Below are 56360 nucleotides of genomic sequence, written 5' to 3' on the forward strand. Positions count from 1 at the left end.
CGGGCGAGGCGCAGTACCTGCCCGGGCACAGCGCCGGCCGGCTGACGTCGTTCCTCAACGCGACGCAGCTGGTGGGCGACGACGAGCAGTACGCCGCCGCCTTCGCGCTGATCGCCAACGAGCTCGGCATGCCGGCACGCGTCGTGCTGCAGGCCGAGCCCCAGACCGGCGGTGTGGTCCGCGGCAAGGACGTCCACGCCGCGGTGGAGGTGCACGTGCGCACCGGCGGACGCACGGTGTGGGCGACGATCCCGCGCACCAGCTTCATGCCCGACCAGAACAAGAAGCCCAACCAGCAGCCACCGCAGACCGTCCAGGACGCCGAGGCCGCGGTCGTCCCGCCGCCGAACCCGGTGCACCCGCCGAGCACGCTCGACGAACCCGACCGGCCGGACCAGAACACCCAGCGGCTGGGTCGCATCCCCCGGGACGAGGGCGGCGTGCTCTCCGGCTGGTTCGGCGCCGTCGTGCTGTGGGTGGCGCTGCCGATCCTCGTCGTCGCGCTGGTGTGCGGCGTCATCGTCGGCGCGAAATGGCGTCGGCGGACGCTGCGGCGCACGCGCGGCTCGGTGCCCGACCGCTTCGACGCCGGGTGGCGCGAGTTCCTCGACGCGGCCCGCGACTTCGGCGCCGTGGTGCCCGGCGGGCGGACGCGCCACGAGCAGGCGGTGGCGCTCGCCGACCGGCCGGCGGGGGAGCGGGCCGGCCCGCTGGCCGCCGGCGCCGACCACGGCGTGTTCGGGCCGGGCGAGCAGCCGGACGACGCGGTCGCGGCCTACTGGCGCCAGGTCGACGCCGCCCGCGCCGCGATGGCCCACGACGCGGGCCGGCTCGCCCGGACCCGCGCGGCCCTCACGCTGCGGTCGTTCCGCTCGCCGCGCCGGCCGGCGCGGGACACGCCGCCGGCGCGGGCTGCCCGCTCGCGGGTCGCGACCTGATGGAGTTCAGCTACTCCAACGTCAACGAGCGGCCGCGCGGCCCCCTGCTCACCGCCGCCGGGCTCGTCGTGCGCGGCATCCCGCGCGTGCAGGCGCAGGCGCTGCCCTACGCCGAGGCCTGGCGGCGCGACAACCTCGCCGCGCTGGCCGGCACCGGGCCGCTGTGGGTCGCGCTCGGCGACTCGCTGACGCAGGGCATCGGTGCCCCCGCCCACGACCGGGGCTGGGTGGGGCAGCTGCGGGCCCGGCGCCGTCCCGATCATCGGGTGGTGAACCTGGCGGTGAGCGGCGCCCGCACCGCCGACGTCCTGGAGCGGCAACTGCCGGTGCTGGAGTCGCTGCCCCGGCCGGACCTCGTCACGCTCATGATCGGCTCGAACGACCTGATGCGGCCGCGGTACCGCCGTGAGCTCGTCGGCCACGTCGACGCGCTGCTGCACCGGCTGCCGGTGGGCGCGCTCGTGACGACGTTGCCCAACCCGTCGCGGGTGGCGGCCGAGGTCAACCGGGTGATCGCGCGGGTCGCCGCCGAGCGCGGACTCGTCGTCGCCGAGCTGCGCGACCCGCGGACGTCGTCGTGGCGCGGCCGGCTCGCGGCCGACCACTTCCACCCCAACGAGGCCGGGTACGCCGCGCTCGCCGAGGTGATCGGCGACGCCCTGCCCGATTGACGCCGCCGCGCGCGGTCGCGCCGGACTAGGTTGGGCCCGTGACCTCGGACGGACCCGGGCTGCCCGTCGCCCCGATCGACGACCCGGTCGACCGCAAGATCGTCGCCGCGCTGCGGGCGGACGGTCGCGGCACGCTCAAGTCCCTCGCCGACGTCACCGGGCTGTCGGTCTCGGCGGTGCAGGCGCGCGTGCGCCGACTCGAGACGTCCGGCGTCATCCGCGGCTACGCGGCCACCGTCGATCCCGAGGCGCTGGGACTGCCGCTCGCGGCGCTGGTGGCGATCACCCCGCTGGACCCCGCCCAGCCCGACGACGCCCCCGAGCGACTGGCCGGCCTGAGCGAGATCGAGGCCTGTCACTCCGTGGCGGGCGACGACGCGTACGTCCTGTTCGTCCGGGTCGCCTCGCCGACGGCGCTCGAGCAGCTGATCCGCGAGATCCGGCGACGCGCCCACGTGACGACCCGGACGACCGTCGTCCTGCAGACCTTCTTCGAGCGGCCGGCCGCACCCGGCAGTTGACCGGAAAATATACGGCGACCGGGGCTGATCACCGGAACGTTCGGCGCTAGCATGACGCAATGACCACCCTCGTTCCGGTCGACACCAGCGACCTCACCCCGGCCCGAGTCCACGACACGATCGCTGCACACATGCTCGCCGACGGTTTCGAGATGGTGCTCGACCTCGATCGCTCGCAGGGCTCCACGCTCGTCGACGCCCGCGACGGCACCGAGTACCTCGACCTGTTCACGTTCTTCGCGTCGGCCGCGCTCGGCATGAACCATCCCGCGCTGGTGACCGACGAGGCCCGGGCCGAGCTCGCCCAGGTCGCGGTCAACAAGCCCAGCAACTCCGACGTCTACTCGGTGCCGATGGCGCGCTTCGTCGAGACGTTCGCCCGTGTGCTCGGCGACCCGGCGCTGCCCTACCTGTTCTTCGTCGACGGTGGCGCGCTGGCGGTCGAGAACGCGCTCAAGGTGGCCTTCGACTGGAAGTCGCGCTGGAACGAGGCCCACGGCATCGACCCCGCCCTCGGCACGAAGGTGCTGCACCTGGAGAAGGCGTTCCACGGCCGCAGCGGCTACACGATGTCGCTGACCAACACCGACCCCAACAAGGTCGCCCGCTTCCCCAAGTTCGACTGGCCGCGCGTCCCGTCGCCCTCGATCAACGGCAGCAGTGATGTCGAGGCCGCCGAGCGTGCCGCGCTCGACGCCGCCCGCGCCGCGTTCGAGGCGCACCCGCACGACATCGCCTGCTTCATCGCCGAGCCGATCCAGGGCGAGGGCGGCGACAACCACTTCCGGCCCGAGTTCCTGCAGGCCATGCAGGCGCTGTGCCGCGAGTTCGACGCGCTGTTCGTCATGGACGAGGTGCAGACCGGCGTCGGCATGAGCGGTACCGCGTGGGCGTACCAGCAGCTGGGCGTCGAGCCCGACGTCGTCGCGTTCGGCAAGAAGGCGCAGGTCTGCGGGATCATGGCCGGCGGTCGCGTGGACGAGGTGCCCGACAACGTCTTCCACGTCTCGTCGCGTATCAACTCCACCTGGGGCGGCAACCTCACCGACATGGTGCGGGCGCGCCGGATCCTCGAGGTCGTCGAGGCGGACGAGCTGATCGCGCACGCGGCGGCCGTGGGCGAGCACCTGCTCGCCGAGCTGACGGCGCTGGCGGCGAGGCACGAGGTCGTCAGTGACGTCCGGGGACGTGGCCTGATGTGCGCGATCACGCTGCCGACGGCCGAGCTGCGCGACGCCGTGGTCGCCAGGCTGCGCGAGGACGAGCACGTGCTGGTGCTCGGCTGCGGCGTCTCGGCCCTGCGCGTACGCCCCGCCCTCACCGTCACCGCGGAGCAGGTCGACCGCGGCCTCGCCGCCCTCGACCGGGTACTCACCGCCCTCACCGCCTGATCCCCCGCTGACCCCTGCCGCTGATCACGAGGGCGTCGTGGTCGCCAGGGCGGCCACTACGCCCTCTTGATCAGCGGGGGAGTTCGGCGCAGAGTCGGGTCATGAGCACCAGGCAGCGCGACGTCATCATCTCCGCGACGGACGTGCTGCGGCACGAGCCGATCGGCAAGCGCATCCGCGCCGAGGTCGACGCGATCACCGTGGTCGACACGACCGAAGCCGTCCTGGTCTGGGAGCCACGCCGGCTGCTGTGCGAGTACGCGGTACCCGAGTCCGCGCTCGACGCGACGCTGCGTCCGCACGACACCGCGGCCGACCCGGCGCCCCCGGCCGAAGGGTTGGTGTTCCCCGGCGTCCCGTTCGTCGCGCACACCGCCGACGGCGAGGCGCTGGACGTCCAGGTGGGCGACCGCCTGCTCGCGGGGGCGGCGTTCCGCCCGGCGGACCCCGACCTCGCCGGGCTGGTGGTGCTCGACTTCGACGCCTTCGACAGCTGGCGGCACGAGGACGAGCTCAACATCGGACATCCGCGCGACCCCTACCACCGGCTCGACACGTTCGCCGGCTCGCGCCGCGTGCGCGTGGAGTACGACGGCACGGTCATCGCGGACTCGACGCGACCCACGGTGCTGTTCGAGGCCATGCTGCCGCCGCGCTACTACCTCCCGCGCGAGGACGTCCGCGTCGAGCTGACCCCGACCGACACCAGCACCGTCTGCACGTACAAGGGCCGCGCGTCGTACTGGAGCGCGCGCGTCGGCACCACCGACCTCACCGACGTCGCCTGGGGGTATCTCGAGCCGCTGGCCGACTCCCGGGAGATCGCCGGCATGGTCTGCTTCGACGACAGCCAGGTGCAGGTGCACGCCGAGTCGTCCTGACGTTTTCTGCCCCCGGCGCCGGGGTACCGCGTCGACATGGCTTCGGGACTTCTCGCCGGCGCGCTCGCGGGCGCGGCCGGCACGACGGCGTTGGACGGCGCGACCTACCTGGACATGGCCGTCCGCGGTCGCCCGACCAGTTCCACGCCGCAGGAGTCGGTCGAACGGATGTCGCAGCGACTCGGCGTGGACGTCCCCGGCCGGGGCGACGCGCGGGACAACCGGGTCGAGGGACTCGCGCCGCTGTTCGGCTCGCTCGTCGGCACGTCGGTCGGCGCGCTCGCCGCAGCGGTGGACCGCGCGTTCCAGCGCCGGGGCCGCGAGGTGCCGACCGTGATCGCCGCGCCCCTGATCGGCCTGGCCGCGATGGTCGCGAGCGACCTGCCGCTGCAGCGGCTGGGGATCACCGACCCTCGCACCTGGTCGGCGAGCGACTGGGCCAGCGACGTCCTGCCGCACCTCGCCTACGGCGTCGTCACGCACGCCGCCATCAAGGCGGCCCGGCCGTGAGCGTCGCCCGATCGGTTCTCGCCGGCGCGGCCACCGGCGGCCGGACCTTCACCGGGCTCGCCGCGCTCGCGGTCACCACGCCCCGCGGGGCGCGGGAGCAGCCCGACGCCACGCTCGCCGAACCCGCGGTCCGGGCGGCGGTGTCGCTCGCGGCGCTCGGCGAGCTGGCCGCCGACAAGCTGCCCCAGGCCCCGAGTCGTCTCAGCCCCGCCGGCCTGCCCGGCCGGGTGCTCGCGGCCGGCGCGTGCGGCGCGATCGTCGCGCGTCGCGCCGGGGCGGCCGGTCCGCAGCCGGCCGAGGCAGCCCAGGGGCGCGAGGGTGGTGGGGCCGCGCTCGCGCCGGGACGCCCCGGCGTCCCGGCCGCGCAGGTGGCCGTGTGCGCGGGGGCCGCCGCCGCCGCGTCGATCGGTGCGGCGTGGCTCGGCGTCCGCTGGCGCGGCTGGGCGGCCGCTCGCCTGAACGCCTCCCTGGCCGCGTTGCTCGAGGACGCGGTCGTCGTCGGCCTCGCCGCCGCGACGGTCAGTCGCGCTCGGCCAGCCGCCCGAGGGTGAGCAGCTGGCGCCGGGCCATCACCAGGTCGCCGACCGACAGCAGCGGGGCCGCCCAGCGGGCGCGCGCCGTCACGAGCTTCATGAGCAGCCGGGTCCCGTCGTCCTCGGCCACGAGCAGGTACGACACGACCGTCCCCATGATGCGGCCGGTATAGTGGACACCGGGCTCGACCGACAGCACGCATCCCACGGGCCTGCCCCCGACCGCGGTGAAGTTCTCGCCCGGCCGCGGCTCGGGCAGCCCCCGCAGCTCTCGCGGCGAGCGCCGGGCGGCGTTGTCGATCCAGTCGTAGGAGTACGGGGCGAGTCGGATCTGCGCCACCCACGGCCACAGTTCGGCGGGGGCGGCGGCGACCGTCACGCCGCGCCACGCCTGCAGCACCGGGGTCGCGACGAGGTCGTCGCACGGGAAGTGACGCGCCACCTCGTCGTCGCGCACACCCCAGCGGTCGCCGATCACCGCGTCAGTGTCGCGCGGGCCGCCGCCGGCTGCGCGGCTGCGGTGCCGGGTGGGTCCCGTAGATCGCCGGCAGCCAGATCGCCAGCAGCACGTCGACGACGGCGTCCTCGGTCACCGCGGGCTGCTCGCCGGTGAACGTCGCGGCGAGCGTGCGCTCGTTCATCAGATTCAGCGCGACGGCGAGCTCGCGGGCGGGCTGACCCGCTCGCGCCGCGCCGCGAACCCGCTCGGCCTCGATCAGGTCGGCGGTCTGCGCGATCCACCGCTCCATCGCCTCGGCCCACAGCGCGCGGACCTCGGCGCTCGACGGGTGCGCCCGCACCGCGGCCGCGGCGACGACGCGGTGCGCGGAGAAGACATCGACGACGTTCTGGATGACCGCGCGCCACGAGCCGACCGGGTCGCCGGCGAAGTCGAGGACGAGAGGGGTGTGCACCGCCTGCTCGATGACGCGGTCGAGCAGCGCGAGCACGACCGCGTCCTTGGAGGCGAAGTAGAAGTAGAACGTGGGGCGCGACAGCCCGGCCCCGCGGGCGAGGTCGTCGACCGAGAAGCCCTCGAGGCCGTGCTCGGCGAGCAGGCGTTCGGCCGTGGCCAGGATCGCGCGCTCCCGCTCCTCGCCCGAGATGCGCGGGGTACGCCGGCTGCGCGGGGTCCGCGGCGCGCGGGGCTGGGGCGCGGCGGTCTCGGGCACGGCGCCGAACCTACCCGCGGCGGGCCTCTTCACCACGATGTCGGGAATCTCGACACACTGACTCGACTCGGCGTTGAACGACTCGACACGGTGTTGATAACCTCGGCAGCCGTCCCCGAGCGAGGAGCGAAGCGTGAACGACCAGCACGTCGACGTCCTGATCGTCGGCGCCGGCCTGTCGGGCATCGGCGCGGCCTGTCACGTCCGGCGCGACTGCCCGGGCAAGACGGTGGCGATCCTCGAGGCCCGCGACGCCATCGGCGGCACCTGGGACCTCTTCCGCTACCCCGGCATCCGGTCGGACTCCGACATGTTCACCCTGGGCTACTCGTTCAAGCCCTGGACGAGCGGGAAGTCGATCGCCGACGGCCCGGCCATCCTCGACTACGTGCGCGAGACGGCACGCGAGTACGGCGTCGACCGCGTGATCCGATTCGGCCATCGCGTGGTGCGGGCCGAGTGGTCCTCGGCCACCGCGCGCTGGACCGTCACCTCGACCGTCGGCGACTCCGGCGAGACGACGACCCTCACCGCGTCCTTCCTGTCGGTGTGCTCCGGCTACTACCGCTACGACGAGGGTTTCACGCCGGAGTTCCCCGGCCGGGACGACTTCGCGGGGCAGCTCGTCCACCCGCAGCACTGGCCCGAGGACCTCGACCACGCCGGCAAGCGCGTCGTCGTCATCGGCAGCGGCGCCACCGCCGTCACGTTGCTCCCGGCGATGGTGCGCGACGACGCGACCGCGGCCGAGCACGTCACCATGCTGCAGCGATCGCCCACCTACATCTCCGCCGTCCCGTCGCGGGACAAGCTGGCCGACCGGCTGCGCAACCGGCTGCCGCAGCAGCTCGCGTACGGCATCGTGCGCTGGAAGAACATGCTCACCGGCGTCGGCATCTACCAGCTGAGCAAGCGCCGGCCGGAGTTCGTGAAGGGCTTCCTCAAGAAGAAGGCGGCCGAGAAGCTGCCCACCGACTTCGACGTCGAGACGCACCTCTCGCCCTCGTACGACCCGTGGGACCAGCGGCTCTGTGCGACGCCCGGCGGCGAGCTGTGGCGCGCGATCCGCGCCGGCAAGGCCGACATCGTCACCGACGCCATCGACCGGTTCACCGCCACCGGCATCCTGCTGCGGTCGGGACGCGAGCTGCCGGCCGACATCATCGTCACCGCGACCGGGTTGAACCTGTTGGTCATCGGCGGCATGGAGCTCGTCGTCGACGGTGAGCAGATCGACGTCAGCGACACCGTCGCCTACAAGGGCATGATGCTCTCGGGCGTGCCGAACTTCGCGCTGACCGTGGGGTACACGAACGCCTCGTGGACCCTCAAGGCCGATCTAGTGGCGCGCTACGTGTGCCGGCTGCTCAAGCACATGGACAAGCGCGGCTACGACACCGTCACCCCGCAGCGGCCGGCGACGTTCGGCGACGCCGACCTCGCGCCGCTCATCGACCTGCAGGCCGGGTACGTGCTCCGCAGTGCGGGCCAGCTGCCCAAGCAGGGCCCGGCGGCGCCGTGGCGGCTGCACCAGAACTACCTGCGCGACGTGGGCCTCATGCGGCACGGCTCGCTCACCGACGACGTCACCTTCGGCCGGGCCGCCACCCCGGTCGCCGCCCCGGTCGCCACGGGCTGACCCAGGAAGGACAACCGATGACCACCATGCGTGCGCAGCGGCTCGACACCGCCACCCGCGAGGTCAGCGTCCGAGACGTCCCGATCCCGGACCCGGGGCCGGGCGAGGTGCTGATCAAGGTCGCGTACTGCGGCATCTGCCACTCCGACCTCAGCCTCATCGACGGCACCTTCGGGTCGCGGCTGCCCGAGGTGACGCAGGGACACGAGGCGTCCGGTGTCGTGGCGGCGCTGGGCGAGGGCGTCACCGACTGGCAGGTCGGCGACCGGGTCATCCCCGCGGCCGGCCGGCCCGACTTCACCTGCGTCGAGTGCAAGCGGGCCAACTTCAGCGGCTGCCTGAACCTGAAGCTGATGGCCTTCGACTACGACGGCGGCTGGGCCGAGTACACGACGGCGCTGGCGCTGTCGCTCACCCGGGTGCCCGACACCGTGTCGATGCGGCAGGCGGCACTCCTCGCCGACGCCGTCGCCACGCCCTACGGCGCGGTCGTCAACACCGCGCAGCTGCGCGTCGGCGAGTCCGTCGGCGTGTGGGGACTCGGTGGCGTGGGCACGCACATCGTCCAGATCGCGCGGCTGGTCGGCGCCGCACCCATCATCGCCCTCGACCTCGTCCCCGAGGTCCGGGAACGGGCGCTCGAACTGGGTGCCGACCTCGCCGTCGACCCCACCGCACCCGACGCCGCCGACCGCATCCGCGAGGCGACCGGCGGTCGCGGTCTCGACACCGCGTTCGACGCGGTCGGCGTCCCCGCGACGTTCGAGCAGGCACGCTGGTCGGTGCGCGTGGGCGGCCGCCTCGTCGTGGTGGGGATGAGCAACCAGAGCATCGAGCTCGGCGACACGATGACCCTCGGTCTCGCCCGAGTCGCGATCCTCGGTCATCTCGGTTACAAGAACGAGGACATCGCGACGTTGGCCGACCTCGTCGCGCGCGGCCGTCTCGACCTCTCGCGCTCGGTCAGCGACGTCGTCGCGCTGGACGACGTGGCCGACGGCATCCGCCGTCTCGAGCAGCACGAGGGGAACCCGATCCGCATCCTCGTCCGCCCCGGCGACGACGTCGACTGACGCGCCCGGGGCGGGTCAGCTCCCGGCGGGCGTCGGATCGGCGCCGGCGACGCCGCGGGGCCCCGCGTCGGCCGGCTCCAGCAGCGCCAGCATGTCGTCGAGCCCGAAGAACCGCGCGACGTCCAGTGCCGAACGCGGGCCGGTGCGCGGATCGGCGCCGGCGGCGAGCAGCGCCGACACGCCCGCCCCGGAGCGGCGGAAGGTCGCGGCGGCGAGCGCCGTCTGCCCGCGGTCGTTGACCCGCTCGGGATCCGCCCCGGCGGCGAGGAGCGCCTGCACGGTGGCGGGGTGATCGTGGTACGCCGCCAGCACCAACAACGTGTCGCCGGACTCGTTGGTCAGGTTGGCCGGCACCCCGGCGTCGATCGCGGCGCGCAGCTCGGCCGTCCGACCCTCGCGGGCGAGGTCGAACATGCCGGCCAGGAAGGCAAGCTCGTCGTCGGTCAATTCGGTCATCGTCGTCCTCCTCTCCGAGTGGGATTACCCGGATGCCGGTGCTGCATGCGTCGCGCGTCCGGCGGAAGTTCGGCCGACCGCTGGGCGTTGGAGCGGACGTGACGAACGCCGGCGCACCCGACGACGCGGTCGAACCGTCCGGCGCCCCGCCGCGCCGGTGGGTGCCGCGGCACGTGCTCGTCACCCGGTCGGCGGCCCTGCTGCCCCACGGAGCACAGATGCTCGCGCGGTGCGAGGCGGCCGGCGTGCGGGACGTCGCCGTGCTCGCCGGTGACCGGCTGCCGAGCCTGCGCGGTTCCGAGCGCGAGGTGTACGCCCGCGCGAAGCAGACCCTGGCGGTCGTCGTCGCGCCGCCGAGCGCGCTGCGTCCGCAACCGATCCCCCCGAGTGCCGACTGGCGGCTCGACCTCGCCAAGGGGTGCCCGGCGCACTGTCAGTACTGCTATCTCGCCGGGTCGCTGTCGGGGCCGCCGATCACCCGCGCCTACGCGAACCTCGACGACGTCCTCGCGCCGATACCGGGCCACGCCGGGCGGGGCAGCGTCACGACCGGGGACGCGCGTCGCGGCCGCGAGGGCACCACGTTCGAGCTGTCCTGTTACACCGACCCGCTCGGGCTGGAGGCCGTCACCGGCTCGCTGTCGACGGCCGTCGCCCGCGTCGGCCGTGGCGAGTTCGGCGACGGTGTCGGGCTGAGGTTCACGACCAAGTTCGATGACGTCGCGCCGCTCGTCGGGTTGCCGCACGGCGGGCGCACCCGCGTGCGGATGTCGGTCAACTCGGCCGCCGTCGCGCAGCGCTTCGAGGGCGGTACGGCGACTGTCGCCGCGCGGCTCGCGGCGTTGCGCGCGCTCGCGGCGGACGGTTACCCCGTGGGCCTGACGGTCGCCCCGGTGATGCCGCTGCCCGGCTGGCGCGAGGAGTACGCGGCGCTGCTGCGCGACGCCGCCGCGGCGCTGGCCGGCATCCCCGCGCCGGACCTGACGGTCGAGCTGATCACCCACCGGTTCACCGACGCCAGCCGTGCGGTGCTGCTGGGCTGGTACCCGCGCACCCGACTCGACCTCGACGAGTCCGCCCGCACCGTCAAGCGGACCAAGTTCGGCGGCGCGAAGTACGTCTACCCCGCACCGCTGATGCGCGAGCTGCGGGGCTGGTTCGAGCGGGAGCTCGCGGCCACCCTGCCCGGGGCACGACTGCTCTACTGGACGTGACGGCCGGGTCCGCCGCTCAGCCCTCGACGACGCGCCCGGGCAGCAGGGTGGTCAGCGCCTCCTGCAGTTGGTCGGGGCTGTTGGCGCGGTAGAGGTCCACGACCGTCGACGTGCCGTCGGTGAAGGTCATCGCGAGTCGTCGCGCGATCGTGGTGCGGCTGACGACGATCGACGCGACGGCCTCGAGCGGAGTCTCGCCGCGCAGCGACTTCGGCGTCGAGTTCCAGTACCCGACCCCGAAGTAGACGAGGCGACGATTGGTCGCGCCGACCCAGAACACCCGATCCTGCGGAACGACACCGGCCCACCCGCCGGCCCCGGGACCTTCTCCCATCTCGACACCGGTCGCGCTGCTCGCCATCGCCTTCATCGGTGCGTTCTTGCCCGCCGCCTTGCACCCGCCGAGCAGTTCCTCGCCCGGTGCGAGCAGCGGCGTCATCGGCTTCGTCAGCGTGGTCTTCCCGTCGGCCATGGCGACGATCCTGGCGGCAACGCGCGGCGTGGTCCAGACGGGTGTCGCCGCGGTCGCGCATCTGGGACGGTGGTCACCGTGTCCATCTCCCTGCGACCGGTCGACGCGGCGTGTTTCGACGACGTCCAGCTCGTGTTCGGCACGAGGGGGCAGGCAGCTCGTTGCCAGTGCCAGGGCTACCGACTGGGCTGGTACGACCAGCACTCCGACGACGTCGCGGGTCGGCGCGAGCTGCTGCGCGACCAGGTGATCGAGGGGCACGGGCTGCTGGCCTACCTCGACGACGAGCCGGTCGGTTGGTGCTCGCTCGCCCCACGCCGGGACTACCCCTACCTGCGGCAGACCACGTGGAAGGGACGCAGCGAGGACAAGGACGACCCGGACGTCTGGGCGGTCACGTGCTTCGTCACCAGAGCGGGGTGCCGCAAGCAGGGCGTGGCCCGTGCGCTCGCGGTCGGCACGGTCGACGTCGCGCGCGACGGCGGCGCCCGCACGGTCGAGGCGTACCCGATGAAGCCGGCGCCGGGCAAGGACGTCCCGTGGGGGGAGATGCACGTCGGCTCGCTGGGCATGTTCCTCGCTGCGGGCTACCGGGTCGTGCACACGCCGTCGTTGCGCCGCGCGGTCGTCCGCTACGACCTCTGAGCGGCGGATCGCCTCGGTCAGCCGCCGAAGCAGTCGTCGCCGGAGCGCGGCTGATCGACGTGCGTCGTGCGCGCGGCCACCTGCGCGGTCAGGCACTCGTCGCCGTAGCGGATCCACACGTAGTGGGGGAGCTGCCGCCCGACGGTGACCGTGTAGTCGGACCCGAGGGCCGCGACGAGCGCGGCGCGCACCGCCGCGGCCCGCGCACGGTCGCCGTGCAGGCCGGCGAGCGTGCGGACCGTGACCACCCGGGTCCGGGCGGTGACGCCGGCGGGCATCGCCGGGTGTTCGACGTCGAGCGGACGGGTCGTCGGGCACGTCGTCTCGTGCGCCTTGCCCCAGTCCGACGCGCGGGGGTAGGCAAAGGAGTAGCGGTAGCACCGGGTGGCGGTGCTGCCGCGGACGTCGACCGCGTGCCGGTTCACGACGATGCGCAGGACGACGCTGCCACCCCACGTCGAGCCGCGCACCGCCATGGCGTCGATCGTGGTGTCGGCGGCCGTGCCGGTGACGCTCGCGGCCGCGACCCGGGCCGGGATCGGCCCCCGCACCCGAGTCATCACGACGCCGGCGGTGTCGGCGTGCTGCTGCACCGCGTCCGCCGCGGGCGAGGAGCAGGCCGCGAGCACCGCGACGCCGATGGACGACAGTGCGACGACGGCGTCGAACCGCACGCGGATGACGGCCACGGCCAAACCCTAGGCACCGGGGGTGTCGTGTCGGCCGTCCGTGACCCGATCGGTATTCGCGCGGTACGTCCGGGCGACGTGTCAGTTGCCCACCCGTCGGGCCAACCGGTCGAGCCCGTCGCGGACGAGCCGGGCGTATCCGTCGTCGCCGAGCGACGCGGTGGCGGCGAGCCCGAGGCGGGCGTGCTCGGCGGCCCGCGCGCGGTTGCCGAGCCGGCGGTGGCACTCGCCGACGTTGAGGTGCAGGGACGGGTACAGCGCGGCGGCCGAGGCCGCCATCCCGCTCGCCGTCACGCGCTCGTCGGTGACCTCGCCGGCCGCGGCCAGCGCGCGTTCGTCCCAGCGCAACTCCTGCGCGACGTCGTCCTGCACGTCGGCCAGCGCGTGCGCGACGGCGCAGCGGTGCAACGGATCGCCGGTGTCGGCCCCGATGTCGGCCCACAGCTCGTCGAGCAGCTCGCGCGCCCGCGCCGGGTCGGCGACGACCGCGGCCCCGACCCGGGCGAGTACCGGGTCGGGGCCGTCGGGCGGTGTCATGTGCGCGACCGTATGCGCTACGGCCGACATCGGGTCAGACGAGCGACCCCAGCTCCGCGGCGTGCTCGAGTTCGGTCTCGCCGCTCGCGTCCGCGGTCGGCGAGCGATGGGCGGTGACGAGCACCAGCGCCAGCACGGTGGCCAGGACGAGCGCGCCCAGCCCCCACGTGAACGCGACCGTGTAGCCGTGGACGAGGCCGGCGGGGGCGGCCTTCGCGCCGTGGTCGGCGATGTAGTGCGTGGTGGCGGTCGCGGCGATGGTGTTGAGCAACGCGGTGCCCAGCGAGCCGCCGACCTGCTGCGTCGTGTTGACCAGCGCGCTGGCCACGCCCGCGTCCCGGTGGTCGACGCCGATGAGCGCGGTGCTCGACAGCGCCACGAAGGCGAAGCCCATGCCGAGGCTCATGACGATCTCCGCCGGCAGCACGTGGGAGGCGAAGCCCGAGTCGACCTTCAGCTGGGTGAAGAGCACCATGCCGATCGCTGCGGCGGCGGTGCCGCCGGCCATGAGCGGACGCGGGCCGATGCGGGGGAGCAGATTGCTCGCGAGCCCGGCCGCCACGACGATGCCCGCGCTGAAGGGCAGGAACGCGAGTCCGGACTTGAGCGCGCTGTACTGCAGCGTCCCCTGCATGTAGTAGACGAGGAACAGGAACATGCCGAAGAGCGACAGGCCGATCAGCAGCGAGACGAGGAACGCTCCGGCGCGGTTGCGTTCGGTGAAGACGCGGGGCGGCAACAGCGGCTCGGCGGTGCGGCTCTCGATCACGACGAACGCGAGCAGCAGCACCACGGCCGCGGCGAGCAGCACGATCGTGCTGGTGGCCGACCAGCCGCTCTCGTTGGCCTTGGTGAACCCGTAGACGAGGGCGAGCAGGCCGAGCGTGCTCGTCACGACGCCGGGAATGTCGTAGCGCGGCTTGCCCTCGGCGCGGCTCTCGTGGACGACGAGGAAGCCGGCGATGGCGGTCGCGATGGCGATCGGGGTGTTGACCAGCAGCGTCCAACGCCAGGACGCGTACTCGGTGAGCACGCCACCGAGGATCAGGCCGAGGGCGGCGCCGCCGCCGGAGATGCCGCCATAGACGCCGAAGGCCTTGGCGCGTTCGCGTGGCTCGGTGAAGGTGACGGTGATCAGCGACAGGGCCGCCGGTGCCATCAGTGCGGCGAACGTCCCCTGCAGTGCGCGGGCGGCGAACAGCTCGCCCTGGTTCTGGGCGATGCCGCCGATCGCCGAGGCGATGCCGAAGCCGACGAGGCCGATGACGAAGGCGCGCTTGCGGCCGATGAAGTCGGCGATGCGGCCGCCGATGAGCAGCAGGCCACCGAACGCGAGCGCGTAGGCGGTGACGACCCACTGCCGGTTGGCGTCGGAGATGTGGAGGGCGTGCTGCGCCGACGGCAGCGCGATGTTCACGATGCTGGCGTCCAGCACGACGATCAGTTGGGCGACGGCGATGACGGTCAGCGCCAGCCAGCGGCGCGGGTCCTTCGCGACGTACGGGTCGCGGGCTACGGAACTCATGATGTCTGGTCTTCTTCCGACGATCGGGACGGCCCGCAGACGTGGGGCCGGAGGAGACGCTACGAAGTCCGATCGTCCGAGTCAAGACGATCCGATTGCAAGTGGTCCGACTTTGACCTATCTAGGTTCGGGTCGTATCATGCGCGATATGGGCACCCGTTCCGCTGCTGCGTCGGCCGACGCGCTGCCCATGTTCTGCAGCGGGGGCCGTCCGGCGGACCTGATGATGCTGTTGCATGCCGCCGCCGACCGGATGACCGTCGACCTCGACCGTGCCGCCGTGGCGATGGGGCTCAGCGACGTGCGCGACTGGTTCATCCTCGCCGTGCTCTCCGACGACGCCGACCGCACGCAGCTCGAGCTGAGCCGGATGGTCTGCATCGACAAGACGACGCTGATTGCCGTCCTCGACCGCCTCGAACGCCTCGAGCTGATCGTGCGCACGGTGAGCCCGACCGACCGCCGCGTGCGCATCCCGCGCATCACCCCGGCCGGGCGCAAGGCGTACGCGAAGTTCGCCGTCGCGCGCGATCGTGCCGAGTCCGACGCTCTCGACGGCATCGAGCCCGAGCAGCGGGCCCTGCTGCTCGAGCTGCTGGGCCGCATCGCCGACCGGCAGACCGCCGCGCAACCGGTGACCTGAGCCCGCCGGTACGGCAGGATCGGGCCATGTCGTCGTCACGGTGGTCGATCCGCTCGCAGGACTCGTTCCTCTGCATCGGCTCGAAGGGCTCGGTGCTCTCGATCGGGTCCGTCGGCTCCTTCGCGTCGATCGGCTCCGTGGGCTCGGCGTTCTCGGCCTTCTCGGTCGGCTCGTTCGCGAGCGTGCTGTCGGTGCTCGCCGACCGTTCCGACCGCGCGCTGATGTCCTCGCGGTCGCGACGGGGCGTGCTGACCGCGCGCTGACGCGACATCGACGTGGGGCGTCCTTCCCCGACGTCGCGTTGATCAAGAGCGGCTTGTGGTCGCTATAGCGACCACAAGCCGCTCTCGATCATGTGTCACTCGCTCGATGCGCAACGTGATCGCGTCAGGCTGCGTCGCTCTGACAGAGTCACGGGGTGCCCGTCGCCCGCGTCTCCCCGGACGTCCAGATCGCCTACGACACGGTGGGGAGCCCGGACGACCCGGCGGTCCTGCTGGTCATGGGGTTCGGCACGCAGTTGATCGCCTGGCACGACGAGCTGTGCCGGTTGCTCGTTGAGCGCGGCCGCTACGACGGATGGCTCCCTACACCGCACCCGCCCCGGTGCGCATGATCAAGAGGGGGTTGTGGCCGCCCCGGCGACCGCTACCCGCTCTTGGTCACGGGTCGGTCGGCGGCCGTACCTGCTAGCGTCCGCGTCCACCACACGTCACGATCAGTCGGGAGGTCCGCGTGTCGGACACGACGTGTCACATGTCGATCTCGCTGGACGGTTTCGTGGCCGGGCCGGAGCAGAGCCGCGACAACCCGCTGGGCAAGCGGGGGCAGGAGTTGCACGGCTGGCACATCGGCGACCCCCGGGCGACCGAGGCCGACCAGGTCGCGGCCGGCTGGCTCATGCGGCCGCGGGGCGCGTACGTCATGGGGCGCAACATGTTCGGCCCGGTCCGGGGCGAGTGGGACGAGGACTGGACCGGCTGGTGGGGCGACGAGCCGCCGTACCACGTGCCGGTGTTCGTGCTGACCCACCACGGGCACGACCCGATCGAGCTCGCCGGCGGGACGACGTTCCACTTCGTCACCACCGGGTTCGACGCCGCCTACGCCGCCGCGGTCGAGGCCGCCGGTGACGGCGGCGTGGACATCGCGGGTGGGGCGTCGACCGTCCGGCAGGCGTTGCGGGCCGGGGTGGTCGACGAGCTCACCCTCGACATCGCGCCCGTGCTGCTCGGGTCGGGGGAGCGCATCTTCGACGGCGGCGAGTCCTTCGACTTCGAGCCGGTGGAGGTGCTGCACTCGCCGCTCACCACCCACGTCCGCTACCGCCGTACCGGCTGAGCCCGCCACGACGGCGCGGACGCGTCAGCGGGCGAGCAGCGTGCGGGCGGCGGTCTCGATCTCGGGCTCGCCGAGCAGGACGAGGTTGGCGGCGTCGCCGAGCGGGATGTAACTGTCGCGGCTCGCGACGCGGGCGATCGGGCCGCGGTGACCGGCGTCGACGAGTCCGGCGACGACGCCTTCGCCGACGCCGCCGGACGCCCGGGTCTCGTCGACGACGAGGACGCGTCTGGTGCTCTCGGCGGCGCGCACGACCTCGGCCATGGGAAGCGGAGCGAGCCAGCGCAGGTCGAGCACGCGGACGCCGTGACCTTCGCGCGCGAGCCGCGCGGCCACGCGCAGGCTCATTCGGACGCCGTTGCCGAAGGTCACGATCGTGAGGTCGTGCCCGTCGCCGTGCAGGCGCGGCGTCCCGATCGGCGCGACGTCGGTCGGGGAGTAGCGAGCGAGCCAGCCGCGGTCGCCGGGCTCGTGCAGGTCCTTCTCGTGGTACAGCGCGATCGGCTCGAGGAACACGCTGACGCGACCGTTCTCGGCCGCGGCCGCCAGGCAGGCGCGCAGCATCGGACCGGCGTCGTCCGGCCGGGACGGGACGGCGACCGTGAGGCCGGGGACGTCGCGCAGTACGCCGACGGCGTTGTCGTTGTGGAAGTGCCCGCCGAAGCCCTTCTGGTACGCGAGGCCGGCGACGCGCACGACCATCGGGTTCGTGTACGCGCCGCCGGAGAAGAAGCGCAGTGACCCGGCCTCGCCACGCAGCTGGTCCTCGGCGTTGTGCAGGTAGGCGAGGTACTGGATCTCGGGGACGGGCAGCATCCCGCTCAGCCCCAGCCCGAGCGCGAAGCCGAGGATCGACTGCTCGTCCAGCAGGGTGTCGAAGACGCGGGGACTGCCGAACTTTTGCGCAAGTCCGCGCGTAAGCCCGTACACACCGCCCTTGCGGCCGACGTCCTCACCGAACACGAGCACGTCCTTGCGTGCAGCCATGGCGTCGGTCAGCGCCGCGTTGATGTTCTGCGCCAGTGTCATCGGGCCGGCGTCCTCGGGCAGCCGGCCGCCGAACGTCGCGACCCGCGTCTCGTGGGACGCCGGGGGGATCGTCGTGCGGGTCGCCGCCGGGGCCAGCGGTGCCATGGCGGCCGCGGCCGAGTCGAGGGTGGGGGTGTCGGCCAGCTCCTCGGCGATGGCCTCGATGCGCTTCGCGATCCCGGCGTAACGCTCGCCGAGGCCGACGACGTCCAATCGGCGGCCGAACGCGACGAGCGGGTCGCGCTCGCGCTCGGCGTCGATGGCGGAGCCCACGCGGTAGGCGGTCTCGACGTCGGTGCCGGCGTGGGCGAGGTAGCGCACGGTGCGCAGGTGCAGCAGCGCGGGGCGGCGGGTGCGCCGCACGGTCTCGGCCGCCTCGCGCGCCGCGTCGAGCGCGCCGTCGGGGTCGTCGCCGTCCGCCCGCACGTAACGGATGCCCGGACGCTGCGCCGCCTGCTCGACCCAGCCACGCGGCGTCGGCACCGAGATGCCGATGCCGTTGTCCTCGCAGACGAACAGCAGCGGCAGCGGCAGCCCCTGCGTGACGCAGTAACCGGCCGCGTTGAGGGCACCGGCCGCCGTCGAGTGGTTCAGGCTGGCGTCGCCGAACGAGCAGAGGACGACGGCGTCGAGGGGCCAGCGGTTCTCGACGCCGATCCGCTTCGCGCGCGCGAGCGACAGCGCGACCCCGAGCGCGCGGGGGAGGTGCGAGGCGATGGTGGACGTCTGCGGGATCACCGCCAGCGACTCGTCACCCCACACCTTGTGCCGGCCGCCGGAGGCGGGGTCGGCCGTGCTCGCCAGCATGCTGAGCAGGACGGCCCGGACGGCGTCGTCCAACGTCCGGCCGGCCTGCAGCGCGCGGGCGAGGAAGAAGCCGCCCGAGCGGTAGTGCAGCAGGGCGGGGTCGGTGGGCCGCAGCGCCGCGGCGACGTACGCGTTGGACTCGTGACCCGCCGACCCGATCGTGTAGAACCCGCGGCCGGTCTCGCGCATGCGCCGCGCGTGGATGTCGAGCAGCCGGCTCGCCGCCATCGCGTCGAAGAGGTCGAGCGTGCCGCGGTCGACCGACGACGTGTCGGCCCCCGACCCGATCGCGTCGAGCTGCGCGTGGACGCGGCGGTCGAGCTCGTCGTGCGGGGTGGAGCCGGTCGTCGTCACCCCGCCGATCATGCCCGCCGAGTCCGCCCGCGGCGAGGAGGCGGTCGGATCGGGTGGCGAGATACATAAGCGAGTTATATAATCGCTTTATGAGCTTGCGACTGACGGACGTCCGCGCGCTCGCGGCGGGCATCGAGCGCCTCACGATCTGGCTCCGACGGCAGACGCCGACCGAGGTCAGCTCGACCACGCTCACCGCCCTGGACCGGCTCCGTCGGGAGGGGCCGCTGCGCGTGTCGGAACTCGCCGCTCGTGAGGCCATGACCCAGCCGGGGGTGACGATCCTGGTCAACCGGCTGTCCGACGCCGGGCACGCCGAGCGACTGCCCGACCCCACCGACCGGCGCGCCACCCTCGTCCGGATCACCGCCGCCGGCGAGGACGTCCTGACGCGGCGCGAAGCCGCCCGCGCCGAGGTGCTGCGCGCCCGGCTCGCCGAGCTCAGCGACACCGACCGGACCCTGCTCACCGCCGCCCTGCCCGCCATCGAGCGGCTGGTGGCCACCGGCAACGAGGAATCGAGGAAGACCGACTGATGAGTGCCCACGCACACCACGACAGCGCTGCGACCGGCAGCCCGTTCCGCCAGCCCAAGGCGGTCTGGGCGGTGGCGTTCGCCTGCGTCATCTCCTTCATGGGCATCGGGCTGGTCGACCCGATCCTGCCGTCGCTGCGCGAGCAGCTCGGCGCCACGACCGACCAGATCTCGCTGCTCTTCACGAGCTACCTCGTCGTCACCGCGGTGGCGATGCTGGTGACCGGGTGGGTGTCGAGCCGGCTCGGCGCCAAGCGCACGCTCATCGCGGGTCTCGTCCTGATCGTCATCTTCGCCGCCGCGGCCGGGGCATCCGGCTCGATCGACGGCATCGTCGGCTTCCGGGCCGGCTGGGGTCTCGGCAACGCGCTGTTCATCGCCACCTCGCTGGCCGTCATCGTCGGCTCGGCGTCGGGCGGGTTCGCCGGCGCGATCATCCTCTACGAGACCGCCCTCGGCATCGGCATCGCGCTCGGCCCGCTGGTCGGCGGCGAGCTCGGCTCGATCAGCTGGCGCGGCCCGTTCTTCGGCGTCTCCGTCCTCATGGCGATCGCGCTCGTCGCGACCGTGTTCCTGCTGCCGACCCAGCCGACACCTGCGCGCCGCGAGCGGATCACCGAGCCGATCCGCGCGCTGCGGCACCGCAGCCTCGCGACCACCAGCGTCGTCGGCCTGCTCTACAACTGGGGCTTCTTCACCCTGCTCGGCTACTCGCCGTTCCTGATGGGTGACCTCTCGCCGCAGCAGCTGGGCCTCGTCTTCTGCGGGTGGGGCATCCTCGTCGCCGCGTTCGCGGTGTGGGGCGCGCCGTGGCTCAAGGCGCGCTTCGGCACGGCCCGCACGCTCTACGGCAACTTCGTGCTCATGGCCGCGGACCTCGCCGTCATCGGCATCTGGTCGGACCGGCCGACGGTCATCATCGTGGCCGTCATCGTCGCCGGCATCTTCATCGGCGTGAACAACACGCTCGTCACCACCGCGGTCATGAGCATCGCGCCGGTCGAGCGGCCCGTCGCCTCGGCGACCTACGGTTTCGTCCGCTTCATCGGCGGCGGTCTCGCGCCGTTCTTCGCCGCCAAGCTCGTCACCGCGTTCAACACGCACGTGCCGTTCCTGTTGGGTGCCGGCACCGTCCTGCTCGCCGCGATCGTCCTCGCCACCGTGCACCGCGCGCTCGCCGCGGCCGACCGGGGCGAGACGCCGCAGCCCGAGCTCGACGACCTCGACACCGCCGAGCGCGTCGAGGCCGACCGCGTCGGCGCCGGGATCGGCAACACCGACTGAGCCGGACGGGCCCTCGACGGGTGGATCTTCAGGCGACGCGAGCGTTCGAGGTCGTGGTGCCTGAAGATCGCGGGGCGGCGATCAGGCGTCGCGGTAGACGCGCCAGGCCCAGACGATGAGCGGGGCCTGCAGCGGCAGCCGCAGCAGCGTGCCGGTGCGGTAGGCGGGGGAGTCGCTGCGCCGGGCGTCCAGGGCCATCTTGACGTTGCCGGGCAGGACGCCGACGAAGAGCGCCGCCGCGGCGAGCGCTCCCCAGCGTCGGGTGGCCGGCACGAGGACGGCGGCGCCGACGCTCAACTCGAGCGCGCCCGAGCCGATCGTCCAGGTGCGGGCTGTTCCGGGCAGGGCGTCGGGGATCATCGCGTCGAAGATGCCCGGCACGGCGAAATGGGTGGCACCGGCACCGGCGAGCAGGCCGGCCAACGCGGTCGCGCGGGTGCGGGTGACGTCCACGTCGCCAGCTTCTCACGATCCGGACGAACCCGCCGGGGCAGGACGGCCCGCGTTGCTACGCTCGCAAGGATGACGCAGGGGAGGTGACGGCCGTGGCGCGAACGCGCCGGTCCCAGGCTGCCCACCACGACCTCTTCCCGGGTTTCGCCGATGTCACCGAGGTCGGCGCGGGGGCGATCGCCACCGTGTACTCGGCCCGCGAGACCGCCACCGATCGCCAGGTCGCGCTCAAGCTGCTCGCCGTGCGCGACGCCTCCCCGCAGACGCTCGAGACGTTCGAGCGCGAGGCCGCGGTGCTGGGCGCGCTGAGCGCGCACCCGAACATCGTCACCCTGCTCCGGACGATGCGGACGCCCGACAACCGTCCGGTGCTCGTGCTCGAGCTCTGCGACGGCTCCGTCGGCGACCGCCACCGGCCGGGCTACGGCCTGCCGGTGCGCGACGTCGTCGCGCTGGGCGGCAAGATCGCCGGCGCGCTCGAGACCGCTCACCGCGCCGGCGTCCTGCACCGCGACGTCAAGCCGCAGAACATCCTCGTCACCCGCTTCGGCGAGCCCGCACTCGCGGACTTCGGCGTGGCGCGGTTGCAGTCGTCCACCCAGCTGACGAACGGCCTGTTCGACTTCACGACGCTGCACGTCGCGCCGGAACTGCTCGAAGGCGGCCCGGCCGGCCCTGCCACCGACGTCTACGAGCTGGCCTCGACGATGTACCAGCTCGTCGCCGGCTGGTCGGCGTTCCGGGCGTTCGAGGGGGAGGCGCCGGCGTCGGTGATCCTGCGCATCCTGCGCGACCCCGTGCGTCCGCTCGCCGAGAACCGCGCGCCGACGGCGCTGTCGGACCTGCTGATCCGCGCGATGGCCAAGCGGCCCGAGCAGCGACCGGCCAGCGCAGCGGAGTTCGCGAGCGCGCTGACCGAGGTCGAGGCCGCCTACGGCTGGCCGCGCACCGTCGCCGTGGTGGGTGCCGCCGCCGATCCCGCGGACGCGCGCAGCTTCGCCTCGCTGCCCGACGGCCTGCCGCCGCAGCCCGCCCCGGTCGTCCCCGTGAGCACGGCCGACTGGTCGGCGCCGACGCTCACCCAGCACGCGGGTGACGCCGCTCCCGAGCCGACGCCCCCGCCGGCCGAGGTGACGGTGCGGCGCTCGACGCTGCCGGGTGTGCCGCCCGCGGCGCCGCCGCCGGGGGTGCCGCCCGTGGTGCCGCCGCCCGGCGAGCCGCCGGCGGTACCGACGCCGGAGCCGGTCGTACCGACGCCGGAGCCGGTCGTGCCGACGCCGGAGCCGGTCGTGCCGACGCCGGAGCCGGTCGTGCCGACGCCGGAGCCGGTCGTGCCGACGCCGGAGCCGGTCGTGCCGACCCCCACGCCGGAGCCGCCGCCCGTGGAGCCCACGCCCGAGCCCACCCCCGAGCCGGGACCCCCGTCCGCCGCGCACAGCCCCGGCGTGCCGGCCGCCGAGCAGACGGTGCGTCGCTCGGCGCTGGCCGCACCGGCGACGGCGCGGCACGCGGCGCCGCCGACCGACGAGCCGTCCACCCGGCAACCGGCCGCGGAGGAGACGGTGTCGCGCAGCTCGTTGCGCCACCTCGCCGTCGCCCCGGCACCCACGCCGGGCACGCAGGAGACGGTGTTCCGCTCGTCCCTCGACGGGTCGCGGGCGTTCCCGCCGCCCGCCGCGACTCCACCGCCGGTCGCGACTCCGCTGCCGGTCGCAGCGGCCACGCATCCCGACCTCGCCCTCGACCCCGCCGCACTGCGGCGGCGCGTCACCATCCGAGCCGGCTCGGCGTCTTTGCAGGTGGACGAGCAGCGGCTCGTGCTGCGCTCGTGGCTGCGTCGCAGCGAGATCGCGTGGGCGGACGTCACCGGGTTCGAGACCCGTCACGAGGGCGTCGGGGCGCAGGGCAGCGGTGGTCACCTCGTCGCGCTCACCCGCACCGGGCCGGTCGAGCTGCCCGCCACCCGCCGCTCGATGGCCGACCTGCGCTACATGCAGGCCCTGCTCGAGGCCTACCGGCAGCGCGCGCAGTCCGGCGTGCGGCTGTAGCCGACCCCGACCCCGACCCCGACGCCGGCCTCGCGCCGTGTCAGTGCCGGCGGTGCCGCCCGCGTCGCGTCCGTCGCGGCCGGCGCCGCGACTCCCGCCGCTGCGCCATCGACTCCGCCCACGACGCGGGGCCCGCCACCGCAGCGCCCGTCCGGACCCGGTGGTAGCGCAGGCCCGAGCCGACGCGCTGGCGCAGCGTCTGGGCGTGACGTACCCGACGGCGCAGGTCGGCGTGCTCGCGCCAGGCGGCGTCGGCCTCCGCGACGCCCACCGTCGAGGCGGGGTCGAAGATGGCGCGGTTGGCGGCGTCGCCGACGGCCCGGGTGCGCGCCGCGGTCTCGCCGTCGAACCGGCGCGCGGTCGCCTCGCCGACCTCGGCGCTGGTGAAGCTCGTCGCGTCGCCCAACCCCGACTCGGCGAGGACGTCGAGCGTCTCCTGCCACGCGCCGATCACCTGCTCGCGCGGCGCGCCGCGGCGGCGTCGTCGCAGCCGCAGTTGCTTGCGCAGCAGCAGCGCGACGGGCACGAGCAGCAGCAGTACCGCGACCACCACCACGGCGATCAGCCACCACCCGGCCGACGGGCCGCGCGAGCCCGGGACGTCGCTGCGCGGGGCGACCGCGTTGCCGTTGTCCGACGGCGCCTGGGTGGCGAGCGCGTTCGGCGTGGACGACGGGCTCGGCGACGGGGTCGGCCGAGCGCTCACGCTCGGCGCCGGGCGCTGGTTGGAGTAGGTCGAGGGGGTCGCGTCCAGCACGACCCACCCGCGCCCGGCGATGGGGATCTCCACCCACGTCCAGGCCTGCTTGTCGGTGACGTCGTAGGTGCCGGCGGGCACGGTGTCGCCCGTGCCCGAGCCGAGGCGGAAGCCGGACACGAGCCGGGCCGGCACCCCCTGGGCGCGCGCCAGCAACGTCACCAGCGTCGCGTACTGCTCGGGCGTCGCGGAGCGGGTCGGTCCGAGGATCGAGGCGAGCACGCCGGCGAACGCGGTACCGCCCGTGCTCGGGTTGGTGCTCGTCGAGCGGGTCGGTGCCGGCGTGGTCGACGCCGGCGCCGTGGCCGACGTCCCGGCCGAGGGTGCCGTGCTCGCCGGGCCGCCCGAGAGCGAGTAGTGGGTGCGCAGGTCGCGTACGAGCGCCCGCAGGAACGTCACCGCCGACGCGCCCCGCGTCTTCGTCTCGTTCTGCAGCGAGGTCAGCACGGTGCCCAACGAGCGGCGGACGGACGGCGGCAGGGCGGTGTCCGCCGGTGGGGCGGACGTCCCCGGTGTCGCCGAGCGCGGCAGGCTCTCGAAACTGCCGCGCGGCGTGGCCGACATGACGGTGTAGCTCTGCCCGGCCCGCAGTGGCTCGCCGGGCACGATCATGCCGCTGGTGGGCTCGGTGGCGATCGGGACGCCGCTGACGTCCTGCGGCCGGTACTGGAAGGGCAGCCACGGCGCGCCGGCGAGCGGGCCGGCGTCGATCGTGTAGCGCTGGGCGACCGAGCCGCCCTTCGGTCGCAGGCTCGGGTCGGTGTCGGCGGGGACGACGCCACCGGACGGCCGGAACTCGCGCTCGAAGGCCCAGGCGTCGCCGTCGTACACGTCGGTGTCGGCGATCGCGACGTACCGCGACGCGGTCTCTTCGAACGAGACGCCGAAGAGCCGGTGCGCCCGCGCCCGCGGATCGGTGGGCCGCAGTCCCGCGACGAAGGCGACCGGGGTCAGCGGGCCGCTGCGCTCGACGGGGGGCAGCCGCTCGGCCGAGGCCGGCGACCCCGAGAACGCACTGCTCTGCACGACCAGTGCCGCGACCGCCGCGACCGCGACGGCGACGCCCGCGCCGGCGGCGAGCGTGCGCAGCGGCAGCACCACCCGATCGGTCGCGACCGGCAGCCCGGTGAGGCTCGGTGCCGAGCGCGGCGCCTGCTGACCCTGCGCGACGGCGTTCGCCGCGCTGGTGCTCGCGTCCTGGTCGAGCCACGCCTGGACGGCGCGCAGCACCAGCAGCGTCGCCAGCAGTGCACCGGCGAGCAGCGTGTCGTAGCACCGGCCGTCGTCGGCGTCGGTGATCGCGCGCGTCGTCGCCGCGTACGCGAGGCCGAACGTCACCAGGGCGGTCGCCGACGGCACGAGCGTCGGCCAGCCTCGACCGAGGCACTCGCCGATGATCGCGCCGCACAGCCAGCACAGCGCGATCGGGGCGACCAGCAACGTCCGCGGGCTGACCAGGGGCAGCGCGAAGGTGAGGATCTGCGACGGGCCGTGCACCAGCCCGTCCCACAGCGAGGAGAAGCCGAACGGCTCGCGCAGCGTCACGAGCGTCGTGAAGAACACGAACCCGGCGAGGTCGACGAGCGCGGTCAACCACAGCGTGCGGACGCCGATCGCGACGACGACGACGGGGAGCAGCACGCTGATCAGCGCCGTGCCGACGAGCGGCACCGCCATGACGTCGGCGGGGAACGCGCGCAGCCAGGGCGCGCTCGCGAGCACGCACAGGACGAGGGCCAGGGGCAGCACGAGTAGCGGCAGGGACCGGCGCAACCGCGTGTTCACGCCGTCACCTGCAGGTTCCAGGCAGCGGCCGCCTCGTCGGCGTCCTTGGCCACGAGCACGCGCACGCCGTGCGGCACCGGCCCGTCGCCGCGCTGCTCGGGGTCGAGCGAGACGAGGACGATGCGCTCGAAGCGCCGCCGCAGCCCGGCGAGGTACGGCAGGCCGGCCGCGTCCAGGGCGCCGGTGACGACGACGAGCGAGGTCCCGCCGCGGGTCTGGCGCAGCGCCGTCAGCACCGTCTGCAGCGACCCGTCGGCGTCGGCGGAGAGCCCGGTCAGCTCGTCGACGAGCTCGGTGGGGTCACGCAGCCACGGGCCGCCGACGACGGTGCCGTCGGTGAGGCGCAGCTCGACCGGCGCGCGGTCGGTCGCCGCGGCGACGACCACCGACGCGGCGACGTCGACGGCCTCCTCGAACGACTCCTCGGTGTAGAGCCGGGGCCGCTGGTCGAACACCACGACGGTGTAGGGCTGCGAGGTGTCGACGTTGTGGCGCACGAGCAGCCGTCCCGCACGGGCGGACGAGCGCCAGTGCACGAGCCGTACGTCGTCGCCCTCGGCGTACTCGCGCAGCCGGTGGAAGGTGACGTTGCCCTGGGGCGAGGAGTCCGAGGACGGCCCCTCGAGGTGACGGGTACGGCCGACCGGCAGCTGGCGCAGCCCCAGCACGCGCGGGTACACCCAGATGCGCTCGGTCCCGGCGTGGTGGCGGGAGAGCCGGAACAGCTCGAACGGGTCGCGGCGGGTGAGCTCGAGCGGCGGGACGTCGAAGATGCCGCGCCGCGTGGTGGGCAGCCGGTAGGCCCGGGTGCCGCTCTCGCCGCCGCGCAGGCGCGGGATCACCGTGCGCACCCGCTGCGAGCCGAACGGCTGGGTCGCGACGGCGACGGGGTGGCTGCGGCGGCTGCGGTTGGCGAAGGTGAGGAACGCGATGGCCGGTGAGCCCTTGGGGACCCGCGGCGGCTGGATCTCGCGCCCGATCGACAGCGGGGTGGGCCGGACGACGGTCGCGAGGCCGAGCAGCACGGCGGCGAGCAGCCCCAGGCCGAGCAGGTCGAAGGCCAGCCAGTCCAGCACCAGACCGAGCACCAGCGACGCGACGCCCGCGACGAGCGCGGCGATGCCGTAGGGCGTCACGGTGTGCGGTCCCGCCGGTTCACGACGTCGCTCAGCTTGCCGCGACCGCGCGCGGCACCTGGACCGACTGCACCGCCCGGGCGACGAGCTCGGTGCCGGTGCGGCCCTGCAGCTCGGCGTCGGGCTGCAGGATCACGCGGTGCGACAGCACGACCGGCGCCATCGCCTTGACGTCCTCGGGGATGACGTAGCTGCGTCCCGTCGCCGCGGCGCACGCGCGTGCCGCGCGGAGCAGGGCGAGGCTGCCGCGCGGCGAGACCCCGAGCCGCAGCTCGGACATCGTGCGGGTCGCCGTGGCCACGCCGACGATGTACTGCTCCAGCGCGGGCGCGACGTCGACGTCGCGGACGACGTCGATCATCGAGCGGACGTCGGCGTCGCTGAGAACCGGCGAGAGCTGCGCGACCGTCGAGCCCGACTTCTGGGTGCGCAGGATCTCGGCCTCGGCCTCGGCGCTCGGGTACCCGACGGACACCTTCATCAGGAAGCGGTCGAGCTGGGCCTCGGGCAGGACGTAGGTGCCCTCCATGTCGATCGGGTTCTGCGTCGCCACCACCATGAACGGCCGCGGCATCTCGTAGCCGATGCCGTCGGCGGTGAGCGTGCCCTCCTCCATCACCTCGAGCAGCGCCGACTGCGTCTTGGGCGAGGCGCGGTTGATCTCGTCGGCGAGCACCACGTTGGCGAAGACCGGGCCGGGCTTGAACTCGAAGCGCTGCGTCGCCTGGTTCCACACCGAGACGCCGGTGACGTCCGAGGGCAGCAGGTCGGGCGTGAACTGGATGCGGTGCCACGACAGCGAGATGGACGACGCGAGCGCGCGGGCCAGCGAGGTCTTGCCGGTGCCGGGGACGTCCTCGAGCAGCAGGTGCCCCTCGGCGAGCAGGCAGATCACGGCGTTGCGGACGACGTCCGGCTTGCCCTGCAGGACGTGGCCGATGTTCTGGCAGAGCCGGTCGACCCCGTGAGCGACGCGGGCGAAGCCGTCGGCGGGACCGGTCACGGCTGGCCTCCTGGAGGATTCGGTGGGTGGGGGAACGGACTGAGTCTGCCGCCCGCGACTACGACGTGGGGGGATCCCCGGTCACGGTGGGCTTCGCGTCGCCGCTGGTGCCGTTCGGGTTGTTCCACGAGACGGCGACCGACCAGTCACCGCTGCTGGGGGCGGTGCCGCAGGTCAGCGTGATGTTCGGCGCGGGCGAGTCCGCGGGCGATCCGGTCGTCGTGCCGCAGGACGTGCCGTCCGGGGCGAGCAGCTCGTATCTCCAGCCGGTGCACCCGGCGAGCGAGCCGGTGGCGCCGACGGTCACGCCGTCGGCGATCGTCGCACCCCAGGTGGCGGTCACGTCGCTCGCCGCGACGGTGCACGGCTGGTAGCTCGGCGGCCCACCGCTCAGCGGGATCCTGTCGACCGAGTGCCCGCCGCCGTCGGTGGTGTTGCGGTAGGTCAGCGAGACGTACCAGCCGCTCTGGTCGCCGTAGGGCTGCACGCAGTCGCCGGCCGAGACGGTCGTCGGGTTCGGCTCGCTGTTCGACGTGCCGCAGACGCTGCCGTCGGGGGCGTGCAGCGTGAGCGCCCAGCCGGTGGTGAGCGCGTCGAGGTTGGCGCTGCCGGTGTAGTTCACGCGGGCGCTGGAGCCGGAGTCCGGCCAGGCGGCGGCGAAGTCGCCGGCGGCGAGGTCGAGCGACGCCGGCGCGCCGAGCGAGACGTCGACGGTCTTGAGTGGCGACGGAACGCCGCCGTAGAGCAGCGTCCCCCCGGACGTCTCGACGACACCGGCGGTGACGGTGCAGCTGCCGTAGTAGTTCTGCAGCTGCGACACACCCTTGACGGTGGCCGTGAGCGAGCCGCTGTCGAAGCTGCCGTCGGTCAGCCGCAGCGTGGCCTCGCCGCAGCGCAGCACGCTGCCGTCGGCCAGCGCGAACGTCTCGCCGTTCGTCGGGAACCCACCCAGCGTTACGGCAAGGGTGCAGGTGAGGTCGAGTGACGACGAGCGCGGGCACGACGCCGAGACCGACGGGGTCGGCCAGGTGGCGCGGGCGGTCACGCCGTCCGCGGTGACCGACACCGCGGCGGCCGGGTGCCCGGGCGGGCTCACCGTCGCCTTCGCGGTGTAGGTGACGCCGGGCTTCGCGTCGGCGAAGGTGTGGGTGAGCGTCGACGCCCGTCCGCTGACGACGGTGGTGTAGGTCTGGTCGCTCCCGCCGCCGCTCAGCGTGAAGGTGACCTTGGCGCCGACACCGCCGACGGCGGCGATCGGGTCGCTGCCCAGGCTCAGGCTCACCGTCGTCGAGCTGGTGGCGCCGACCGCGGCGTCGGCCGGCTTGCTGGCGGTGAGGCGCAGGTCGCCGGCGCGCGGCGGCGCCCAGCTGGTGACGCAGCCGGTGCTGGCCGAGGGGGTGCCGACGGTGCCGTCGGTGCCGATGCCCTCGACCTGGAAGCGCAGGCCGCGGCCGAGCAGCGCGCTGCCGCCGCGCAGGACCGCGGCGGGTTGCACCGTCGTGGTCGGGTCGGCCGGGGCGTCGATCGCCGCCGGGGCGGTCGAGAGCCCGAGGCCGTCGCAGAACTGCGGGACGACCCGCCACGACGCGCTCGGGACGCAGCCGGCCGACACCGTGCCGCAGGAACGCCAGCCGATGCTCCAGTTGCCGGAGCTGTCGGCCCGCGCGGTGACGGTGCGCGGTGCGGCCGGGCCCTCGGGACCGGTGGTGACGCGGATCGGGGCGGACGACGTCCCCTTGCCGTTGATGTAGGCCGTGACGGTCAGCTCGTACAGCGTCGAGGGGAACAGCCCGGCGAGGTTCACGCTCTGCTGGCCGTCCACCGTCACGCGCGACGGCGGTTGCGGCGCGCCGGCCCGCAGCGATCGCACGGTGACGACATACGTCCTCGGGACACAGTCGGTGCGGTCGGTGATGGGATACGTCCACGCCAGCGCGACCGAGCGGGAACCGGGGGTGGAGGTGGTGAAGGCCGGGATGTGCGGCTTCTGCGACGTCGTCGAGCAGTCGACGAGGTTGGTGACCGGCGCGACCGGCTTCGGCGCGGCGGTCGACCGGCCGGGCTGCGGTGTCGGCACGTCGTCGTTGCGGCTGCGGGTCAACGCCTCGGCGCCGCCCCCGCTGGAGATCGTCACCGCGGCGCTCTTGTCGATGCGCACCGGCCGCCGGCTGCCGTCGGTGAAGACGCCGACCGCGAGCTGGTGGTTGGGGGAGTTGACGATGACCCGCGGCCCGCGTGCCACGACGTACGCGTCGCCGAAGCCCGCGGCCTCGACGGCGCGACCGTCCTGGCGGGCGACGGGGTAGGAGGCCAGGCCGGGCAGGCGCTCGGCGCTCCCGTCGAGGCCGATGCGCCAGAGGCCGCCGGACGCGGCGCCGAGGGTGTACAGCGACCCGCCGCTGACGGCGGGCGTCACCAGCCGCGCGCCGGCCGGGACGTTGCCGAGCGGCGTCGGGCCGCGCAGGCCCGTGCCGTCCGGCGCGACCGAGACGACGCTCCATCCCCTGCTGCCGTGCAGCAGGAACGCGATGCGCGACGAGGCGTTGGTGGCCGCGAGCACGGTGTCGACGCCGGCCGGCGCCGCGTACCGGGCGGTGCGCTGCTGCCCGTCGCCCCAGAAGACGGTGATGTGGTCGCGGGCGGCGACGGCGACCGGGCTGTCGACGGTGCCGGTGGTCTTGACGTCGGTGGTGGCGTTCGCGACGCCGGTGAACTCGTCGAGCGAGGCGACCGCGGCCGGGCCGTCGACGGTCGCGGCCCGCTGCGAGCGCAGCCGCGCGCCGGTGGCGCTGTCCGCGGGCAGCGACAGGTGCCGCAACGTACGGGTCGAGCCGGTGCCGGCCAGCACCCACAGGTCGTTGCCGGCCGTGGCGGCCGTGCCCGGGGCGCTGCTGACCTGATCGGGCAGCGAGAGGAACGCGCGCGGTCGGGCGGTGGCGCCACTCGCCGCGCCCTGCACGGTCGTCGCGCCGACCAGGTAGACCGACGTTCCGGTCGGTCCCGTGCGCTGCACGTAGGCGAAGTCGCGGGCGGCGACGGCGCTCGCGCCCGTGGCGCCGGCGCGTCGCGGCAGCGGCACACCGCCGTCCTTCTTGAGCACGAAGCCGGTCGAGTCGACGATGTTGAACTCGCCGGTCTGCTTGTCCAGCAGCAGGGCGCCGTCGGCCATCGGCTCGACGGCGACGTCCTCGGCGCGCTGCGCGCCGACCTGCGCGCTGGCGTCCACCAGGCGCACGGTGGGCCGGCCCGAGGCGAGGTCCACCGACACCGGTGCGACCGCGTCGGCGAGCAGCACCGACCCGCCGAACAGGTCGAAGGAACGGGCGTCGTCGGGCTCGACGAGGTAGGAGACCGCGGCGACGCTGCCGCAGACGACGGCGAGGGCGGCCAGCAGGGCGACGGCCTGGCGTCGGGACGGGCGAGCGGCGAGCGACCCGTCGGTGCGCCGCGAGCCCGACCCGGGAGCGGTCGAGAACGCCGCGGCGTCGCGCCATCGCGCTCCCACCATCGAGCCTCCTCGCTCTCCCGTCACCGCCGTCACTGCACCTCGGGGCACCCGCCGTGCGGGCACTGCGGCGGCGGCCGCGACACGTCACCGGCATGACGTGGGGCCGCGGTTAAGAGAGTAGTCGAGGAAACGAAGATTTCACCTCACCCGTCCAAATCGGGACGAGATCGCGACCGCGCGCCCGCGGACGGGCTCCCGAACCACGCGGCGGACGTCGCCGCGCGCCCCCCGGGGCCCGCCGGTTCGCGTGCGGATCGCGGCCACCCCCCGGCCCTCGTGCCGCGGTGCGGGACTATTCTTCGGTGGACGTGCGCGACCGACGTGGTGGAGTGCGTCGAGCAGCGGCCGAGCGGTTGCACCGCGAGCGCACGACCGAGCACGAACCAGGCACCGAACCAGGCACGCAGCACAGCAAGGGGACCGTGTGACCACCACCGCCGAGCCGACCCCGGCCGGAGCCGACGCCATCGGCCCGACCCCGATCGTCGCCCGCCCGTTCCCTACCCGCGCCACGACGAAGGGCTCGGCGCTCAGCTACTACCTGCGCACGACCGACCCCAAGGTCATCGGGCGCATGTACCTCGTCACCTCGATCTTCTTCTTCGCCGTCGGCGGCGTGATGGCGCTGCTGATGCGCATCGAGCTGGCCCGGCCGGGCCGGCAGCTGCTGTCGCAGGAGCAGTACAACCAGCTGTTCACGATGCACGGCACGATCATGCTGCTGTTCTTCGCGACGCCGATCCTGTTCGCGTTCGCCAACCTGGTGCTGCCGCTGCAGATCGGTTCGCCCGACGTCGCCTTCCCGCGGCTCAACGCCTTCTCCTACTGGCTGTACCTGTTCGGCGCGATCACCGCGTCCGCGGGCTTCTTCACCCCGAACGGCGCCGCCGACTTCGGCTGGTACGCCTACTCGCCGCTGACGAACGCCGTGAACTCGCCCGGTGCCGGTGCCGACCTCTGGATCCTCGGTCTGGGCATCTCCGGCCTCGGCACCATCCTTGGCGGCGTCAACATGGTCACCACCGTGATCACGCTGCGGGCGCCCGGCATGACGATGTTCCGGATGCCCATCTTCACCTGGAACATCCTCGTCACGAGCCTGCTGATCCTGCTCGCGTTCCCGATCCTCACGGCCGCGCTGCTCGTCCTGTACGTGGACCGGCACATGGGCTCGCAGGTGTTCGAGGCGAACAACGGCGGTGCCATCCTGTGGCAGCATCTGTTCTGGTTCTTCGGCCACCCCGAGGTCTACATCATCGCGCTGCCGTTCTTCGGCATCATCACCGAGATCATCCCGGTCTTCAGCCGCAAGCCGCTGTTCGGCTACAAGGGCATGGTGCTGGCGACGCTGTCGATCGCCGCGCTCTCGCTGACGGTGTGGGCGCACCACATGTTCACCACCGGCGCGGTGCTGCTGCCGTTCTTCTCGGTCATGACGTTCCTGATCGCCGTCCCGACGGGCATCAAGTTCTTCAACTGGATCGGGTCCATGTGGCGCGGCGCGGTCACGTTCGAGTCGCCGATGCTCTTCTCCGTCGGCTTCCTCGTCACGTTCCTCTTCGGCGGCCTCACCGGGGTGCTGCTGGCCAGCCCGCCCATCGACTTCCATGTCGCCGACAGCTACTTCGTCATCGCCCACTTCCACTACGTGCTCTTCGGCACGATCGTGTTCGCGGTATACGCCGGGATCTACTTCTGGTTCCCGAAGTTCACCGGACGCTACCTGGACGAGCGGCTCGGCAAGTTCCACTTCTGGCTGACATTCGTGGGCTTCCACATGACGTTCCTCGTCCAGCACTGGCTAGGTGCCGAGGGCATGCCGCGCCGCTACGTGGACTACCTGCCCACCGACGGCTTCACCGGCCTGAACACGTTCTCCACGATCGGCTCGTTCGTGCTCGGTGCCTCGCTGCTGCCGTTCCTCTACAACGTCTACCGCTCCTACCGCTACGGCGAGATCACGACCGCCGACGACCCGTGGGGTCACGGCAACTCGCTGGAGTGGGCGACATCGAGCCCGCCGCCGCGGCACAACTTCACCTCCATCCCGCGCATCCGTTCCGAGCGGCCCGCCTTCGAGGCGCACTACCCGCACCTGCTCGAACGGCTGGAGGCCGAGGCACACGCGGGCGGACGCCGGCACAAGAACCCGCAGCCGGCGGTCGCCGACGGCCGTCAGGGCCAGAAGGACCCGACGCCGGGCGGCTGAGCCGCGCCGTCGGCTCGTGCCGACGGTCGTCGCCCTGGCGGAGACCGAACCTCGATGCAGCCCACCTCGGTGCTGGCGACCCTGACCGGACGTGACCGGCCGGGGGTGACGGCGTCTTTCTTCGCCGCGCTCGCCGCCCACGACGTCGACGTCAAGGACGTCGAGCAGGTCGTGATCCGCGAGCGGCTGGTGCTGGCCGTCCTGTTCGACCTGCGCGGCGACCCGGCCGCCCTGCGCAACTCGGTCACCAAGACCGCGCACGCGCTGGGCATGGAGTGCGAGGTCGCCGTCGCCGACGATCCCGCGCCGCGGCGACCGGCACGTTCGAGCCGCAGCCACGTCATCGTGCTCGGCCGGCCGTTGCGTCCGGGTGCGCTGAGCCACGTCGCCGGCTACATCGCCGAGGCGGGCGCGAACATCGAGTCGATGACGCAGCTGTCCACCGAGCCGGCGTCGAGCGTCGAGATGATCGTCGGGGCCGCCGACCCGACGCGGCTGCGCGCGGCCCTGGTGCGCGCCGCCGACGACACCGGGCTCGACATCGCCGTCGAGCCGGCCGGGTTGCGGCGCCGGGCCAAGCGGCTCGTCGTGCTCGACGTCGACTCCACGCTGATCCAGGACGAGGCGATCGACGTGCTCGCCGAGCGGGCCGGGGTCGGCGGCGAGGTCGCGGCCATCACCGAACGCGCGATGGCCGGCCAGCTCGACTTCGCCGAGTCGCTGCGCGCCCGGGTCGCGCTGCTGGCGGGACTCACCGTCGCCGACCTCGACGTGGTGCGCGACGGGCTCCGGCTGACGCCGGGGGCCAGGACGTTCGTCCGCACGCTGCGCCGCCTCGGTTTCCACGTGGGCGTGGTGAGCGGCGGTTTCACCTTCGTGACCGACCGGTTCGTCGCCGAGCTCGAGCTCGACTTCGCCGCGGCCAACCAGCTCGAGATCGTCGACGGCGTCGTCACCGGCCGGCTGGTCGGCGACATCGTCGACCGGCCGGGCAAGGCCGCCGCGCTCGCCCGCTTCGCCGAGCGCTACGGCGTGCCGTCGTCGCAGACGGTCGCGGTGGGCGACGGCGCGAACGACATCGACATGCTCGAGGCGGCCGGCCTGGGCGTCGCCTTCAACGCCAAGACCGCGCTGCGCCGGGCCGCCGACACGTCGGTGAACCTGCCCTACCTCGACACGATCCTGTTCGTCCTCGGCATCTCCGACTCCGACGTCGCCGAGGCCGCCGCCGACGATCCCGCCGCCGACGACCCCGCCGACGCCGCGACGGGCTGAGCGGCCGCGCGGCCGAGCAGCTGGTCGCGTCGTCGGTTCGCAGCCCCGCGGCGTGCCGGGCCGGCAGCGGCGTCAGCTCTGGTCGGGGCAGCTGCTCCACACGCTGATCGTGTCCTCCGCGGCCGACCAGGAGACCAGGCCCGGCCGGCTGACGTCGACGGCATCGCCGGTCCGCAGCTCGTGATCCTGGCCGTCGACGTGCACCACGAGTCGGCCCGACAGGACGTACAGGAACAGGTCGCGGCCCGCGACCTCGACCGGCGGGTCGCCGGTGTCGCCGGCGACGGACCTGATCACCGCGTTGCGCAGCTGCAGCAGCGGATGGCTCACCGTCGCCGCCCCGGCTCCGTCGGACGGCACCGCGCCCACGACCGCGTGGGGGCTGCCCTCGTCGGCCAGGACGGCCGGGATGCTCGCGCCGAGGGCCTCGGTCACGGCGGCCAGCACCTGCAGCGACGGCAGGTTGACGCCCTTCTCGACCGCCGACAGGTAGGACACCGAGATCCCCGCCCGGCCGGCCAGCGTCGCGAGGGTCAGACGCTGCCCCGTGCGCAGCGCCCGCAACCGGGCGCCGATGCGCAGCGCCAACGAGGCGTCGGCCCGCGTGTCGGTCACAGCAGCGCCGGCGTCACGACCCACAGGATCTGCGCCGGATGGTCGGACACCACGCGCAGCCGGTGATTCGGATGCGCCGAGTAGTGGATCATCTGCCCGGCCCCGAGCCGGTAGGTCGTCGTGTCGATCTGCAGCTCGATCGCGCCGGTCAGCATCACCAGGAACCGCTCGCCGAAGAAGCTGTAGGTCGTGTCCTCCGCCGCGGGCCCGATGTCCTCGATGAGGCCGGTGAAGTTGGGGGCGACCGAGCGGGCGGACAGGATCGTGTACGTCTCGTTGCTGCCCGCGGCGATGCGCAGGTGGTCCTCGCCGGCCGCCCGGTGCACGTGCACGTGGCCGCGGGTCGTCGTCGGGAAGAAGACCGACATGTCCGAACCGAGCACGGCCGCGATGGTGGCGAGCGAGCTGAGCGACGGGGACGTGGTCCCGCGCTCGACGCTGGACAGGTAGCCGTCGCTGAGCCCGGTGTGCCCGGCGAGCTCGGCCAGGGTCAGGCCCCGTGACTGGCGCAGCAGTCGCAGCTGCCGACCCGCCGTCTCGATGACCTCGTCGACCACCGGTGCCGTCCCCCTGCCTGCCCGGGCGCCTCGTCCCGCCGTCGCGCGACGCCGTGCGGACCTGGTCCGCACGTTACAAGTGCGTCAACTGGCCCGCGGACCGTTGACAGTGCGTGGCGCGCTACCTAATGTCCTGTCGCACTAGAGCTTATCTAGTCAGGCAGGAATTCCGGCCCTGCGAGCCGGATACTGCCGAGACCGTAGCGGCTCGCGAGCCCTGCGGCTACCGCCCCGGGGGGTCGCGTTGAGGTTCCGTTGGATGTCCGCGCTGTGCGTCACGGCGCTGTCGGCCACGTCGCTGGCCGCGTGCGGCGGCGGTGACGCGTCGTCGGCCGGGGGCGGCACGCTGATCGTCGAGACGTCGTTCAACCTGAAGACGAGCGACCCGGGCCGGATGTTCGAGCCGACCGGGCTGCTGGTCGACCGCGCCGCGTACGACACGCTGCTGACCTTCGCCAAGGGCGACATGACCAAGCCGGTGCCCGATCTCGCGACGTCCTTCACGGCGTCGCCCGACGCCACGACGTTCACCTTCACCCTGCGCGCCGGCGCGACCTTCGCCGACGGCACGCCCGTCACCGCCGCGGACGTCGTCTTCTCGCTGCGGCGGGTCGCCAACCTGAAGGGCAACCCGTCGTTCCTGATGGCCGGCATCACCGTCAGCGCGCCGAACGCGCGGACCGTGGTCCTGCGCTCGGCCACCCCGAACCCGGCCATCCCCTTCATCGTGCCCAACCCCGCGCTGGGCATCGTCAACTCCAAGGTCGTCAAGGCCGCCGGGGGCACCGACGCGGCCGGCGCCGACAAGGCCGACAAGGCCGAGTCGGCGTTGAACAAGGCGTCGGCCGGCTCGGGCCCGTACGTCATCTCGTCGTTCAACCCGGCCAGCAGCGTCTCGTTGAAGCGCAACCCGAAGTACTGGGGCGCGAAACCGAAGTACGACACGATCGTGGTGCGCAACGTGGCCGCCAACGTGCAGAAGCTCGACGTGGTCAAGGGCACGTCCCAGATCGCGGTCGACCTCTCACCCGCGCAGGCGCAGGGCCTCACCGGCGTGACGGTGCAGCGCGCCGCCTCGCCGAACGTCTTCTTCGTCTACACCAACTCCAGCGCGCAGGTGTCGAAGGCGACGAGCAACCCCGACTTCCAGGAGGCCGTGCGCTACGGCATCGACTACCAGGGGCTGCTGCAGCTGGCGGGCACGGGCTCGGTGCAGGCCGCCGGCGTCATCCCCAGCATGTTCCTGGGCTCGCTGCCGGCCTCGCAGGCGGTCAGGCGCGACGTCACCCGGGCCAAGGCCGCCCTCGCCCGGTCCGGGCTCGGCCGGCCGACGGTGACGATGTCCTACCCCAGCGACCTGCAGGTCAACGGTCTCAACTTCGGTGACCTCGCCGCCCGCGTGAAGCAGAACCTCGCCGACGTGGGCATCACCGTCGACCTCAAGCCCGCCCCCACCCAGACCGCGCTGGACACGTACCGCAACGGCAAGGACCAGATGGGTCTCTGGTACTGGGGTCCGGACTTCCCGGACCCGAGCGACTACCTGGCCTTCCTGCCGGGGGCGACGGTCGGCCTGCGCGCGAAGTGGGCCAAGGGCGCGGACGCCGCGCTCGAGGCGCTGGGAGCGAAGGCCCAGCAGACCACCGACAGCACGCAGCGCCGGGCGCTGTACACGCGGATCCAGACGACCCTGAACGACAAGAGCCCGTTCATGCCGCTCATCCAGCCCGCCCAGCTGCTCGTGAACGCGAAGTCCCTCACCGGCGTGCACAGCAACGCCCTCTGGCAACTGGACCTCAGTGACGTCCGCTGACGCACTCGTCCCGCCCGGCGAGGCCGGCCCCCACGACGGCCTCGCCCCCGGCAGGTCGCCGCGCCGGGAGGGGCGCGGCGACCTCGCCCGGTATCTGACGAAGCGGCTCGCGATCGGCGTGCTGCTCGTCCTCGGCACCACGCTGATCGCGTTCCTGCTCACCCAGCTCGTGCCCGGCGATCCGGCCGCGGCGAACCTCGGGCAGCAGGCCATCAACGATCCGGCCGCCGTCGCGGCGTTCCGCGAGCAGAACGGTCTCGACCGCTCGTTGCCGGCGCAGTACGGGATCTACCTGGGTCACCTGGTGCAGGGCGACCTCGGGACCTCGCAGCAGAGTCATCGCCCGGTGGCCACCGACCTGTCCGAATACGTGCCGGCCACGGCCGAGCTGGCGCTGTTCGCCATCGCCGTCAGCCTCGTCCTCGGTGTCGTCTTCGGCGTCGTCGCCGCGCTGACCCGCGACCGCTGGCCCGACCAGGTCCTGCGGGTCGTCAGCCTCGCCGGCGTCTCGACCCCGACGTTCTGGATCGCGCTCGTCGCCTTCTACGTGTTCTTCTTCAAACTGGGCTGGTCACCGGGCGGCGGCCGGCTCGACCCCGGGCAGCCGCCGCCGGCCCACGTCACCGGCATGTACACCCTCGATGCCCTGCTGCGCGGCGAGTGGAGCCTGTTCGGCTCCGCGCTCGGCCACCTCGTCCTGCCCGGTCTCGTCCTCGCCATCTACACCGTCGGCATGCTGCTGCGCTTCACCCGCGCATCCGTGCTCGAGGTCATGGGCAGCGACTACATCCGCGCCGCGCGCGCCAAGGGGCTGCCCGAGCGCGTGGTCGTCGTCCGCCACATCCTGCGACCCGCGCTCGTCGGGATCATCACGGTCGCGGGCGTCGCGTTCGGCAGCCTGCTGTCGGGGACCGTGCTGGTCGAGAACATCTTCGGCTGGCCGGGCATCGGCCAGTACGCGTTCCGCAGCGCCACCAACCTCGACCTGCCCGCGATCATGGGCGTCAGCATCGTGGTCGCCGTCGTCTACATCGTCATCAACATCGCCGTCGACGTGCTCTACGGCGTCATCGACCCGAGGATCCGGCTGTCGTGACCGCACTGGAGCAACTCGCGAGCCGCGCCGCCCGGCGCAGCGAACGCCGGCAGGCCCGCTCGCCCTGGCGACAGCCGCTGGCCGTCGTCGGCCTCGCCGTCGTCGTGCTCTGGGTCGTGGTCGCGATCTTCGCCCCGCTGGTCGCGCCCGCCGATCCGATCGCCCAGCGGGCCGCGCTGTTCGTGCCGCCCGGCGCTGCCCACTGGTTCGGCACCGACGAGCTCGGCCGCGACGTGCTGAGCCGGGTGGTGTTCGGCAGCCGCATCTCGCTGCCGCTCGCGGCGCTGCTCGTCCTCGCCTCGATGATCATCGGCGGGCTGCTCGGCGGGATCGGCGGGCTCGTCGGCGGCGCGGTCGACGCCGCCGTCATGCGCCTCGCCGACCTGGTCTTCGCCTTCCCCGGCATCATCCTTGCGATGGCGGTCACCGCCGCGCTCGGCCCGCAGCTGCGCAACGCGGTCATCGCGGTGGTGGTCGTCAGCTGGCCGGCGTACGCGCGGCTCGTGCGGGGGCTCGTCCTGTCGGCGCGCACGAGCCAGTACGTCATCAGCAGCCGACTGCTCGGGGCGTCCTCGATGCGCACGCTGCTCGTCGACATCCGACCCAACGTCGCCGGGCCGGTGCTGGTCATGGCCGCCCTCGACATGGGAAACGCGATCCTGTTGCTGTCGGGCCTGTCGTTCCTCGGGCTGGGCGCGCAGCCCCCGGCCGCCGAGTGGGGCGCCATGGTGGCCGCGGGCGCGGCGAACTTCGACAAGTGGTGGATCAGCCTGTTCCCCGGCCTCGCCATCCTGACCGTGGTGCTCGCCTTCAACTTCGTCGGCGACACGCTGCGCGACGCTCTCGACCCGCGCACCGCGCGTGCGCTGCGGACGTGACGCCGGTGACCAGCCTGCTCGAGGTCGAGGACCTCTCCGTCAGCCTGCCGACGAAGCGCGGCCACCGCACCGCCGTGGACTCGGTGTCCTTCGCCCTCGACCGCGGCGCGATCCTCGGCCTGGCCGGGGAGAGCGGCAGCGGCAAGACCATGACGGCGATGTCCGTGCTCGGCCTGCTGCCGCACGGCGCGCGCACGAGCGGCTCCGTCCGGCTCGACGGCACCGAGCTGCTCACGCTGTCGCAGCGGCGGCTGCGCGACGTGCGGGGCCGGCGCGTCGCGCTCATCTCGCAGGACCCCGCGACCAGCCTGCACCCGATGCTCACCGTCGGCACCCAGCTCACCGAGCACATGCGCCACCATCTCGGCCTCGACACGCAGCAGGCGCGGGAACGCGCGCTCGAGCTGCTCGCGACGGTGCGCATCCCCGATCCCCAGCGCGCGTTCGCCGCGCATCCGGGCGTGTTCTCCGGCGGCATGCGTCAGCGCATCGCCATCGCCTCGGCGCTCGCCTGCGAACCGGACGTGCTGCTCGCCGACGAGCCCACGACCGCGCTCGACGTGACCGTGCAGGCCGGCATCCTGCGCCTGCTGGACCGGTTGCGCCGCGAACGCGGTCTGGCGGTGCTCGTCATCACCCACGACCTCGGGGTGCTGTCGGCCATCGCCGACGAGGTCTGCGTCATGTACGGCGGACGCATCGTCGAGCGAGGCGGCCGCGCCGCCGTGCTGGGCGGACCGGGCCATCCGTACACGCGCGCGCTGCTCGACGCGCTGCCCCATCCCGGTGTCGTGGGAGCGGCGGGGCCGCCGGCGCTGCGCCCCATCCCCGGCAGCCCGCCCGCCCTCGGCGAGGTACCGGTCGCGTGCGCCTTCGAGCCGCGCTGCTCGCGGCGGGTCGCCTCCTGTTCCGAGCACCGTCCGGTGCTGGTGCGCACCGACGGTGCCACCGACCCGCACGAGGTCGCCTGCCTCGTCACGGCGCCGGCAGGTGGCCATGACTGACCTGCACCCCCACGACACCACCGCCCGGGACGATGCCGCGGTGACCGCCCCGGCGTTGCGGGCCGAGGGGCTCGCGGTCGAGTACGGGCCGCGCCGCCGGCGGGTGCGCGCCGTCGAGGCCGTCGACCTGCAGGTGGGCCCGGGCGAGGTCCTCGGGCTCGTCGGCGAGTCCGGTTGCGGCAAGTCCTCGCTGGGGCGCGCGTTGGTCGGGCTGGAGCCGGCCGCGACGGGCTCGGTGCACTTCCTCGGCCATCCCGTGAGTCCGATGACGCATCGACGGCGGCCCGCCGCGCTGCGGCCGCTGCAGATGGTGTTCCAGGATCCGTACGCCTCGCTCAACCCGCGCCGCCGGGTCGGCGACCTCATCGCCGACGGCGTTCGCCTGCGCGACGGCTCGCGCAGCGAGGCCGAGTGGCTGCCCGGCGAGCTGCTGACCCGCGTCGGGCTGGGTGCGGACGCGGTCGAGCGCTACCCCCACGAGTTCAGCGGCGGCCAGCGGCAGCGGATCGCGATCGCCCGCACGCTCGCGGCCCGGCCGCGCTGCATCGTCGCCGACGAGCCGATCAGCGCACTGGACGCGTCCGCGCAGGCGCAGGTGGCGAACCTGCTGCTGACGCTGGCCCGCGAGGACAGGATGGCGATGGTCTTCATCTCCCACGACCTGTCGGTGGTGCGCCAGATCGCCGACCGGGTCGCGGTCATGTACCTCGGCCGCATCGTCGAGACCGGCACGACGGCCGCGGTGTGGTCGCAGCCCGCCCACCCGTACACGGAGGCGCTGATCTCGGCGATCCCGCGCGCCGACGGAGCCGGCACCGTGCCGCTCGACCTGCCCGGCGACGTGCCCGACCCGGCTCGGCCGCCGCGGGGGTGCCGCTTCCACCCGCGCTGCCCGCTCGTGCAGGACCGGTGCGCCACCACGGTCCCGATGCTGGCCACCGTCCCCGCCACCGTCCCCGCCGACGCGCCCGCCGACGTCGCCGCGGACGTGCCTTCGGAGCACGCCGCCGCCTGTCTCGTCCGCGTCCCCACCCGCTCGTGATCGCCCGGAGGTCCACCGTGTGGCTGCGCGATGCCACCGTCGTCGAACGCGACGGTTCGGCCCGACCCGGCCGCTGGGTCGAGGTCGTCCCGACCGGTCGTCATCAGGAGGGGCACGATCGGCCGGCGGCCGACGCCCAGATCCTCGACGCGGCCGGCCTCGAGATCGTCGCGGCACCCCACGACGCCATCGCCGACGCCCTGCTCGCCGCGATCGTCGGCGGCGACGTCGCGGCCGCGGCCGCCCTCTACGCCGACGATCTCGTGGTCTGGCACAACCACGACGGGATCGACCGGGACAAGGCCGAGAGCCTGGAGCTGATCGCCGCGATGGCGCGGACCTACCGCGCGCTCGAGGCCACCGACGTGCGGCGCGACCACCTGGCCGACGGCTACGTGCAGCGGACCGTCTTCCGGGCCGTCGACGCCGCGGGCAACGACGAGATCGTGGACACGATGATGCGCGTCTGGGTGGCGGACGCACGCATCACCCGCATCGAGGAATACGCGGTCGGCGGCGCCGCCGCGGAGGGGGAGGGGCGAGATGGCGAACATCGGACGTGAGGAGCTGGCCGGAGCGCACGACGCGTCGGTGCCGAAGGCCTTTGCCGACCTGATGACGCAGGGCTGGCGCGAGCGGGACGTCGACACCACCCCGGTCCCGCACGCCACGCACCTCGCCCGGCGTCGCGCGCGGCTCTCGACCGCCTTTCCCGGCGAGACCCTGGTCGTGCCGACGGGCGCCGTCCGCTGGCGCACGTTCGGAGCGCCGTACCCGTTCCGGGCCGGCAGTGACCTCCTCTGGCTCACCGGCGACCACGATCCGGACTCGGTGCTCGTCCTGCACCCGACGGCCACCGGGCACGACGCCGTGCTCTACGTGCGGCCGCGGTCGGACCCGTCCTCGGGCCTGCAGTACCTCGATCGCGTCGACGGCGAGGTCTGGCACGGCCGACGCCTCTCGCCGGCGGAGAAGGAGCTGCGGCTGCAGGTGCCGACCGCGCCGCTCGCCGATCTCCCCGGGGCGATCGGTGCGGTCGTGGCGGCCCGGCGCGCGGTGCGCGTGCTGCGCGGTTACGACGCCGGCATCGACACCGCGCTGCTGCCGGTGACCCCGGACAACGCCGAGCGCGACGCGCTGCTGGCGAGCGTGCTCTCCGAGCTGCGCCTCGTGAAGGACGAGTGGGAGCTCGCGCAGCTGCAGGACGCGGTCGACGCCACCGTCCTGGGCTTCGAGGACGTCGCCCGTCGCCTGGCGCCGGACGTCCCCACGCCCGAGCGACTCGTCGACGGCGCCTTCGCGTGGCGGGCCCGCGTGAACGGCAACGCCGTCGGCTACAGCTCGGTCGTGGGCGGTGGCGAACGCACCGCGATCCTGCACTGGGCGCACAACGACGGCGTGGTGCGGCCCGGTCAGACCCTGCTGCTGGACATGGGCGTCGAGAACGACCACGGCTACACCGCCGACGTCACCCGCGTCCTGCCCGTCTCCGGCACATTCGGCACCGCGCAGCGCGACGTCTACGACATCGTGTACGCCTCACGCTGCGCCGGGCTCGCGGCCGTGGCGCCCGGGGTGGCGTTCCGCGAGGTCCAGCTGACCTGCATGCGCGTGCTCGCCGAGGGCCTGTCCGCACTCGGGATCCTGCCCGGCAGCGTCGACGAGGCGATGGACCCGGAGCGCACGACGTACCGCCGGTGGACGCTGCACGGTTTCGGTCACATGCTCGGGCTGGACGTGCACGACTGCGGGCACGCGCGACCCGAGGCCTACGGCGACGGGGTGCTCGCCGAGAACCACGTGCTCACCATGGAGCCGGGGCTCTACCTGCAGCCCCACGACGAGCTCGTCCCCGCGGAGCTGCGCGGCATCGGCGTGCGCATCGAGGACGACGTGCTGGTCACCGCGACCGGCAACCAGGTGCTGTCCGCGGCGTTGCCCACCCGGGCCGACGAGGTCGAGCGCTGGCTGGCCGACCAGCGGCAGGCAGGCCCGCGCGCGCCGTCGCGCGACGACGTCGTCGGGTGACGCGGGTCAGACCTTGCGCGGGCCGATGGCCGCGCCGACGCCGATGAGGACGAAGCCCACGACGGCGAGGTAGAAGCCGACGCGCGCGTCGGCCAGCCAGTCGACGTAGCTGCGGCTGTCGGTGACCTGGATGGCGAGGAAGCTCAGCCCGGCGGCGGCGAAGGCGGCCACGACGCCGACGACCCGCAGCGCCCGCAGCGCCGGGGACGGGAAGCTCGAGCCCACCGCCGCGACGACGGAGACGAGCAGGAACACCCACGCGAACCAGCCGAAGTAGGCCGACGCGAACCCGGTCGCGTCGCCGCGGCCGTCGAGCAGGTCGCCGACGTCGCCGAAGGACAGCGTGCCGTGCCGGTCGGTGCTGAACCAGTCGAGCGCGGTGAGGCAGACGATCAGCAGGATCGCGCCGAGCAGCGCGCACACCATGCCGCCGATGCCGAACTGCTCGTTGCCCTCGGTGCCGAAGGGATTGTTGGCGCCGTACGGTCCGCGCTGCTGCTGCGGCGGGCCCTGCGGGGGCACCTGACCGTAGGGGTCGCCCGCCCGTGGGTCGGGACGGAACTGCCGCGTCGGGTCGTGCTGCCGCGGATCGCCCTGTCCGTCGTTCCATTGGCTCATGGCACGGACCCTAGTGGTCACCGGCCGGCGAACCTACGAGCGCGACGCCCGCCTCGCGCAGTTCGGCCAGCGCCCGTTCGACGGTCGCGGGGGCGACCCCGGCGGTCAGATCGAGGCGGACGGTCGTCACGAACCCCGCGCGGGCGGCGTCCAACGCGGTGGCGCGCACGCAGTGGTCGGTGGCGATCCCGGTGATCTCGACCTGCTCGACGCCGCGCTCGCGCAGCCAGTCGGCGAGGCCGACCCCGTCGGCGTCGCCCTCGAAGCCGGAGTAGGCGGCGACGTACTCGCCCTTGTCGAACACGGCCTCGATGCGGCCGGTGTCGAGGTCGGGATGGAAGTCGACGCCGCCGGTGCCGACGACGCAGTGGCGCGGCCAGGTGTCGACGAAGTCGGGCTCGGCCGAGAAGTGGCCACCGGGGTCGATGTGGTGGTCGCGGGTGGCGACGGCGTGGTCGTACCCGCCCTCGGCGAGCCGGCTGCTGATGCGGCGCGCGACCTCCCCGCCGCCGGCGACGGCGAGCGACCCGCCCTCGCAGAAGTCCTGCTGCACGTCGACCACGATCACCGCGTTCGTCATGGCCCCAGGCTAACGGCGGCCCGTCGGGCTCAGTCGTGGGTGAAGCGGGTGGGGATCGCGGGCTCGCCCCGCGAGAGCTTGAGGCCGTCCCACGGCAGGGTCACGGTGGCCTCGCGCAGGTGCCGGCGCGCCTGTTCGAGCGTCGGCAGGCCGGCCACCCGTTCGCCGCCGCGGACGAGCGGCAGTTGCAGCGGCCGCTCGTCCTCGCCGGGCGTGACGTCGCGCTGCGCGACCACGATCTCCTCGACCGCCGTCCCGCTGGGCTTGTGCGAGCGCAGCGCCGTCTTGCGACCACCGTGGCTCTGCTTGTGCGCCGAGCGCTTCTCGACCGGCCGGCCGTCGACCTCGACGAGCTTGTAGACCATCCCCGCGGTCGGGGCGCCCGACCCGGTGACGACCGCCGTGCCCGCGCCGTACGAGTCGACCGGCGTGGCGCCGAGCGAGGCGATCGCGAACTCGTCGAGGTCGCCGCTCACCACGATCTTGGTGCCGGTCGCGCCGAGCCCGTCGAGCTGCTCGCGGGCGTGGCGCGCCATCACCCCGAGGTCGCCGGAGTCGATGCGGACCGCGCCGAGGCCGGGGCCCGCGACCTCGACCGCGTGCTCGATGCCGCGGGCGATGTCGTAGGTGTCGACGAGCAGCGTCGTCCCCGCGCCGAGCGCGTCGACCTGCGCGGCGAACGCGGCGCGCTCGTCGTCGTGCAGCAGCGTGAAGGCGTGGGCGGCGGTGCCCGCGGTGGGGACGCCGTAGCGGCGCGCGGCCTCGAGGTTGGACGTGGACGCGAACCCGGCGAGGTACGCGGCGCGGGCCGCGGCGACGGCGGCCTGCTCGTGCGTCCGGCGCGATCCCATCTCGATGATCGGACGCCCGGCGGCGGCGGTGACCATCCGGGCCGCCGCCGACGCGATCGCGCAGTCGTGGTTGAGGATCGACAGCGCGAGCGTCTCGAGCACGACGGCATCGGCGAACGTCCCGCTGACGGTGAGGACGGGGGAGTGCGGGAAGTAGAGCTCGCCTTCGGGGTAGCCGTCGACGTCGCCCTGGAAGCGGTAGCCGGCCAGGTGGTCGGCCGTCGCGTCGTCCACGGCGTCGATCTCGCGCAGCGTCGTGACGGTCTCGTCGTCGAAGCGGAAGTCGGCCAGCGCGTCGAGCAGCCGCCCGGTGCCGGCCACGACCCCGTAGCGGCGCCCCTCGGGCAGCCGGCGGGCGAACACCTCGAACACGCACTCACGGTGCGCGGTGCCGTCACGCAGGGCCGAGCCGAGCATGGTGAGCTCGTAGCGGTCGGTGAGCAGCGCCGTGGTCGGCAGGGTCATGGCCCGATCGTGTCAGACCGCGGGCGACGTCTGGTCGGGCGGCGTCACCCGCGCCGCGCGCCGAGCGTGCCGCCGAGCAGGATCAGCGCGAACCCCGCGAACACCGCCCAGAAGCCGAACGAGGCGTTGTGCACGACCGAGTGGGTCGACCCGCCGGCGACCCGCTGGGCGTCGAAGAGCTGGGCCAGCGCGTAGTACGTGGCGACGAGGCCGAGGACCGCGAGCAGGAACGCGGCCACGCGCAGGACGTCGGTGACGGGGGACGGGACGTTGGCGGCCAGCGCGACGACGCCCGCCGCCACGAACACCGTCCAGCCCAGCCAGTCGAAGTACGCTCCCGAGACCGCCGCGTGCAGGCTCGTCGCGTTGGCGTGCAGGTCGGTGAACGTGAAACCGGTGCCGGCGGAGTTCACGCCGCCGCCGTCGGCGGTGTACCACTGCAGCCCGCCGAGCGCGGCGAGCACGAGCGCGCCGCCGAGCAGCACCAGCACGACGTTGCGGCCACTGACACCGGGCCGCCCGCCGGTGGCCGCCGCGCCGTCGGGCGTGCTCTCCGCGGTGCTCACCGGACCGCCGCGCCCACGTCGCTCACAGGGGCACGGTAGCCGCATCCCCCGTGCCACCATGGAGCCCATGCCGGGAACGCTCACGCCGCAACGCGAGGAGGCGACGGCCGGCGACACCGTCGTCGACCCGGATCGGCCCTGGATCACGATCGTCTGGAACGACCCGGTCAACCTCATGTCCTACGTGACGCACGTCTTCATGACCGTCTTCGGCTACGCGAAGCCCAAGGCCGAGCAGCTCATGCTCGACGTCCACCAGAAGGGTCGCGCGGTGGTCTCGTCCGGCCCGCGCGAACGGATGGAGCTCGACGTCTCGACGCTGCACGGGTACGGCCTCTGGGCCACCCTCGAACAGCAGACGTGAGGATCCGGCGACGGCCGCTGCGGCTCGCGTTCACCGACGTGGAGGCCCAGCTGCTGACCGGCCTGCTGGACGACCTCGGGACGCTGCTCGCCGCCGAGGACGCCGACGACCCGGTGCAGCAGCGGCTCTTCCCGGCCGCCTACCCCGACGACGGCGACGCCGAGGCCGAGTACCGCGGCCTGACCGAGTCCTCGCTGCGCGACGAGCGGGTGGAGCGGATCGCTGCATGCGTCGCCGAACTGGCCCGGGACGCGACGGTGACGCTCGGCGGCGAGGACGTCTCGCGGCGGTGGCTGCAGGTGCTCAACGACCTCCGGCTCGCCCTCGGCACCCGCCTGGGGGTCACCGAGGAGCCGCCGGCGATCGACCCGACCGATCCCGAGGCGCAGCCCTGGCTGATCTACGACTGGCTGACCGGCGTCCAGGACGCCGTGGTCACCGCGCTCATGCGCTGACCGGGCCACAGCCCGGGCCGGTATTCTCGGGCGCGTGCTGCGCATCGACCGGGCGATCCACGACGAGATCGTCGCCCATGCCCGCCGGGACCACCCGGACGAGGCGTGCGGCGTGGTCGCCGGCGCCGAGGGCAGCGACGTCCCGACGCGGTTCGTGCCCATGCTCAACGCGGCCCGCTCGCCCACGTTCTACGAGTTCGACTCGACCGATCTGCTCCAGCTGTACAAGCAGATGGCGGCGAACGACGAGGAGCCCGTCGTCGTCTACCACTCGCACACCGCGACCGAGGCCTACCCGTCGCGCACCGACATCAGCTACGCGTCCGAGCCCAACGCGCATTACGTCCTCGTCTCGACCCGCGACGACGACGCCGCCGAGTTCCGCTCCTTCCGCATCGTCGACGGCGAGGTCACCGAGGAAGACGTGCAGCTCGTGGACGGCGCGGCGTGAGCGCGCTCATCGAACGGGCCCTGCTCACCCACACCGTCGTCGTCGTCGACTACGACTGTCACTGAGCCCGTCGGCCGATTTCGGCCCCGCGGCGCCGCGTCCTACCGTGGGACGAGAACGGCGGGCCGCAGCGTTACGTCCCGTAAGCACGCACCCGACCCAGGAGCACGACACCATGGCCATCGAGGTCAAGATCCCGACCATCCTGCGCACCTACACCGGCGGCCAGAAGGCCGTCGAGGGCAAGGGCGACAACCTCGCCGCCCTCATCGACGACCTCGACGCCCACCACGAGGGCATCAAGGGTCGGCTCATCACCGACGAGGGTGCGCTGCACAAGTTCGTCAACATCTACGTCAACGACGAGGACGTCCGCTTCACCGGTTCGCTCGACACCACGCTGAACGACGGCGACTCGGTGACGATCCTGCCGGCCGTCGCGGGCGGCAGCCGCTAACGACCCGGCGGAAGGCGAAACGCGCATGACGCGCTACGACTCGCTGATCGACGCGGTGGGCCAGACCCCGCTCGTCGGGCTGCCGCGGCTCTCGCCGCGGTGGGACGGTGAGCGCCCGGTACGGCTGTGGGCCAAACTCGAGGACCGCAACCCCACCGGCTCGATCAAGGACCGCGCCGCCCTGTCGATGATCCGCGCCGCCGAGGCCGACGGCCGGCTGACCCCCGGGTGCACGATCCTCGAGCCGACGTCGGGCAACACCGGCATCTCGCTGGCGATGGCCGCGAAGCTCGCCGGCTACGGCCTGGTGTGCGTGATGCCCGAGAACACCTCGGTGGAGCGGCGTCAGCTGCTCGAGATGTTCGGCGCGCGCATCATCTCCTCGCCCGCGGCCGGCGGCTCCAACCAGGCCGTCGCGACCGCCAAGGAGATCGCGAAGGAGTATCCCGACTGGGTCATGCTCTACCAGTACGGCAACCCCGCGAACGCGCAGGCGCACTACGAGGGCACCGGGCCGGAGCTGCTGCACGACCTGCCGACGATCACCCACTTCGTCGCGGGCCTCGGCACCACCGGCACGCTGATGGGGGCCGGGCGGTACCTGCGCGAGAAGGTGCCGGACGTCCAGATCGTGGCCGCCGAGCCCCGCTACGGCGAGCTCGTCTACGGGCTGCGCAACATCGACGAGGGGTTCGTCCCCGAGCTGTACGACGACTCGGTGCTGACCCGTCGGTTCTCCGTCACGTCCTACGACGCGCTGCGCCGCACCCGCGACCTCATCGACAGCGAGGGGATCTTCGCCGGCATCTCGACCGGTGCGATCCTGCACGCGGCCCTGTCGGTCGCCGAGAAGGTCGGCCCGGACGACTCGGCCGACATCGCCTTCGTGGTGTGCGACGGCGGGTGGAAGTACCTCTCGACCGGCGCCTACACCGGCACGCTGCAGCAGGCGGCCGAGCGGCTCGAGGGCCAGCTCTGGGCCTGAGCCGCCGGTCCGCGCGTCGTTCCGGCCGGACGCGTAACCCCGGCCATTCCCGCGCGATTACCGCACCGTGGACTCAGTGGGTCCTGACCACTGAGTCCCATGGTGCTGCGGCACGCCGTCTCACGCCCCCCGACGTCGGCGTGCCGCAGCCCGCCCGAGAGGTGCCGTGAGCGACTCCGTCGACGAGGACGTCCTCGCTGCCGCGCAGCGCGGCAGCGAGCATGCGTTCGCCCTCATCTGGCGCGAGCTGTCGCCGTCCCTGCTGGGGTACCTCGCCGCCCGTGGCGTGCCCGACCCCGAGGGGACCGCCAGCGACGTCTTCGTCACGCTGTTCCGACGTCTCGGGGAGCTCACCGGCGGGGTGGCGGGGCTGCGCACGTTCGTCTTCTCGGTCGCCCACGCGCGCGCCGTCGACGAGCACCGCCGCCGCTCGCGCCGACCCGCCGCCGTCGAGTTCGACCGCGACGAGCACGACGGGGTGGTCGGCGCGGCGGCCTCGGCGGAGGACGAGGCGCTGCACCGGAGCTCGACCGCGCGCGCGTTCGCGCTGCTGGGCCGGCTCGCGCCGGACCACCGCGAGGTGCTGGCGCTGCGGGTCGTCGGCGACCTCAGCCTGGAGCAGACCGCGGCCGTCATGGGGCGCTCGGTCGGGTCGATCAAGCAACTGCAGCGACGGGCACTGCAGGCGCTGCGCGCCGAGCTCGGTGACCAGCCGGCCGAGCGCGCCGGCGTAACCGCGCGAGGTGCCGGGGCGATGACGCAGTCGTGACCGGAGCGGGCTGGGACGACGACGAGGCGGTGCTGGCCGGGCATCGTTCGTCCGGCGTGGCCGACGACGAGCTCGCCGCCGTGCTCGGAGCGCTGCGGGACGCGGGCCGGCGCGCGGCCCCGGAGCCGTCCGCCGAGCTCGCCGCCGTGTTCGCCGGGGCGACCCCGATGCGTCGCAGCCGGCGCACCGCCCAGGTGGTGCTCGGCGCCGTCGTGGTCGGTGCCACCACCTTCGCCGCCACCGGGGTGGCGGCCGCCAACGACGCGCTGCCCGGGCCCGCGCAGCACCTCGTCACGGGCGTGGTCAACGGGATCACGCCCTTCCGTATCGCCGAGCCGGCCGCGCACAGCCCCGCGGCGCGCTCCGCGCCCCCCTCGGCGCAGGGTGGGGCCGCGGGAGTGGTCCACGCGCGCCCGACGTCGCGACCGGCCGCCGCGCCGTCGCCGCCGGCGTCCCCGGTGCCGACCGGCTCGTCGGTACCGGTGACGGCGCCGCGCGCGCGGCCCACGGCCGCTCACGGCACGCCCCGTCACGACCGCGACGACGACGCTCGCGGCCGCCGCAGCACGCCCGGCCAGCACCGCACCCACGGTCACGAGGGTGAGCACCGACGGACGCGGGCCGGGCACGAACGCCGCGGCGATGCCGGTACGCGGCACGCCGGCAAGGCCTCCCGCCGCGACGACCGCAACGCCAGCGGTCGGGGCGATCGGGGCGATGCGCACCGGCGCACGCAGCCACCGCGTCACAGCTCGCGCTGACCGCAGTCGCCGAGGGGTCGCGGTTGTCCACAGGCTGCGTTTGACGATTGTCGGGTGTCGATCCCGACAGTAGAATCGAACGCATGAGCAGCGTTGTCGACGACCTGGTGCCGGTCGATCTGGCGCGCTGCGACGACGACATGCTGTTGGAGTCGTGGCGGGAGCTGGAGTGCACGCGTAACCGGCTCGCGGCGGTGGAGCACCGGTTCGTGGCGGAGGTCGAGCGGCGGGGGTTGCCGTTCACGCACGGTGCGCGGAACACGGCGGCGTTCGTGCGGGCGTTGTTGCGGGTGCATCCGCGCGAGGCGGTGGCGCGGGTGGCTGCCGCGTCGGCGGCCGCGCCGATGACCACGTTGACCGGTGAGACGGTGCCGGCGCCGTTCCCGCGGGTCGCGGCCGCACAGGCGGCGGGCACGATCTCACCCCGGCACGCGGCGGTGGTCGTCGCCGCGGTGGAGCGGCTGCCCGACGTGGTGCAGGTCGAGCACGGCGCCCGCGTCGAGGCCGACCTCGTCGACTACGCAACCCAGTTCGATCCCCACCAACTCGGCACGCTGGCGCTGCGGGTGACGACGCTGCTCGATCAGGACGGCACCCTGGCCGACGTCGAGTACCGCGAGCGGCACCGGGACCTGACCATCCGGCAACGCCCCGACGGGTCCGCGTCGATCAGCGGGGAGGCGACCGCCGAGCTCGCCGAACGACTGCTCACCATCCTGGACGCGCTGGCCGCGCCCAAACCCGCCGAAGGCGGGGTGCGGGATCCGCGTACCGCGGGGCAGCGCCGCCACGACGGCCTGCTCGACGCGCTCGACCTCGTCCAGCGCGCCGAACTCCTGCCCACGGTCGCCGGGATCTCCACGACGGTCCTGCTCACCGCGTCGGCCGCCGACTGGCAGACCGGCGACGGCGTCACGACGACCGGGCACGGCGCGATCCTCCCCACCCGCGAGGCGATCCGCATCGCCGGCGGCGACGCCCGGACGATGAGCGTCGACCTCGATGGGCACGGCGCGGTCACCGGTCACACCGATGCGCGGAGGCTGTTCACCGAGACCCAGCGCCTCGCCCTGATCGCCCGCGACGGCGGCTGCACCTTCCCCGGCTGCGACACCCCACCGGCCTGGTGCCAAGCCCACCACGTGATCGACCACGCGAACGGCGGCCCGACGACCATCGCCAACGGCACCCTCGTCTGCGGCCATCACCACCGACACCACCAACGACAAGGCTGGCGATCGGTCATGCGGGACGGCCGCCCCGCCTGGCTCCCCCCGCCCTGGCTCGACCCCCACCAGCACCCCCGGCGGAACGCCCGCGTCCAGCCGCCGTGACGACCGCACGCGGCCGGTGCCGGCAGCGGCCGCGTCGCCTGCCGCATTCGACAGGTCGACCGCCGTATCGTGACGACCGTGCCCGACGTCGACGCTCCCATCGGGGTGATGGACTCCGGCGTCGGCGGGATGACCGTCGCCCGCGCCGTGCTCGACCAGCTCCCGCACGAGGCGTTGCACTACGTCGGCGACACCCGCAACAGCCCCTACGGTCCGAAGCCGATCGCGCAAGTGCGCGCTCATGCGCTCGGTGTCATGGACGACCTGGTCGCGTCGGGCGTCAAGGCGCTCGTCATCGCCTGCAACAGCGCGAGCTCGGCGTGCCTGGCCGACGCGCGGGAGCGCTACGACGTCCCGGTGATCGAGGTGATCCGCCCGGCGGTGCGCCGGGCGGTGGCCGCCACCCGCAACGGCCGGGTCGGTGTCATCGGCACCGTCGCGACGGTCACGAGCGGCGCCTACCAGGACGCGTTCGCCGCCGCCCGCGACGTCGAGGTCGTCACCGCGGCCTGTCCGCGCTTCGCCGAGTTCGTCGAGCGCGGGGTGACGAGCGGCCGGCAGCTGCTCGGGCTCGCCGAGTCCTACCTCTCGCCGCTGAACGCCGCCCACGTCGACACCCTGGTCCTCGGCTGCACGCACTACCCGCTGCTCACCGGGCTGCTGTCGGTCGTGATGGGCGACAGCGTCACCCTCGTCTCGAGCGCGGAGGAGACCGCCAAGGACGTCTACCGCGTCCTGACCTCGCTCGACCTGTTGCGTTCCGACGACGCCCCGCCGCCGCGCCACACGTTCCGGGCGACCGGCGCGAGCGAGCCCTTCGTGCGGCTGAGCGCCCGCTTCCTCGGGCCCGAGATCGCCGCCGCTCACGACGGCGCGGCGTGAGTAGGGTCACCGTCCAGGAGGCGATCAGATGAAGTTGACGGTGCTCGGCTGCTCCGGCAGCGTGCCCGGGCCGGACTCGCCGGCGTCCGGCTACCTCGTCGAAGCCGAGGGCTACCGGCTCCTGCTCGACCTCGGTCACGGCGCGTTCGGGGCGCTGCAGCGTTACGTAGACCCGGCCGACGTCGACGCCATCGTCATCTCGCACCTGCACGCCGACCACTGCATCGACCTCACCGCCTACGTGGTGGCGCTGCGCTACGGCGGTGACGGGTATGCGCTGCGCGGTCCGGAGCGGCGCATCCCGCTCGTCGGCGTGCCCGGCACCCGCGACCGGCTCGAGGCCGCGTACGACCCGCTCGCCCGCAAGCTCGGCCTGCAGGGGTTGTTCGCGTTCGGCAAGCCCGTCGAGAGCGAGCTCGGACCGTTCCGGATGTCCTACGCCCGGGTCAACCACCCGACGCCCACCAACGCGGTCCGCATCAGCTGGAACGACCGTTCGCTGGTCTACTCGGCCGACACCGGCGAGTCCGCCGACCTCGTCGAGCTCGCCGAGGGTGCGGACGTGTTCTTGTGCGAGGCCTCGGTCGGGCCGGACGAGGAGCTCGTCCCCGATCTGCACCTCACTGGGCGGATGGCCGGCGAGCACGCCGACAAGGCGGGTGTCGGCCGGTTGGTGATCACGCACGTCCCGCCGTGGAACTCCCCGCAGGTCGCGGCGGACGACGCGGCCGAGGCGTTCAGCGGTTCGGTCGAGCTCGCCCGTCCGGGTGCGGAGTTTCAGGTCTGACGTCCGGACCGGACTCCGCGGTCGAGCGGCGACGGCGGGTCAGCCCGCGAGGAAGCTCAGCCTGACCTGCCGGACGGCGTTGTCGACGTTCGTGTCGACCAGGCAGATGGACTGCCAGGTGCCCAGCTGCGCGCGGCCGCCGATCACCGGGACGGTCACCGACGGCGCGACGAGCGCGGGCAGCACGTGGTCGCGGCCGTGCCCGGCGCTGCCGTGCCGGTGTCGCCAGCGGTCGTCACGCGGCAGCAGGTCGTCCAGGGCCGCGAGGAGGTCGTCGTCACTGCCGGCGCCGGTCTCGAGGATGGCGAGTCCCGCGGTGGCGTGCGGCACGAAGACGCTGAGCAGCCCGTCGCCCTCGTCGTGCAGGAAGCGGTCGCACTCGGTGGTGAGGTCGTGCACCTCGGCCCGGCCACCGGTCCTGACCTCGATCGTCTCGCTGCGCATGCAGTGATGCTGCCCAGGGCGACCGGACGCGCAACCGTGCTCAGCGGGTGAGGACCGCCGCGACCTCCGGGATGGCCGCGACGTAGCCGTCGACCAGCCGCCGGGCGACCGACACGCTGTCGACGAGCGGGTGCAGCGCGAAGGCGGTCACCGCCTCGGCCCGGCTGCCGGTGAGCGCCGCGGTGATGACGTGCCGCTCGACCGCCTTCACCTGCGCCAGCAGGCCGAGCTGGTGCAGCGTCGGCGGTGCGAGGGGGAGGGGGTGCACGCCGGTGCCGTCGACCGCGGTCGGGACCTCGACGACCGCGTCGGCGGGCAGCCCGGCGACGGTCGTCCCGTTGCGCACGTTCAGGATCATCGTGGCCGGCTCCCCGCGGCCGATCGCGGCCATCACGGCGAGCGCGACGCCGGCGTAACCCTCGTCGGCCGGCGCGGCGGGCGCGTCCCGATCGGCCTTGGCCTCGGCCATGTAGGTCGCGCTGCGGTGATCGACCGTCTGCCGCCACAGCGCGGCGACCCCGGGGCCGGCCTCGGCCACCACCCGGGCGTAGAAGTCACGCTGCGACCGGGCGAGGTAGTCACCGCGGGTCTCGGGCGCGGCGACGATCGCGGCCACCGCCTCGCGGTGGTCGTAGTAGTAGTGCAGGTACTCGTTGGGGACGGCCCCGAGGCTGCGGATCCAGTCGGCACCGAAGAGCCGCGCCTCCTCGGTGCGGCCGAGCAGGTCGTCGTCGGCGAGCAGGCGCGGCAGCATGTCGTCCCCGTCGTGGCGCAGCCCGCGCAGCCAACCCAGGTGGTTGAGCCCGACGTAGTCCGGCTCCACCCGGGTGGGGTCCAGGCCGAGCAGCTCGGCCACGCGACGGGCGAGGCCGGACGGCGTGTCGCAGATGCCGAGGACGCGGTCGCCGAGCACCGACTGCATGGCCTCGGTGACGATGCCGGCGGGATTGGTGAAGTTCATGACGTAGGCGTCCGGCGCCAGCCGCGCCACCGCACGGGCGACCCGCATCATCACCGGCACGGTCCGGATGGCGAACGCGAGGCCGCCCGCGCCCGTCGTCTCCTGGCCGAGGACGCCGAGGTCGAGGGCGACGTGCTCGTCGCAGCGTCGGCCGTCCAGCCCGCCGACCCGCACCGCCGCGAAGACGAAGTCGCTGCCGGCCACGGCCGCGTCGAGGTCGGTCGTCGCCTCGACCGCCGGGGCATGCGGGTCGTCGGCACCGAGCTCGGCCAGGATGCGCACCATCGCGTCCAGCCGGGCGGTGTCCACGTCGTGCAACGCGACGGTGTCGACGCGCGGCGAGGCGTGCTCGCCGAGCAGCGCCCGGTACACGGTCGGCGTGCGGAACCCGCCGCCGCCGACGATGCACAGCTTCACCGAGCAGCACCTCCTCGCGCCACGTCCGCGGCGACGACGCTACCGAGGCCGCCATCGCGGGCGGTGGCGTGGGACAGTAGGGGTCGTGCAGATCGCGCTGCTCGGCCCGCTCGCGGCCCGCGACGACACGGGCGCCGTGATCGACG

Annotated in this window: 59 protein-coding genes (2 of these 59 running past the window's edge); 38 read left to right on the forward strand and 21 right to left on the reverse strand. The window is 73.6% G+C overall.

The window, feature by feature from the left end; genetic code table 11:
* The 7 genes from BUE29_RS15100 to BUE29_RS15130 all read left to right on the forward strand — a co-directional run.
* Positions 1–938 carry the end of a transglutaminase domain-containing protein gene (locus BUE29_RS15100; protein ID WP_073391279.1) on the forward strand. The gene continues 1477 nt to the left of window position 1, outside the view, so the window shows 938 of its 2415 coding nt (coding positions 1478–2415); its start codon lies beyond the left edge, outside the window; it ends in the stop codon at positions 936–938.
* Entirely contained in the window at positions 938–1609 is a 672-nt protein-coding gene (locus BUE29_RS15105; RefSeq protein WP_073391280.1) for an SGNH/GDSL hydrolase family protein, read from the forward strand. The genes BUE29_RS15100 and BUE29_RS15105 overlap by 1 nt, the downstream gene beginning before the upstream one ends.
* A 74-nt stretch (positions 1610–1683) precedes the next feature.
* A complete protein-coding gene (locus BUE29_RS15110) occupies positions 1684–2130 on the forward strand; it encodes an Lrp/AsnC family transcriptional regulator (protein ID WP_073391547.1) in 447 nt (148 codons plus the stop codon).
* A 59-nt stretch (positions 2131–2189) separates the two neighbouring features.
* Positions 2190–3521: an L-lysine 6-transaminase gene (gene lat, locus BUE29_RS15115; protein WP_073391281.1), complete on the forward strand. Its 1332-nt coding sequence runs from the start codon at positions 2190–2192 to the stop codon at positions 3519–3521.
* A 101-nt stretch (positions 3522–3622) separates the two neighbouring features.
* Positions 3623–4402: a DUF427 domain-containing protein gene (locus BUE29_RS15120; RefSeq protein WP_073391282.1), complete on the forward strand. Its 780-nt coding sequence runs from the start codon at positions 3623–3625 to the stop codon at positions 4400–4402.
* Positions 4403–4438: 36 nt separating this feature from the next.
* On the forward strand, positions 4439–4912 hold the full coding sequence (locus tag BUE29_RS15125) for a hypothetical protein (protein ID WP_073391283.1): 474 nt from the start codon (positions 4439–4441) through the stop codon (positions 4910–4912).
* Positions 4909–5463, forward strand: a complete 555-nt coding sequence (locus BUE29_RS15130; protein ID WP_073391284.1) for a hypothetical protein — start codon at positions 4909–4911, stop codon at positions 5461–5463. Before BUE29_RS15125 ends, BUE29_RS15130 begins: the two co-directional genes overlap by 4 nt.
* On the opposite strand, the gene BUE29_RS15135 is transcribed toward BUE29_RS15130, so the two are convergent.
* Both BUE29_RS15135 and BUE29_RS15140 read right to left on the reverse strand, forming a co-directional pair.
* Positions 5432–5923 (reverse strand): polyketide cyclase, encoded by a 492-nt coding sequence (locus BUE29_RS15135; protein WP_073391285.1) that lies wholly within the window; start codon positions 5921–5923, stop codon positions 5432–5434. The two genes, BUE29_RS15130 and BUE29_RS15135, sit on opposite strands and share 32 nt — an antisense overlap.
* 4 nt (positions 5924–5927) lie before the next feature.
* The gene (locus BUE29_RS15140; RefSeq protein ID WP_073391286.1) at positions 5928–6617 is read right to left on the reverse strand and encodes a TetR/AcrR family transcriptional regulator; all 690 of its coding nucleotides are present in this window, start codon (positions 6615–6617) and stop codon (positions 5928–5930) included.
* 133 nt (positions 6618–6750) lie between these two features.
* Between BUE29_RS15140 and BUE29_RS15145 the strand changes: the two genes are divergently transcribed.
* A complete protein-coding gene (locus tag BUE29_RS15145; protein ID WP_073391287.1) occupies positions 6751–8256 on the forward strand; it encodes a flavin-containing monooxygenase in 1506 nt (501 codons plus the stop codon).
* A gap of 17 nt (positions 8257–8273) precedes the next feature.
* A complete protein-coding gene (locus BUE29_RS15150) occupies positions 8274–9329 on the forward strand; it encodes a zinc-binding dehydrogenase (RefSeq protein WP_073391288.1) in 1056 nt (351 codons plus the stop codon).
* A gap of 15 nt (positions 9330–9344) precedes the next feature.
* On the opposite strand, the gene BUE29_RS15155 is transcribed toward BUE29_RS15150, so the two are convergent.
* The gene (locus BUE29_RS15155) at positions 9345–9785 is read right to left on the reverse strand and encodes an ankyrin repeat domain-containing protein (RefSeq protein WP_073391289.1); all 441 of its coding nucleotides are present in this window, start codon (positions 9783–9785) and stop codon (positions 9345–9347) included.
* A 98-nt stretch (positions 9786–9883) separates the two neighbouring features.
* On the opposite strand from BUE29_RS15155, the gene BUE29_RS15160 reads away from it, so the two are divergent.
* A complete protein-coding gene (locus tag BUE29_RS15160) occupies positions 9884–10999 on the forward strand; it encodes a spore photoproduct lyase family protein (protein WP_073391548.1) in 1116 nt (371 codons plus the stop codon).
* 16 nt (positions 11000–11015) lie between these two features.
* Here BUE29_RS15160 and BUE29_RS22075 read toward each other — a convergent pair whose 3' ends face one another.
* The gene (locus BUE29_RS22075) at positions 11016–11471 is read right to left on the reverse strand and encodes a hypothetical protein (protein WP_073391290.1); all 456 of its coding nucleotides are present in this window, start codon (positions 11469–11471) and stop codon (positions 11016–11018) included.
* A 78-nt stretch (positions 11472–11549) separates the two neighbouring features.
* Here BUE29_RS22075 and BUE29_RS15170 point away from each other — a divergent pair, with 78 nt between their 5' ends.
* Entirely contained in the window at positions 11550–12116 is a 567-nt protein-coding gene (locus BUE29_RS15170; protein ID WP_200800242.1) for a GNAT family N-acetyltransferase, read from the forward strand.
* A gap of 17 nt (positions 12117–12133) precedes the next feature.
* On the opposite strand, the gene BUE29_RS15175 is transcribed toward BUE29_RS15170, so the two are convergent.
* The 3 genes from BUE29_RS15175 to BUE29_RS15185 form a co-directional block, all read right to left on the reverse strand.
* Positions 12134–12805: a hypothetical protein gene (locus BUE29_RS15175; RefSeq protein ID WP_073391292.1), complete on the reverse strand. Its 672-nt coding sequence runs from the start codon at positions 12803–12805 to the stop codon at positions 12134–12136.
* Positions 12806–12886: 81 nt separating this feature from the next.
* Positions 12887–13342, reverse strand: coding sequence for a hypothetical protein (locus BUE29_RS15180; RefSeq protein ID WP_073391293.1), 456 nt, complete (start codon positions 13340–13342; stop codon positions 12887–12889).
* 34 nt (positions 13343–13376) lie between these two features.
* A complete protein-coding gene (locus tag BUE29_RS15185; protein WP_073391294.1) occupies positions 13377–14867 on the reverse strand; it encodes an MFS transporter in 1491 nt (496 codons plus the stop codon).
* Positions 14868–15015: 148 nt separating this feature from the next.
* Here BUE29_RS15185 and BUE29_RS22080 point away from each other — a divergent pair, with 148 nt between their 5' ends.
* The 4 genes from BUE29_RS22080 to BUE29_RS15205 all read left to right on the forward strand — a co-directional run bounded on the left by BUE29_RS22080 (position 15016) and on the right by BUE29_RS15205 (position 16851).
* Positions 15016–15510: a MarR family winged helix-turn-helix transcriptional regulator gene (locus tag BUE29_RS22080; RefSeq protein WP_234971481.1), complete on the forward strand. Its 495-nt coding sequence runs from the start codon at positions 15016–15018 to the stop codon at positions 15508–15510.
* 26 nt (positions 15511–15536) lie between these two features.
* Entirely contained in the window at positions 15537–15773 is a 237-nt protein-coding gene (locus tag BUE29_RS15195; RefSeq protein WP_073391295.1) for a hypothetical protein, read from the forward strand.
* Positions 15774–15928: 155 nt separating this feature from the next.
* A complete protein-coding gene (locus BUE29_RS15200) occupies positions 15929–16126 on the forward strand; it encodes a hypothetical protein (protein WP_073391296.1) in 198 nt (65 codons plus the stop codon).
* A gap of 119 nt (positions 16127–16245) precedes the next feature.
* Entirely contained in the window at positions 16246–16851 is a 606-nt protein-coding gene (locus BUE29_RS15205) for a dihydrofolate reductase family protein (RefSeq protein WP_073391297.1), read from the forward strand.
* Positions 16852–16875: 24 nt separating this feature from the next.
* Here BUE29_RS15205 and BUE29_RS15210 read toward each other — a convergent pair whose 3' ends face one another.
* On the reverse strand, positions 16876–19053 hold the full coding sequence (locus BUE29_RS15210) for a thiamine pyrophosphate-dependent enzyme (protein WP_084181198.1): 2178 nt from the start codon (positions 19051–19053) through the stop codon (positions 16876–16878).
* 77 nt (positions 19054–19130) lie between these two features.
* Here BUE29_RS15210 and BUE29_RS15215 point away from each other — a divergent pair, with 77 nt between their 5' ends.
* Both BUE29_RS15215 and BUE29_RS15220 read left to right on the forward strand, forming a co-directional pair.
* Positions 19131–19577 (forward strand): MarR family winged helix-turn-helix transcriptional regulator, encoded by a 447-nt coding sequence (locus tag BUE29_RS15215; RefSeq protein ID WP_073391298.1) that lies wholly within the window; start codon positions 19131–19133, stop codon positions 19575–19577.
* The gene (locus BUE29_RS15220) at positions 19577–20860 is read left to right on the forward strand and encodes an MFS transporter (protein WP_073391299.1); all 1284 of its coding nucleotides are present in this window, start codon (positions 19577–19579) and stop codon (positions 20858–20860) included. Before BUE29_RS15215 ends, BUE29_RS15220 begins: the two co-directional genes overlap by 1 nt.
* 81 nt (positions 20861–20941) lie before the next feature.
* Here the strand turns inward: BUE29_RS15220 and BUE29_RS15225 are convergent, their stop codons facing one another.
* Positions 20942–21313 carry a DoxX family protein gene (locus tag BUE29_RS15225; RefSeq protein ID WP_073391300.1) on the reverse strand — a complete coding sequence of 124 codons (372 nt, stop codon included), beginning with the start codon at positions 21311–21313 and terminating at the stop codon, positions 20942–20944.
* Positions 21314–21405: 92 nt separating this feature from the next.
* On the opposite strand from BUE29_RS15225, the gene BUE29_RS23440 reads away from it, so the two are divergent.
* On the forward strand, positions 21406–23361 hold the full coding sequence (locus BUE29_RS23440; RefSeq protein ID WP_143168201.1) for a serine/threonine-protein kinase: 1956 nt from the start codon (positions 21406–21408) through the stop codon (positions 23359–23361).
* Between the two features lie 40 nt (positions 23362–23401).
* Here BUE29_RS23440 and BUE29_RS15235 read toward each other — a convergent pair whose 3' ends face one another.
* The 4 genes from BUE29_RS15235 to BUE29_RS15250 are packed head-to-tail and all read right to left on the reverse strand — an operon-like array spanning position 23402 to position 31550.
* Entirely contained in the window at positions 23402–25903 is a 2502-nt protein-coding gene (locus BUE29_RS15235; protein ID WP_073391302.1) for a transglutaminase-like domain-containing protein, read from the reverse strand.
* Entirely contained in the window at positions 25900–27039 is a 1140-nt protein-coding gene (locus tag BUE29_RS15240) for a DUF58 domain-containing protein (RefSeq protein ID WP_073391303.1), read from the reverse strand. Before BUE29_RS15240 ends, BUE29_RS15235 begins: the two co-directional genes overlap by 4 nt.
* A 31-nt stretch (positions 27040–27070) precedes the next feature.
* Positions 27071–28042, reverse strand: coding sequence for an AAA family ATPase (locus BUE29_RS15245; protein ID WP_073391304.1), 972 nt, complete (start codon positions 28040–28042; stop codon positions 27071–27073).
* A 58-nt stretch (positions 28043–28100) separates the two neighbouring features.
* Positions 28101–31550 (reverse strand): fibronectin type III domain-containing protein, encoded by a 3450-nt coding sequence (locus tag BUE29_RS15250; protein ID WP_073391305.1) that lies wholly within the window; start codon positions 31548–31550, stop codon positions 28101–28103.
* Positions 31551–31974: 424 nt separating this feature from the next.
* On the opposite strand from BUE29_RS15250, the gene ctaD reads away from it, so the two are divergent.
* Both ctaD and serB read left to right on the forward strand, forming a co-directional pair.
* Positions 31975–33759, forward strand: coding sequence for an aa3-type cytochrome oxidase subunit I (ctaD, locus tag BUE29_RS15255; protein WP_073391306.1), 1785 nt, complete (start codon positions 31975–31977; stop codon positions 33757–33759).
* Between the two features lie 54 nt (positions 33760–33813).
* The gene (gene serB, locus BUE29_RS15260) at positions 33814–35034 is read left to right on the forward strand and encodes a phosphoserine phosphatase SerB (RefSeq protein ID WP_073391307.1); all 1221 of its coding nucleotides are present in this window, start codon (positions 33814–33816) and stop codon (positions 35032–35034) included.
* A gap of 72 nt (positions 35035–35106) precedes the next feature.
* Here serB and BUE29_RS15265 read toward each other — a convergent pair whose 3' ends face one another.
* Both BUE29_RS15265 and BUE29_RS15270 read right to left on the reverse strand, forming a co-directional pair.
* Complete coding sequence (locus BUE29_RS15265; RefSeq protein WP_073391308.1) at positions 35107–35649, reverse strand: helix-turn-helix domain-containing protein; 543 nt, start codon at positions 35647–35649, stop codon at positions 35107–35109.
* Positions 35646–36206, reverse strand: a complete 561-nt coding sequence (locus BUE29_RS15270) for a helix-turn-helix domain-containing protein (RefSeq protein ID WP_073391309.1) — start codon at positions 36204–36206, stop codon at positions 35646–35648. Before BUE29_RS15270 ends, BUE29_RS15265 begins: the two co-directional genes overlap by 4 nt.
* Before the next feature lie 259 nt (positions 36207–36465).
* On the opposite strand from BUE29_RS15270, the gene BUE29_RS15275 reads away from it, so the two are divergent.
* Genes BUE29_RS15275 through BUE29_RS15305 form a run of 7 tightly spaced genes read left to right on the forward strand, consistent with a single transcriptional unit; the run spans position 36466 to position 44067 of the window.
* Complete coding sequence (locus BUE29_RS15275) at positions 36466–38019, forward strand: ABC transporter substrate-binding protein (protein WP_073391310.1); 1554 nt, start codon at positions 36466–36468, stop codon at positions 38017–38019.
* A complete protein-coding gene (locus tag BUE29_RS22085) occupies positions 38006–39115 on the forward strand; it encodes an ABC transporter permease (RefSeq protein ID WP_073391311.1) in 1110 nt (369 codons plus the stop codon). Before BUE29_RS15275 ends, BUE29_RS22085 begins: the two co-directional genes overlap by 14 nt.
* Before the next feature lie 5 nt (positions 39116–39120).
* Positions 39121–39993 (forward strand): ABC transporter permease, encoded by an 873-nt coding sequence (locus tag BUE29_RS22090; RefSeq protein WP_073391552.1) that lies wholly within the window; start codon positions 39121–39123, stop codon positions 39991–39993.
* A gap of 5 nt (positions 39994–39998) precedes the next feature.
* The gene (locus BUE29_RS22095) at positions 39999–40997 is read left to right on the forward strand and encodes an ABC transporter ATP-binding protein (protein ID WP_073391551.1); all 999 of its coding nucleotides are present in this window, start codon (positions 39999–40001) and stop codon (positions 40995–40997) included.
* On the forward strand, positions 40990–42039 hold the full coding sequence (locus BUE29_RS15295; RefSeq protein ID WP_073391312.1) for an oligopeptide/dipeptide ABC transporter ATP-binding protein: 1050 nt from the start codon (positions 40990–40992) through the stop codon (positions 42037–42039). The genes BUE29_RS22095 and BUE29_RS15295 overlap by 8 nt, the downstream gene beginning before the upstream one ends.
* A gap of 17 nt (positions 42040–42056) precedes the next feature.
* On the forward strand, positions 42057–42602 hold the full coding sequence (locus BUE29_RS15300) for a DUF4440 domain-containing protein (protein ID WP_159440881.1): 546 nt from the start codon (positions 42057–42059) through the stop codon (positions 42600–42602).
* Positions 42583–44067 (forward strand): aminopeptidase P family protein, encoded by a 1485-nt coding sequence (locus BUE29_RS15305; RefSeq protein WP_073391314.1) that lies wholly within the window; start codon positions 42583–42585, stop codon positions 44065–44067. The genes BUE29_RS15300 and BUE29_RS15305 overlap by 20 nt, the downstream gene beginning before the upstream one ends.
* A 6-nt stretch (positions 44068–44073) precedes the next feature.
* On the opposite strand, the gene BUE29_RS15310 is transcribed toward BUE29_RS15305, so the two are convergent.
* From BUE29_RS15310 to BUE29_RS15325, 4 genes are read right to left on the reverse strand one after another with little or no spacing between them, the layout of a single operon-like run.
* Positions 44074–44685, reverse strand: a complete 612-nt coding sequence (locus tag BUE29_RS15310) for a hypothetical protein (protein WP_073391315.1) — start codon at positions 44683–44685, stop codon at positions 44074–44076.
* A gap of 10 nt (positions 44686–44695) precedes the next feature.
* Positions 44696–45265, reverse strand: coding sequence for a nicotinamidase (locus BUE29_RS15315; protein WP_073391316.1), 570 nt, complete (start codon positions 45263–45265; stop codon positions 44696–44698).
* A gap of 29 nt (positions 45266–45294) precedes the next feature.
* On the reverse strand, positions 45295–46581 hold the full coding sequence (locus BUE29_RS15320) for a nicotinate phosphoribosyltransferase (RefSeq protein ID WP_073391317.1): 1287 nt from the start codon (positions 46579–46581) through the stop codon (positions 45295–45297).
* Positions 46582–46625: 44 nt separating this feature from the next.
* A complete protein-coding gene (locus BUE29_RS15325) occupies positions 46626–47147 on the reverse strand; it encodes a hypothetical protein (RefSeq protein WP_073391318.1) in 522 nt (173 codons plus the stop codon).
* Positions 47148–47214: 67 nt separating this feature from the next.
* Between BUE29_RS15325 and clpS the strand changes: the two genes are divergently transcribed.
* From clpS to BUE29_RS15375, 10 genes are all read left to right on the forward strand, one after another.
* Positions 47215–47511 (forward strand): ATP-dependent Clp protease adapter ClpS, encoded by a 297-nt coding sequence (gene clpS, locus BUE29_RS15330; RefSeq protein WP_143168203.1) that lies wholly within the window; start codon positions 47215–47217, stop codon positions 47509–47511.
* Entirely contained in the window at positions 47508–47966 is a 459-nt protein-coding gene (locus BUE29_RS15335) for a DUF2017 family protein (RefSeq protein ID WP_159440882.1), read from the forward strand. The genes clpS and BUE29_RS15335 overlap by 4 nt, the downstream gene beginning before the upstream one ends.
* A gap of 34 nt (positions 47967–48000) precedes the next feature.
* Positions 48001–48417, forward strand: a complete 417-nt coding sequence (locus tag BUE29_RS15340) for a M67 family metallopeptidase (protein ID WP_073391320.1) — start codon at positions 48001–48003, stop codon at positions 48415–48417.
* A gap of 175 nt (positions 48418–48592) precedes the next feature.
* Positions 48593–48874: a MoaD family protein gene (locus tag BUE29_RS15345; RefSeq protein ID WP_073391321.1), complete on the forward strand. Its 282-nt coding sequence runs from the start codon at positions 48593–48595 to the stop codon at positions 48872–48874.
* A gap of 25 nt (positions 48875–48899) precedes the next feature.
* Positions 48900–49859, forward strand: coding sequence for a PLP-dependent cysteine synthase family protein (locus BUE29_RS15350; RefSeq protein WP_073391322.1), 960 nt, complete (start codon positions 48900–48902; stop codon positions 49857–49859).
* A 166-nt stretch (positions 49860–50025) separates the two neighbouring features.
* Positions 50026–50628 carry an RNA polymerase sigma factor gene (locus tag BUE29_RS15355; RefSeq protein WP_073391323.1) on the forward strand — a complete coding sequence of 201 codons (603 nt, stop codon included), beginning with the start codon at positions 50026–50028 and terminating at the stop codon, positions 50626–50628.
* Positions 50625–51389, forward strand: a complete 765-nt coding sequence (locus BUE29_RS15360) for a hypothetical protein (RefSeq protein ID WP_073391324.1) — start codon at positions 50625–50627, stop codon at positions 51387–51389. The genes BUE29_RS15355 and BUE29_RS15360 overlap by 4 nt, the downstream gene beginning before the upstream one ends.
* Before the next feature lie 83 nt (positions 51390–51472).
* On the forward strand, positions 51473–52723 hold the full coding sequence (locus BUE29_RS15365) for an HNH endonuclease signature motif containing protein (protein WP_073391325.1): 1251 nt from the start codon (positions 51473–51475) through the stop codon (positions 52721–52723).
* Between the two features lie 108 nt (positions 52724–52831).
* On the forward strand, positions 52832–53605 hold the full coding sequence (gene murI / locus BUE29_RS15370) for a glutamate racemase (protein ID WP_407657335.1): 774 nt from the start codon (positions 52832–52834) through the stop codon (positions 53603–53605).
* Between the two features lie 28 nt (positions 53606–53633).
* Positions 53634–54392, forward strand: coding sequence for an MBL fold metallo-hydrolase (locus BUE29_RS15375; protein ID WP_073391326.1), 759 nt, complete (start codon positions 53634–53636; stop codon positions 54390–54392).
* A gap of 39 nt (positions 54393–54431) precedes the next feature.
* On the opposite strand, the gene BUE29_RS15380 is transcribed toward BUE29_RS15375, so the two are convergent.
* A complete protein-coding gene (locus tag BUE29_RS15380; RefSeq protein ID WP_073391327.1) occupies positions 54432–54836 on the reverse strand; it encodes a secondary thiamine-phosphate synthase enzyme YjbQ in 405 nt (134 codons plus the stop codon).
* 40 nt (positions 54837–54876) lie between these two features.
* Positions 54877–56214: a 6-phospho-beta-glucosidase gene (locus BUE29_RS15385; RefSeq protein WP_143168204.1), complete on the reverse strand. Its 1338-nt coding sequence runs from the start codon at positions 56212–56214 to the stop codon at positions 54877–54879.
* Positions 56215–56299: 85 nt separating this feature from the next.
* On the opposite strand from BUE29_RS15385, the gene BUE29_RS15390 reads away from it, so the two are divergent.
* Positions 56300–56360 carry the 5' portion of an AfsR/SARP family transcriptional regulator gene (locus tag BUE29_RS15390; protein ID WP_073391328.1) on the forward strand. Its footprint extends 3161 nt past the window's final position, so the window shows 61 of its 3222 coding nt (coding positions 1–61); it begins with the start codon at positions 56300–56302; its stop codon lies beyond the right edge, outside the window.

The sequence above is a fragment of the Jatrophihabitans endophyticus genome (assembly GCF_900129455.1).
Taxonomy (GTDB): Bacteria; Actinomycetota; Actinomycetes; order Mycobacteriales; family Jatrophihabitantaceae; genus Jatrophihabitans; species Jatrophihabitans endophyticus.

What these genes read in the sequence shown, in the direction of transcription:
- BUE29_RS15105 (WP_073391280.1), top strand. Translation starts at nt 938, where the DNA reads ATGGAGTTCAGCTACTCCAACGTCAACGAGCGGCCGCGCGGCCCCCTG.
- lat (WP_073391281.1), top strand. Translation starts at nt 2,190, where the DNA reads ATGACCACCCTCGTTCCGGTCGACACCAGCGACCTCACCCCGGCCCGA.
- BUE29_RS15120 (WP_073391282.1), top strand. Translation starts at nt 3,623, where the DNA reads ATGAGCACCAGGCAGCGCGACGTCATCATCTCCGCGACGGACGTGCTG.
- BUE29_RS15125 (WP_073391283.1), top strand. Translation starts at nt 4,439, where the DNA reads ATGGCTTCGGGACTTCTCGCCGGCGCGCTCGCGGGCGCGGCCGGCACG.
- BUE29_RS15150 (WP_073391288.1), top strand. Translation starts at nt 8,274, where the DNA reads ATGACCACCATGCGTGCGCAGCGGCTCGACACCGCCACCCGCGAGGTC.
- BUE29_RS15155 (WP_073391289.1), bottom strand. Translation starts at nt 9,785, where the DNA reads ATGACCGAATTGACCGACGACGAGCTTGCCTTCCTGGCCGGCATGTTC.
- BUE29_RS22075 (WP_073391290.1), bottom strand. Translation starts at nt 11,471, where the DNA reads ATGGCCGACGGGAAGACCACGCTGACGAAGCCGATGACGCCGCTGCTC.
- BUE29_RS15180 (WP_073391293.1), bottom strand. Translation starts at nt 13,342, where the DNA reads ATGACACCGCCCGACGGCCCCGACCCGGTACTCGCCCGGGTCGGGGCC.
- BUE29_RS15185 (WP_073391294.1), bottom strand. Translation starts at nt 14,867, where the DNA reads ATGAGTTCCGTAGCCCGCGACCCGTACGTCGCGAAGGACCCGCGCCGC.
- BUE29_RS22080 (WP_234971481.1), top strand. Translation starts at nt 15,016, where the DNA reads ATGGGCACCCGTTCCGCTGCTGCGTCGGCCGACGCGCTGCCCATGTTC.
- BUE29_RS15195 (WP_073391295.1), top strand. Translation starts at nt 15,537, where the DNA reads ATGTCGTCGTCACGGTGGTCGATCCGCTCGCAGGACTCGTTCCTCTGC.
- BUE29_RS15210 (WP_084181198.1), bottom strand. Translation starts at nt 19,053, where the DNA reads ATGATCGGCGGGGTGACGACGACCGGCTCCACCCCGCACGACGAGCTC.
- BUE29_RS15215 (WP_073391298.1), top strand. Translation starts at nt 19,131, where the DNA reads ATGAGCTTGCGACTGACGGACGTCCGCGCGCTCGCGGCGGGCATCGAG.
- BUE29_RS15220 (WP_073391299.1), top strand. Translation starts at nt 19,577, where the DNA reads ATGAGTGCCCACGCACACCACGACAGCGCTGCGACCGGCAGCCCGTTC.
- BUE29_RS15250 (WP_073391305.1), bottom strand. Translation starts at nt 31,550, where the DNA reads ATGGTGGGAGCGCGATGGCGCGACGCCGCGGCGTTCTCGACCGCTCCC.
- serB (WP_073391307.1), top strand. Translation starts at nt 33,814, where the DNA reads ATGCAGCCCACCTCGGTGCTGGCGACCCTGACCGGACGTGACCGGCCG.
- BUE29_RS15275 (WP_073391310.1), top strand. Translation starts at nt 36,466, where the DNA reads ATGTCCGCGCTGTGCGTCACGGCGCTGTCGGCCACGTCGCTGGCCGCG.
- BUE29_RS15295 (WP_073391312.1), top strand. Translation starts at nt 40,990, where the DNA reads ATGACTGACCTGCACCCCCACGACACCACCGCCCGGGACGATGCCGCG.
- BUE29_RS15305 (WP_073391314.1), top strand. Translation starts at nt 42,583, where the DNA reads ATGGCGAACATCGGACGTGAGGAGCTGGCCGGAGCGCACGACGCGTCG.
- BUE29_RS15310 (WP_073391315.1), bottom strand. Translation starts at nt 44,685, where the DNA reads ATGAGCCAATGGAACGACGGACAGGGCGATCCGCGGCAGCACGACCCG.
- BUE29_RS15315 (WP_073391316.1), bottom strand. Translation starts at nt 45,265, where the DNA reads ATGACGAACGCGGTGATCGTGGTCGACGTGCAGCAGGACTTCTGCGAG.
- BUE29_RS15320 (WP_073391317.1), bottom strand. Translation starts at nt 46,581, where the DNA reads ATGACCCTGCCGACCACGGCGCTGCTCACCGACCGCTACGAGCTCACC.
- clpS (WP_143168203.1), top strand. Translation starts at nt 47,215, where the DNA reads ATGCCGGGAACGCTCACGCCGCAACGCGAGGAGGCGACGGCCGGCGAC.
- BUE29_RS15345 (WP_073391321.1), top strand. Translation starts at nt 48,593, where the DNA reads ATGGCCATCGAGGTCAAGATCCCGACCATCCTGCGCACCTACACCGGC.
- BUE29_RS15350 (WP_073391322.1), top strand. Translation starts at nt 48,900, where the DNA reads ATGACGCGCTACGACTCGCTGATCGACGCGGTGGGCCAGACCCCGCTC.
- BUE29_RS15365 (WP_073391325.1), top strand. Translation starts at nt 51,473, where the DNA reads ATGAGCAGCGTTGTCGACGACCTGGTGCCGGTCGATCTGGCGCGCTGC.
- murI (WP_407657335.1), top strand. Translation starts at nt 52,832, where the DNA reads ATGGACTCCGGCGTCGGCGGGATGACCGTCGCCCGCGCCGTGCTCGAC.
- BUE29_RS15375 (WP_073391326.1), top strand. Translation starts at nt 53,634, where the DNA reads ATGAAGTTGACGGTGCTCGGCTGCTCCGGCAGCGTGCCCGGGCCGGAC.
- BUE29_RS15380 (WP_073391327.1), bottom strand. Translation starts at nt 54,836, where the DNA reads ATGCGCAGCGAGACGATCGAGGTCAGGACCGGTGGCCGGGCCGAGGTG.